A 56198-nucleotide genomic window follows, 5' to 3' on the forward strand; every position below is an offset into this window, starting at 1 on the left:
CTGCCCATAAAAAGAATGAATATGAAAATAGAATTAGAAAATTGCCAAAAAAGTCTTACTCTCAAAGATTTTGAAGAAATAGAGAGTAAATTGGGTTATGCCTTGCCGGAAAGACTGAAAGAGTTCTATTTACAATATAATGGAGGTTCTACGAAACAGACCGCAAGCATAAATAAATATCAAGAGGTGGAAATTGAAGATTTCTTCCCATTCAAATATAACAAGGATTTTAAGAATGACCCCAGATATACGGCAGAAGGCGAAACATTAGAGTTAAGAAAAGCTGGAGCTATATCTGATAGCATTCTTATTTTTGCTATGGAATCTACCGATGAAGGTCGGATTACCATAGACTTGGTTAATGGAAAGATCTATCTTTACCCTATTGTGGGGATGCAAGATGTAATCTTCAATTTTGGAGAGCCACGACTTGTTGCAAATTCAATAGATGATTTCTTTGACAATCTCGTTGTTTTGGACGGGCACAAAGCAATTCCAGCAATAGAAGAAATCGAAGAGGGACAAACGGAGACAGCAGGTGTAATGCCTGAACTTTCGGACTGTTCGGCTTCGCTAACAAAAGAAGATATAAAGAATTTTGAGGTTGAGTTGAATGTAAAGATTCCGGCAGGCATGAAGAACTTTTACCTCAAGTTCAACGGTGGTATGCCATCACCATATTGTTATCAACCGCAGGACGAGGATTTGGATCGGGTGGAGATAAATGCGTTCTTTCCGATAAAGGAACGCACCAATGCTTTTGAAACAATTGAAGTCATAGCCAAAGATATATGGAGTAGGAATTTAATGCCATGCAATCTGTTGCCTTTTGCTATGGATTCGGGTGGAAACTATTATGCGTTGAACTTGAAGAATAAAAAGATTTACTATTACTTGACTGACGAGTGGGACGAAAACGCTTCAAGAGAATACAACTTTGAAACAAATACTCGTTACATCGCCCAGTCATTCAATTACTTTATAAATCATTTTATCGAAGAAGAGGAATAAAGCGGGCAGATAACAAGCGGATCAATCTCCTTTAATGATGATTATCCACCGAACATTAGCAATTGACGAAAAAAAGAAAGCAATGAGTGAAATTATAGAATACCGTCCAATTAATGAGGACGAACGAATAGAAATAGATCAGCTTGCGGCTAAAGGTTTAGTCCTTATAGGTTTGCAGGAAAGTGCTGAATCCTCTGCCATCCTTGATGGCATAAAGAACTATCTCAATAATTTTGAAAGTTCAGATGACGAGGAAATTACGGATAGGGCTTATGAGTTAGGTTCCCTGTTAGGAAACACCATCCAAAAGCACTATGGATGGAACTGGTTTTGTGTAGAGGAAAATACAGATGATTCTTTTCATTGTGTTGCTTCTAATAAAGAACGAGCCTGCTGCGCCTGTCATGAATATATATACTCCATATTGACAAAACAGCATTCCAATAATGTAAAGTTGCTGTTCAATATGATAAAGAAGGACTATCCTAAAGAATGGCACTTCATGTTGCTTTCTTAAAAGATTGCTAACAAACAGATGAAACATTTAAGGCAGTTTATCTGCTAAACATTATCGTTGTTTACATTAGAATCAAAGAAATGAGAACATAGAAGATATGAAACTTGAATTATTGAGTGATGACTCAAACAGGTTTATACAAGCTCTAATAGATTATGACATAAATAGTAAAGATAAATATGGGAGTAATCTACTTCATTACTATATAATGAATTACAAGAGTATCGTACATCCCGCAGGTGTAATTATACCCGAATTTGTAAAAAAAGGGTTGGATATAAATGAAAAAAGGAAAGATGGACGCACTGCATTATATCTTTCTGTTCAATATCAGTTGAAAGGTATTTTTGAATTACTCCTGAATCATAATGCAGATATAGATATGCAAAATGCAAATGGTAATACTCCTTTATGGGAAGCTGTTATGCAATACAAGGGAGATGGCTTTTTTATCGAACACCTTTTGAAAAATGGAGCTAATCCCGATATAGAGAACAACAATGGAGTATCTCCTAAATCATTGGCAAGAACTATCGCAAATTATGATGTAAGAAGATTCTTTAACAACGATAACAAACAGCAAACCGACTGAACAAGCGGCACGCTGCCGGACATTATCTGCCCAATAATATGAACTAAAAAAAGTGATATGGAAACTAAAGCGGAAGTCCTAAAATACATGTTTACAAGAATACAAGAGATGCTTCCTGTAAATGTGGTCAAAGCAAAAAAGAATAAAGACTACTTTACTTACATAGTGGAAAACGATTGTAGCATTGAGTTTTACTTTCAAACAACCCAAGGTGGATATGCCGGTAAAAACACTTTTTGTATGGGTGTATCAGCTAAAATAAAGAATCCATATTTATGTAGTCTTGTATTAGAACCATTAAATAAAAAAGACGCTGGTGGTAACATCATAGCTTACTTTGATAGTAATATTGATTGGTATAATCAACATCAAATGGATATGAATTATTTTTTCAGCAATAAAAGAGACAAGACTCCTGATATTGAGAAATTCTTAAACGATTTGAAAAAGGATTTTTTTCCGTATATCATACCTTTTGTCAAACAATATACAAAAATTATAGATTTTTACTCAAATACAGGTCATATTCAACATATATATGCAGATAAACAGTTTAGCTTGGGAGTAATCTGTTCTCTCTTGTGCAACCATGAAGAGTTCATTGAAGAAACTTTGGTTCCATTAGCCAAAGCAAGTGAAGGAGGTTGGATATTTAGAGAATTTTTTAAGTGCACAAACTATGTTACCGATATAGTTGAGCCAATTAAGAAATATGTCGCAGAGGGTAATATCCATTTTGAACAATGAGAAAAATAGAATGGGCAGATAACAAGCGGATTAATTGTCCTCGAAATGGTCGATTATCCACAGAAAATTACTAACGATAACAAATTTGTATGAAAGTTTTTATTGGAGGTGAATTGGAACATAGTATTTCTGATAAGTTTCGTAAAGCAAGAAACTCTGTAATAGAATATATGGATTGTCTATGTGATATTTCATATATTAATGAACTAAGTTTCTATGTATTCTGCTTAAAAGGATTTACTACAAATCCATTAAGTAGATATTCGAAAAAACGTAATCGGATAGAATTGGAAATTCTACTCCCATTTGATAAATTTGAAACAGCAAATGATTCTCAATGTGTTGAGATATTGAAACAAAGTATTCTTGATGCTATTGAGAACTATAAAAATAAAAACATTCCACAACAATATATTGATGTAATTGTAGAAAAAATGAAAGCATCAATTAATGAATGAATTCGTTAGTAACAAACAGCACTACTGCTTAAAGCGGAACGCTGTCGAACATTAATCGCTTGAAATAATTAAATATATGATTTATGTAGATGACTTTATACGCAGAATTGAAAAAATGATAAGTACTGACCAAATAAGTGCTATAATCAAAATCAATTCAAAATTTGAATATAAAAATATACCTTTTGCCAATAATATACCCCAAGGTATAAGTGATTTATATTGCAAATTGAACTCTCTACAAATCATATATCCACGCCAATTTGAGTTGTTGCCAATAGAACAATTCAGGTTGATAAAAGACAAATATTTGTACTTTGCAACTATTAATCATATAGAAAAAATAGGCTTTAATATTTTACAAACAAATGTAGCAGGAGAATGGGATATAGTAAATACCAATAACGATTTTCGTATCACATATACTCTTGGGAGTTTCCTGACAACTAAGATTTGGCGATGGATTAACTGGGGTAAAGAAATATGGCAAGAAGAATGAAAACGATTAACAAGCGGCTCAACCTCCCCTTAAAGGTCGGTTAGCCACCAAACATTATAAACTCTGGATATAAGGATGAATGTATGAATAATCAATATGCAGTTTTAATAAGTAGTGAAATCCCCGAACTTGGAGAATTGGACTTACTGCGCTCAATTTACCGAGAGTTGAATGGTTATATGGAAGATTACAATAACCAAATCAACTTAGATGATTTGGGAGATTGGAAACTTCTCATACAGATAAATCTTCGAAATACTAATGGGGGGATTGGGATTTTCAAACGGGCAAAACGTTTCCCATCTAATAAAGAGTTTGAAATATCTATTTCCATACCAGTACCAAATTTGGAGGAAGCACGCTATGGAATATCCGATATGACGGGGATTTATATTCCTTTAAATATTAAAAACTTCTACATTCTTTCTCCATGCTTTAGTAAATATGATAATTTGTATCATTATATTCTTGAGAGTGCAAAACAAGCCATAGATGCAGCTTTTGCTTATGGCTTTACATGTAACGGCAAAAGAATAAAGAAAAAAGAGTTTATAACAAACAGCACTACCGACTGAATAAGGCGGAACGCTGCAAACCATTAGTCGCTTGAAAAATAAAAAAAGAAAATGAGTAAGATAATGATATGGGTCGGTCAATTCAATTCCGAAGCTGACTTTGAGAAATATATGGATCAATCGGCTTTCCGTCAATGGTGGAAAGATTACGATGAAGACAATAAGGAACTTCGTTGCCAATTCTGTAAGGAGCTTGGTGTAATGAGCTATGATGAGGATTTTCTTATTATGAAATTCACATCTGACGGCTTGGCAGGATTACTTAACCTTATTCCTGCTGATACCCAAAAGATAAGTCTGTCGATGGCTGATAAAAATATTACAATGGCAAATGCTGTTATCTGCTATAATTGTCGTGAGGGTATATCTCCTAAGAAGGCAGAGAATGCCACAACCATGACTTATCTTGGTACGTTTGAGTTTGAACTGTCGCCTGAAGGAGTGCAAGGGTCTAATGCCGGATTAGAATATATGATTTGGATTGGCACGACCGATAAAAGCCGGGAAGAGTTTATGGAGTATTTCAATCAAGATGAATACATGAAAGAAATACGAGATTACGAAGAAGGTCGTACAAAGAAACGTCCCAATCCGGAACATCGCTGTCAGTTTTGTAAAGACGTTAATATAAAGTATTACTATCCAGAATTTCTAACTGTGGAAATTAAGGATGAACCCGAAAATCCTTTTAATCTTGTTAGAATGATGATTGATAACAAACTTGTCCTTGACTGGTATATTGAGTCCGATATTGATGAATACCACATAAAGCCATCAAATTGTATTGTGTGCTATATACCCAATGGTTTCAAGGACAACAAAAGGAATCAGAAAATCTTTATTAAGAAGAAAAATTATGATTCATATGAAACACCTAAAAAATTTGTGGATGAATTAGACAGTTACAACGGTATTCAATATTTGGAAACTTATATTGCAGAATAAAGCTACTAACAAACGGATAAATTTCCCTTAAAGATCGATTATCCACTGGACATTACTAACGCATAAATAAAGAAAGATGAAATATTATACTGTAAAAAATAGAATAATGCCTTGGGGAAGTTATGGAGAAATGCTGTGGCAAGGTATTTACTGTTATGATAAAGATACAAACTCCCACATGATTTTTAGAACCGGAGCGTTTTGCCCTTCTATCTACCGCTCTCAATATAACAGAGAAAGTCCTGTGTTAATTGTCAAGGAGGATGTTTTACAGTATATTATAGAATCAAATCTTACAGGCTTTGTCCTTCAACCGGTAAACAAGGAAAAGATTGTAAAATTGGATTGGGAGAACTGGGATTTACAATCACCGGAGCCTTTGATATATCCGTCTGGAAGTATGGATGCGGAAGAATATATTACACGGCGCAAACATAACGAAACGGTAGCGGAGCAAATAGGGAATTTATTTGCGTTGATACCTCAAAAGGACGGACTGCTTTATTGCGAGCAAGAACGTGGTTCTGCCAAGTTAGTAGAACAAAGCCTTTCAGGATTGGATATTTTCATTGATAGGATTTTTTGCGACTTTTGCTCTGAAATTTATGTCAGTGAAAAGGCTAAAGACGTTTTATCTAAATATTATTCTGATCTGCTTATTTTCCAAGAAGTCCCAATATTTGTTGCAGATGAAAATCTCTTGCTTCAATTAGAACAGACGGCTAAACGTAAAGAATATCAGAAGCAACGAGAAGCGGAAATGACAAAAAACGATTGGCAAAGGTGGTTTCGTTTGAAAGATGATGCGAGAAAGTTAATAGAAGGACTTTCCCTGCTGAAAACAGAATCCGCTAAATCCAAACGAAAATTGAATATCAATGATAAACTAAATTCTGCCAATGAAATATATCCTTTGGAATATGAAAGTTGGATGCAAGAGTATTGGAATAAAAAATAAAGCGTTAGTAACAAACAGCAAACCGACCGAATAAGCGGAACGCTGCAAACCATTATCAAATTCTAAAATAAAGCAGTTATGAGTACAAAATATAACGAAGAAGCAGAAGATCTGATGTTTGAATTATTCGACGAAGATGATTTTACAAAAGTCATATCATTTGTGGATAAGTATGGATGTGATTTTGTGGATAGAGATGGAAGAAATCTATTAATGAATTTCATCGTCGAAGGAAAGAGTACGTTTGCCATTGAACTAATAAAGCAATACAAAATGAATGGTTTGAATTTGGATTTGCAAGATGACTCTGGGTGGACGGCGTTGCATTTCGCTGCTCAAGAGAATATCCCGGAAATTATAGAACTTCTTGCAGGGTCAAAGGCAAACTTAAATATCCAAGAAGAAAATGGTCGTACCCCGCTATTCATTGCCATTTTTGATAGAAATGACAAATCTGCGATTACATTATTGGAAAATGGTGCAGATATAACAGTGAATAATAATTCAGGTGTTTCTCCAATGTCATTTGTAACGAAAAAAGTAAAGAAATGGATAAATGAGAATTTGATAACAAACAGCAAACCGACTGAATAAGCGGAACGCTGCCGAACATTATCAACTTATTAATGAATAAAATGAAAAAAGACAAACATATAAAAGTGCTATTCCACTTGGAACAAGATGAAGATGGCTATCCACCATTTTCTATTGAAGGTTTGTGGTGCAAAAAGGCAAGTAATGATACCTATATTGTCGATAATGTGCCATTCTATACCTATGGAATCAGTTTGGGGGATGAGATATGTGTTACAGAAGAAGATGGCGAATATCATTTTCAATCCATAGTGAATCCCTCTGGAAATAGCACATTGAGGGTATATTTTAACGATAAACGTATGCAGATGGTCAGAGACAAACTACTTGATATGGGATGCAAGGTAGAGATTTCTAATCTCCCTTCATTCGTATCCATAAATGTACCACAAGAAGTTTCCTTAAAAGTGGTCGAAGATGTTCTGACCAATATGCAAAAAGAATGTGATAGTTTGGCTTATGAACATGGTGTTGTCAGACAAAATATAAGTTGATAACAAACAGCAGACCGACTGAATAAGCGGAACGCTGCCGAACATTAGCAACTTTACAAACTAAAAAGAATATGAGTAACCAAATAATTTTTGATGTTGACGGACTTATAGAAGCTCAAATCCGTCAGAGAGATAAAGACTATGCGAAAGTCTGTTGTCAGAACTTATTAAACTACGCATACGGAAAGGGGCTTTTGTGTGATAATCCATGTGATAATGAAGGAAACCTAATCATGCCTTCAATTATTAAGGAAAGTTCTTTAACAGAAATTGGTAAACATATTTTTGTTGAATTGCTATTTAAGTGGTTTGCATACACAGATAATGAAAGTGGAAAAATTGACAGAAAAAATAACATCAAAATGTTAGAGAAGTATTACAATCAACTTTTACAAAAGATTGATAGAAAATAGGTTGCTAACAAACAGATGAAACATTGAAGGCGGTTTATCTGCCGGACATTATAAACTCGTAAAATAAAAATATGATTGAAGCACTGAAAAATATAGGATTCATCGTTACAGAACGATTGGAAAGAAAAGAATTAAGCTCTGATTTACAAAATCGGTACTTCGAACTTCCTGCGGACTATCAGGAGTTTTTACAACGGTTTCAGACAATCACGAATGAAAGTGATAATGTTTGGTTTAATTCCATAGAGGACTTTAACGGAGAAAGCGATAGCGGATTCCGTTGGAATGAATTTGAGCTGATGGGACTTGAGGCGTTGGCAGATGATAAGGAATCCTGTGATATGATACGCCTGTTTTGGGATAGCCATATTCCTATTCTTATGTCAGTAAAAGATGGATACCAATATTTGTGCATAGATTTATCTCCGGAAAATTACGGTAAAATCTATTATGGAGTTGAACCTGAATTTGAAGATTCGGCAGAATTTGTTTGCGATAGCTTTAATCATTTATTAGAAATGTTGTCTTCCAATAAAAAGAATGATATACTGACAAATTTCAAATAGGTTTATAACAAGCAGATAAATCTCTCTGAAAGATTGATTATCCACCGAACATTACAGCTATGGATATAACGAATAGAATTATTGTCGCCTTACTGGAACGAATGAAAAGTAGAAACAAGAACTTTTCATTATCAAAACCTAAGTTTCATCGGTTGTTTCAAATAAATCCCGATGGCTACTTATGGTATGGCGAGAAACTGGAGCGGCATTTACTTAACAAATATGGAGAATCGGCTGATACATTGAAATATCTTGATATATATTATTTCATTGACAATATTGTGCGGTTGTATTACATGCCTAAAAATTCAAATTCGGAGGAAAACGAGTTTGGAAAGCTATACGCTTATGGCTCCATAATAGGGTTACACCGTTGTCATATTCCAGATAAGCGAATATATCTGAACCGATTGTTAAATACTTTACTGTTCTGTTGTCCGACTTCTGAAGAATATATCCGTAGATTCCGCTGGCAAAAAAACGGTATATATTACAAATCGCAGGATGTGGAAGTCCTTATTGCCGATACATTTACAGAAATACGGGAATCGGACAAACAATCAGAATCCATTGAAATAGTTGAGTCAATAGTCAATGAGACATACCGTTATCTGGTAGGCTCAAATACGGGGCTTCCATTTGTCCGTTCGGAAACTTTATTGCACTACAACCTGAACCCATCTGATTATATGTGGCTATATCAGCACGATAAGGAATTGTTTTATACTTGTCTTGATGCAGCAGCATTACAGTCGGAGATTTTCAGTTACAAGTCATTTGTGTACAATTTCAACCTGTATATTCTAAAAGACGCAAATATATTGGACGAATTGTCCAGATATTCCAAATGTTATGAAGCCGTTTTAGAACTGCTTTTCAAATCCGATTCAATTATGCAGAACTCTGTTATTCGGCAAATCAAATTATGTAGAAATGAAGATACCATTAAACAGAATAACAGATTGGATGCTATTAACAAATGGCTCAACTCCCTAAATAAGATTGGTTAGCCACAGAACATTAAACATTAGAAAATGAGAACACCAGTCATAATCCTGTTATTTGTAATCCTGCTTGCCGTAAGCTGCGGAGAGCCTCCCATGCCGCCGTCGGACGAGGAAATGATACGCCACTTCACCACGCACGAGGCGGCGTTCCGTAAGGTGTACGAAATCATGGCAGAGAGTTCAGAAGGTAGTTTTCACTACCCGCCGCTTTCTCCGGAAGAGGTCATTATACTTGATTCAACAGAACAAAGCGATACATCCCATGAAACGAATGATGAACAAGACATCCCGGTATATGGACTGTTGAAGCCGGAGCGAATCCTACTCGACTCCCTATTATCAGAGATTGGATGCGGTTTTATCCTTGTTGATCGCAGGGAATGGGGAACGGCAGATTCGGTATATGTGAGCCTCGTTATGCCGTACTACTCCCACGGCATCGTGGATGCCGGAACGTCCAAGAGTTTCGTTTACGATCCCGGATTGAGAAGCCGTCGTAATATCCGTATCACCGAACATGGCGACCTGAACGAGATCTACCGCAGGACGTACAACGACACCACGCTGTACAAGCCCATCAAGGGAAACTGGTACATCGAGTTAGACCATTCACGATAGCCTGAAAAGACAAATAAATGGTGTAACAAATCAAATTCCAGCATATCCAAAAACAAACTGAAAATTATGATTGAGAAATTAAATAAAAATAAAATAACAGCGGATTGGCTAAATTTATTTTCTGATTTTTCCAAGTATAAAATAATGCACATTATAAAGCGGAATGGCTGCTTTTTGTCTGGCTTACAATTTGAAAGTTTATCAAGCCAACGCTATCGTGTTTGTTTTCATCTATATAACTTAATGGTTGATTTAGATATTCCAACCATTCCCTTAATTTCTGCTACTTATTTACTAAACAAAAAGGGAGCTATAAATAGTTTTTCTATGCAAGAGCATGATAATGATTTAGAATCCATTGTAAATGAATTATATAACCAAGTTCCCATTTTGACAAAACAACAATTGACAAGTAATGATTTAATTGCATATATGAAGGGAACAAAAAATGCTTTTTACGACAAAACAACATTAACCGATATTGTTTTATTAAATTATTATTGTGGCAATGATGAGCAGGCGGAAATTGAAATTGAAAAAGGGAAGAAAATCATATTAGATTGGCCTGAAAGGGTCACAATCGACTATGGAAGTGCTAAAGGTTGGGAAAAACAGGTTAGAGAGTTAATGAATATGGATATATTAAACGATACAATGGAAAGGCAATTACAGAAATTGAAATTGCATTGAGAGTTAGACCACGAAAGATAATGGCCCGGAGTTCGTATCAAAGTATGTATCACTTTTTGTCAAGAAGATACATCATAAAGCAGATAATGGCTATCGCAAGGAAAAATAACAGAACCGCAAGGAGTTCGTTAAACCTGCACTTGGCATAGTGAGACATCACTGCTTTGCCTCGCCATTTGTAAATCCTGCTGACGAGCGACATAACGGCAAATGTGACAATGCTAAAAACGACACATGGCAACAATGCCGACACACCTGGAAAAAGCCGGATAGTAACAGTCATCATAGGGAATATCAAAAGAGCGAAGATATAAATCGAGAGCATCATTTCGCCATCGACCCTGCCTGTTCGTCTTGCCTGCTTCCATTTCTCCCCCATCCACCAAAGGTAGTCCCAGAGATAAAAGCGCCGTTTATGTTCCTGTGGTTTCATCATGGCTTATGTATAAATCCGAGGTGGAACATCAGCGCTACATTTGCCACGATCAGGGCGATAGCGATAAGAACTATTTTGGCGAGCTTCCTGCCGGGATGTTTCATCTTCCCGTAATGTTCACGGAGCGCTTCACGCCGTCCGGCTGTATAGCGTAGCTTGCAGAATAAATCGGGAAGAAAGCATAGAGGAATCACTATGGCCAAACCAATCATCCAGCCGAAAAGGCGCAATATCGGTGGAAACCCAAGCGGTATGAGTAGGACGAAGAGCCAGCACCAAAACAGTAGCATACGTCCGTTGAGATTGGTACGCTCCCTTTCGTGCCATATCTCGGCTACATACCACATATAGTCGATGAAGCAGATCCGGTATTTGCGATTGTCCTTTTCCATACCGTTATCTCCATACAAAGAAATCGACCAATATAAGTATAATCAGAACGCTGACCAACACAATCTGAACCCTGCGGCGTGTTTCAGGCTTGCAATCGTCAAATAACCACAGTTTGCTGTTAAACTGCCAATGACATGCCCATTTCCAACGGAACAGCAACCCTGCAAGCCATAGGGCAAGCAACCCGACACCAAACAGCAACCCGTATTTCGGGTGAGCCTGCAACCACTCGAAAAACGCTTCCGCCTTGCTGTTCATTGCTTCGTATATATCGGTAACTGTCATACTTATAATTAAAAGGATTCCGAACACAAAAATAATGTTTTCCGTTCACATAATCACTACTTTATGCTCCAAAACACCGGCTGTGCGGTTATAAAATCAGGAAACAGCCCCCGTTAAGGTCACGGAGGTTGTTTGCGGGGGTGTTTGTGTTCATTTAGTTCTGTTCCGGCAGGAGCTTGCAAAGCACCGGGTCGTTCTTGATACGTTCCAGTTCCTCGGCGACGATGCGGCCGGCCTCTGCCTTGATACGTTCGTAGTTTTCCTGCACGACCTGTTTCATGTGATCCGTCCCGTTCTCGTCCGTGAAGTCGGTAATTTGTGGTATCTTCTTGTACCGGGCCGTTTCCGCTTTCACTTTTTCGTTGTCCACGACAATCTCGCAGTGGAAAATCTTCTGCTCGATACGTTCGTCGAAATTGTCCGCCACGGCCCCGACGAACATTCCCTGCGTGAGCGTCGAGATCTTCGAGGCCGGGATCAGGCTGTCCAGCTGCGTGGATATGGATGTCGATTTGTCGCTGCGGCTCAACGTCATGCTCTGCCGCTTCTGCAATACCTTACCGAACCGTTCCGAGAGTGTCTTGGCCGTTTCACCTACGACCTGCCCGGAGAAGATGTTGCCCACCGTGTTCATCACGACGGCGGCCTCCTTGTCCCCGTAGTCCCTCTTCAACTGTGAAAAATCCTGGAAGCACAGCAGCACGGCGACCTTGTTGCTTCTGGCCGTGGCGATCAGGTTGTCGAGTCCCTTGAAGTAGATTGTCGGCAGCTCGTCGATGATGATGCCCGATTTGAGCTGGCCTTTCTTATTTATGAGCTTGACAATCCGGGAATTATACAATCCCAAAGCCGCTCCGTAAATGTTTTGCCTGTCGGGATTGTTCCCCACGCAGAGTATCTTGGGATCGTCCGGGTTATTGATGTCGAGCGTGAAATCGTCGCCCGACATGACCCAATATAGCTGGGGCGAAATCATGCGGGAAAGCGGAATTTTGGCCGATGCTATCTGGCCATAGGCTAAGCACCCAGCGCCTTGCCACTTTTTACAGTGGTAGGTTTCCAAGCACTCGCCTCCGAACCGTGCATACAGGTCTCCCCGTACACGGCTCTCCACCTTCTCATTCAGTCTAACTTTCCTGCGTGTATTTTGTGATGGCATACTGAACATACTGCTAATGTTTTGCGGTTACGTGAAATCATTTTAATTTCCCAATCACTTTTGCCTTTTAGGTCTTTCAATTTGCGTACATGGTGCATTTCAAGATTGTCCGTAGCACCGCAATTTTCACATACACGTGCCTGAAGTCTCTTGATTAGTCCATTTCTGCCGCCTGTTATGGCAACCGTGTTTGGCAGTTTGTCATCCAAATACCGATTGGGCAGTTCCTTTCGCTTAAAGCCTTTGTCGTAGAACTCACGTTTGAACTCATATCCCCTTTTATTGGTGTACGGTATGGCAAATACTCCGTTCTTCTTGTACTTCGCAATGATTTTCTTTTTAGAAGTGCTGTACTTTGCGGCGTATGTCTTATACATACTGTATTCCATGATGTTATAAAAAGAGTCAATGACGGGACTATTATTTGCAATCGAATAGAAGTTATAGAACCCCATGATTTCAGAGTTATATTGGCTTATAATTTCCAAATCATCAAGACAGCGCATATATGTACGTCCTTTGGGCTTCCAAACCTCCTTACCTTTTTGAACAGTAATCTTTACCGCATCATATTCAAGGAGCTTCTTCCGCATCACTTCGGTAGTCATATACAGGACTATCTTATGGTCTAAGCTTCTTGTCAAATGTCCGTTTTTATCCCTATGGGTGTCATTGGATTTGCGTACAAATACGTCATAGCCGAGAAATTTAGCATGTTTTCTTGCATTGGTTATCAGCGTTTTTTCATCAGATAGTTCCAATTTCAATTTGTCTGCCATAAATTGCTTTATGTCCTCTTTGATTTTGATACAATCCTCTTTGCTGCCAATAACACCAATGAGAAAATCATCCGCATATCTCACATATTTTAGACGTTTCATGTCCGCATCCATTTCATCACTTGCCGGATATTTCAGACGTTCTTTGACAACTTCTCCAATTTGTTTCAACAGTAGTCGCCGTTCCGTTTCATTCTTTGCTTGTTTCAGCTTTGTTGTCAAGTAGTATTTTTTCTGCCCAAGTTGTTTTGCTATCGGATTTTCTTTGCGCCTTTTTCCCTTATTGAATTTTTGAGTGTATTCTTTGATGTATTTGTCGAACTTGTCAAGATAGATATTTGCCAGTATAGGACTTATTATCCCACCTTGTGGTGTTCCGCTATACGATTTGTGAAATACCCAATCTTCCACATATCCGGCATTCAGAAACTTTCGGATAAGGCGTAGAAAACGCATATCTGAAATACGTTCTGAAAGAATAGCTATCAATACTTCGTGGTCTATATTGTCAAAAAAACCTTTAATGTCTCCCTCGATGAACCATTTTGTATTGTTGAATGTCTTTTGTATGCTCCAAAGTGCAGTCTGCGGACTTCTCTGTGGTCTGAAACCGTGAGAAGAATTTTCAAAACTGCCCTCGTAGATTGCTTCCAAAATCATTCGGATAACTTCTTGCAGAAGTTTGTCAATGAATGACGGAATACCCAGCGGTCGCATTTTCCCGTTTTTCTTGGGAATGTACACCCGCTGAGAGGGATTTGGCTGGTACGTCTCATCTTTGAGTGTACCTATCAACCGTTCAATATGGGATATACAGAAACCGTCAATGGTTTTTCCATCGACACCTTTCGTCATATTGCCCTGTTTCGTATAAATACGTTGGTAGGCAATGTAGTACATCTCCTCATTAAACAGTAACCGATACAAACGTTCAAACTTGTAAGCCAAGTCGGAACTATGTTGTGTTAGACTGTTTAATATCTTTTCTGGATTTCTTTTCATGTCTCTCACATTTTCCAAAATTTGACATTAAACGATATTGGCTGCTTCCCTTCGCCATGTACAAGGCTTTCCCTTGCTCGGACTACTACGGAAGCTCTGTTGCCATATGGGTTGCCCCACTTAGGCAATCCCCGTTTAGACATATAATAACTATTGGCATGATAGATTGTCGGATACGACTTTCGTCCTTTACTATGTATGTAGTTGCTCCGTGATAAGTTCTTTTTGCCCATGCATCCTACAAGGCGAAGCTGGGTATCACGGCTTGACGTTTGTAACTGTCTTCCGTCAAGGCTTAACCATCGAGCCGCTTAGACTATCGTTCAACCAGTATAGGCTTTATCCTCATATCTATCGTTTCACCTCGCCACACGGTCAGAACTTGACAGTTAGTTCACTCGTGGCTTTACCGACATGCTACACTCCCCATCGTCTTTCGTTGAATGGATAAGTCGGCTGGTGATAGGTTATTATTTCAAAGAACACGAACCTAATAGCTTGCCAAAGCTATATTTATTATATGCCCTTACGGGCGCACCTGGAGCTGGTCTTGAGCGCCTCCGAGCCAGGCATCCATAAAGGGGCTGAGGTAGTTTTCGAGTTCCGGGTAGGATGTCAGAATCGGGAAAATATCCTCGTACCGCTTGTTCAGGAACTCGATGGCGTGCGGGAAGGTACAATACCGCCCGTTGTCGTAGATGCGCAGGAACCAGATCACGGCCGCGAAAAGGATAATGGGGCTTTCCACAAAAAAATCGCCCTGCTTCTGCACCCAGCTTCGGTTCAGGTTGAGCATGATGGTATAGGCGCTCTCGTAGGCGTCCGAAATATCGGTCATGAAGTCCGGGTGAATGGGGTTACAGCGGTGCGAGCGGCGCGGGTCGTCGAAATTTATGACGTAGAAAGTCGGGATTTTCTTGTAACCTTTCTGGTGATTCAGCAGGTGGTTGTAAGCGATTTCCGAAAGATCGGGAAACTTGTAGTCATAGATGTATTGGGTATAGCCCTTTTCGATTTGCTGTTTAATGAACTGGTTTACAACACAATAACTCTTTCCGCTGCCCGGGCTTCCCATGCAGATGCAAGCCCTTTGCGGGTTTACGACATTGGCGAACCCGTTGTTCCACTGTTTGTTATAGTAAAATTTCGTCGGCAGATTTATGGAGTACTCGTTCTCGATCAGGCGTGTTTCCTGCTGGAATGATTCGTTCTCGTTGTTGAAAGGGTCATCCATGAGATTGTTCTTCAGCAGGCGGGACATCCACACGCCGCCCATCAAGAGGCAGATATACCCGGCCGATAGGGTCAGTATGTAGAAAGCCGCGTTCGCCATCGCCGTCAGCGGCAAGTCCAGCAGCCACCAGTTGAAGAAGAACAGCACGCCTCCCGTGGCCAGCGATGCCGTGATTTTCCGCCAGGTAATTTTCTCCTCTTTTACTCCTTTTGTCCCGAGGCATGAAAGGGCGAGGAACACGACGGCGAAAAGTTTCGTCCATAGTATATTCCGGAACAGCCCCGCGGTGCGGTCGAAGTTCAGCAGAATCCTATCGACCACGCCGATATTGATTCCCCATTCCCGTATCTGCCCGTAACAGAACCAGTAGATGTTGATAACCACGAACAAGATACTCAATGCCCGCATGAAATCCATTGTTTTTGCAAGACCCCGAAGGTCGTCTTCCTGTTGCATAACCGTAAAATTTAATAAATGAATGATAATTGAGATGTTATACTTTCCTCCGTCGTGAGGTATTCCGCTTCCGTTGCCCGTCCCGTCCGGCAGGCGCTTGTTTCGGGGACAAGTCCCTCGTGTTTTCCCCGGGATTCCGTTTCCCGCCGAAGCGCAGCTCGAAGGCGTTGGCCGAGTATGCCTTTCCCAGCCGTGATCCGTTCACGACCGTCCGTGTTTCGTGGTCAATGAAGGTCACACCCACGATGCGGCCGTTTTCGTTGCGTCGTATGTAGAGATCCACTCGGGCTTCCCGCAGGCGTTCGCGCAGTTCTTCCTCCGTGGGTTCTCCCCGAAGCGCTTTATCGACCCGGCCACGGATTTGCCTCCTCGTGTCGTCCTTCCCGAACCGTTCGGCGCTGCGCTCCATGTGCCGTTCCAGCCCGTCATACCCGACCTCTTTACCGAACAGTGAGGATTTGAGCGGCGCGGCCACTGCCTTGTCCCCGTTCTCGTCCAGCAGCGTGTAGAGCAATCCCCGGTAGGGGGTTCCGTTCCGCTCTCCCCGGACTTCCTCTATACCTATATTATATAAGGACAGCAATGCCCGGAACTCGCCGAGGGTTTGGAAGCGGTATGTCGCCACGGCCGGTTTTATTACCGCTGCCACCTGGCGTTTCAGGTCGCCCCGCGTGTAATCGGCGGGGACGATCCCTTGCCCTTTCTCCCGCCTTCTCCCTTTGGCGGGATGCAGTCCGTACTCCCGTTCCAGTTCCTCGGTAACGGCCACGCTGTGTTCGTTGCGCCTGCTGTCGTTTATCTTGCGCCCGTCCTGGGCCACCTGCACCGACACGATATGGATATGCTCCCGTCCGATGTCGGTATGCTTGAATACGATATAAGGTTGTCCTCCCCAACCCATGCGCTCCATGTAGGCCCCGGCTATCTCCGCGAGTTGCCCGTCGTCGAGGCGGTCTTCGGGAGCCGGGTTGAGCGACACGTGCACGACGGGTTTTTCCGTCCGGTAGTGCGAGGGCATCCAGCGCAGGAGGTCTTCTGCCGTCGCGGCCACGTTGAAGCGCCCATCCGCCGGCTCCCTCACGATGTGGGTCAGCAGTACCTTCCCGTCGCCCCGATCGACTTTCTCCTGGTTGTACGCCAGCGCGCCGTACACGTCTTTTCCGGTGGTGATATTGGCTACCATCGTTGTTTGAACTCTTCGGAGAGCGACACGACCTGCTGCCCGACGGCCGCCAGTTCACGTGTCGCTCTCTCCAGTTTATAGAGCAGCGCGAGTGTTTTCTTCTCGGAAAAATGCGCGTGCAGCTCCTTCACCACCTGGTTGTAATTCGTTCCCACGGCACGGAATTGGGCGTGGAAAGCGGTCAGCTTCGCCACGTATTCGAGCGTTCCCCGGTCGGTCTTTACCACCCGGAACGCCTCGTTGAACACTCTCGCTTTGATAAAAGCGGCTTTGGACAATAGCCCGGACTGCTCGTAAAGGTCGAGGAAACGGGCATGTTCCACGGCTGAAAAGTTTACCGAAAAGCGGTAAACGGCCGGGTCGTTTTTCGCGGGTCGTCCCCCTTTGCCCCCTCGGGGCTTTCTGTTCTTTTCCATCGCATCGAAATTTTAAGGAGAGGCCAGGGCCCCACCGGTTCCTGAAAATTCCGATCCCTTCGCGGCTTGCCGCCTTTCTGAAAAGCACCGACTCCGGAGGTGCTTTCTCCCCCTTGCGGGCAAGCTGTTTTCTGCTGCAAAACGAGAATCGTGCAGCAGAAAACACAGCTTGCTATTTGCCCTTTGCAAATACCTTCTGCCCGCTCGCGGACAGAACATTGAAAGAGCCGCCGTAAAACGGGGCAAGGACGGCTTCATTAGCGTCGGGATCGTTCACGAGGCAAAGATACCTACCTATTCAATCACTTGTGTCATAAGCGATTACGCCACTTGCGTCCACTTTGACGCCACACGCGGCCATAGCGGAAAAAGAGCATACAACCCGTGTTTTTAAGGGTTTACTTTGCACGTGAGAACGGATACGGGCAATGACACATCCCCCTGTCCGCACACGTGCGGACGGATGCAGAAAACACCGTGTGCAGAGGAAAAAGCGGGTCTTTGTCCGGATAAGCAAATGCGGTTGCGCATGAGTATAAAATCGGACACGCGCCCATGCACCGGCATACCGGCGTAACAGCCTGCCAGCGCACCAGCATATATGCGTGCCGGCATACCTGCATAAAATCTCATGCCCTCACTTGCCCGGATACGTGAAGAGATGAACGATTACCCGATTGTATAACTAAAAACGCATGGAACAATGAAAGAGAAAACGAAATTCGTGGCCTTCTCCACCCAGAAAGGCGGAGCGGGCAAAACCACCCTCACGGTGCTGGCAGCCTCTTACCTGCACTATGTAAAGGGTTTCAATGTCGCGGTCATCGACTGCGATTATCCCCAACACTCCATCGTGGAGATGCGGGAACGTGACCTGAAGCTTGCCCTCGAAGACGAACATTACAAGAGGTTAGCTTACGAACAATTCACCCGGCTTCAAAAGAAAGCCTATCCTGTCGTGGAAAGCAACACGAAAGAGGCGTTGGCCGATGCCGACTACCTCCTGCCGCAAGGTGATTTCGATTATGTGTTCTTCGACCTTCCCGGTACGATCAATAACGAGGATCTGATTCATTCCCTGGCCGGAATGGATTATCTCGTCGCCCCGATCAGTGCCGACCGGGTTGTCATGGAAAGCACCCTGAATTACGCGGTTGTGGTAAAGGAGCATATCATGGGCCGCGAGAAGTCCCGGATGAAAGGGCTGTATATGCTATGGAACATGGTGGACGGACGTGAAAAGACAGAATTATATCAGGTTTACGAGGCGGTAATGAAAGAGCTGGATCTTCCTGTCCTGAAGACCTTCTTGCCTGACACCAAGCGTTTTCGTCGTGAGCAGAACGCCAGCCGTCGCTCTGTCTTCCGCTCCACGCTCTTCCCGGCAGACCGTTCTTTGATCCGGGGCAGCAACCTGGATAAACTCGTGGATGAATTGATCGAACTGTTAAAGTAGGATCTCATGAGCGGAAAAGAACATGACGACGGTTTGGACGCTTCCTTCATCATCAGCCAGGCCAAAAGCCGAAACCGGCCATTACATCCTTACACGCCGGAAAAAGAGGAGGAGGCATCGGCTCTATCGGAACCGTCCGGCGAGGCCGCCTCCTCGTCGGCTACGAAAGAGGAGGGACGCCGCCGAAGAGGGAAAGGCCAGGATTACGAGCGTCTTTTTATCCGGAACGCCCCCTCCAATACCCGAAGCGGCAAAACGGTGTATATCCGCAAGGAGTTTCACGAGCGTATAACCCGGATAGTGCAGGTTATCGGTAAGAACGAACTCTCGCTGTATAGCTACCTGGACAATGTGCTGGAGCAGCATTTCGCGACCTATCAGGAGGAAATTTCGGAACTCTACAAGAAACGGAACTCCGATATTTTTTAGTTATGAACCCAATATTTACAACCCATTAAAAACAATCCATCATGTCAGACAAAGCAATTATTTTATCTGTTATCCTGGCGGCCGTCCTTTGCGTCGCCGTGCCCTTCATCTTCCGCGTGTGCCGCTACCGGCGCAGGATGAAAACCCTTATCGTCCCCGACGGCCCTTCGGGGGAGGTCGCCGTGGGGACTGTCCCCACCCCCGAGGCCGAGTACCTGGCCCGTTACATCTGCCTGCTGCGGCTGCCTTTCGCCGGTAACAAGCACGTGAAGATACGTCCGTCGTATCACGAGCGTATCCGCGAGATCACCCGTGTCATCGGTCGTGGCGACGTGACGATCACGGCCTACGTGGACAAGGTTCTCAAGGCGCACCTGGACGATAACCGGGAAACCATCGAGCGGCTTTTCGAGGAGCGTGAGGCCGTGGCCTCCCGGCAACCCAAAGCGGAGGAGCGATGAACGGGGCGTTGTGGCTGCTGCCCCTCTTTGCCGTGGGGTATGCCTTGTGGGCGTTTTTCCGCCTGCGGCGGATGGAACGTAACGAACCGGCAGACGGGATCGTTGCCGAAGACACGCCCTGCCGGCAGGAGATCATCGGCAGGAGCCGCTTTGTCCTCGACTTGCGCCACTCCCGGCCACAAGCTGCCGTAGAATCTGAAACTGAAAAAGTTACGGAAAAAGCCGATATATTTGTGCCCACGAATGTACCCGAACACCCCCGGCAGATTCCGCCGGAAGACCTGGATGAAGTGTTCGGTGTCGCTCCCGAGGGGGAGCCTAACGAACCTCTGGAAATCGACTTTCCGCTGTACGATGAATCTTTCCCGGATGCGGACGCGGAGGAGCCGGATTATGACGAGGATGAAGACGACACCGAAGAGCTGCCCCTTTTGGGCCGCTCGCTTGCCCAGGGGGTTAGTTTTGAACAGATGGGCGAAGCCTACCGCCACGTGGTACACGATCCACCTTCAACAGACGAGCAAAGGGAGGAAACGGGACGTGTCCTCCTGGGCCTGAAACAGACCGACATGTTCGAGGTCATCGTTTCGGGCTGCCCCGACGGGAACGACAGGGTAAAATCCCTGATCGACACCTACCTCTCGGCTTTTCACCGGCGTATGTCCGAGAGGTCTGCGGAAAGCCCATCTCCGCAGGGTTCGGTTCCCACGGGTTTCGACGTCCGTGAGTTTGTTTAACCCCATAATGACATCACGATGAAAGAAAAAGACTACGGGTAGCGCGTGAGGCTATCCTCGAACCACTGAAAAAAAACGAATCAAGAAGTTTAACCCGGTGCGGGGCCTATCCATCCCCGCGCCACAATTCAAACATTATCGAGTTATGAGAAAGAACAAGATTCTTCTTCCGGCGGCATTTCTCTTTGCCGCCATCTCCTCCGCTTTCGCGCAGGGCAACGGCATCGCCGGCATTACGGAGGCTACCAACATGGTAACCAGCTACTTCGACCCCGGCACGAAACTCGTGTACGCTGTGGGGGCTGTGGTCGGCCTTATCGGGGGCATCAAGGTCTATAACAAGTTTTCGAGCGGCGACCCCGACACGTCGAAGACCGCCGCGAGCTGGTTCGGCGCGTGTATTTTCCTGATTGTCGCCGCGACGATCCTACGCTCTTTCTTCTTGTAGTCCAACCTGTCATGCAAATAATTATGGAATATGGAATCAACAAGGGAATCGGCAAGAGCGTGGAGTTCCGGGGCCTGAAGGCGCAGTACCTCTTCATCTTCGCGGGCGGCCTGCTGGCCGTCTTCGTGGTGTTCGTCATCCTCTACATGGCAGGGGTCGATCAGTGGGTATGTATCGCTTTCGGCGTTGCGGCGGCTTCGGTGCTGGTCTGGCTTACCTTCCGCCTGAACACCCGTTACGGGGAACACGGGCTGATGAAGCTGCTCGCCGCGCGCCGGCATCCCCGCTACCTGCTCAACCGCAAGTCCCTGCGCCGGTTGCTGAAAAGAAAGGGGGGCCGCGTATGAGAAACCTCTTGAAAGCCACCACGCTGGAAAGCAAGTTCCCGCTCCTGGCCGTGGAAGGCGGTTGTATCATCAGCAAGGACGCGGACATAACGGTCGTCTATCGGGTCGAACTCCCGGAGCTGTTCACCGTCACGTCCGCCGAGTACGAGGCGATCCACGCCGCCTGGTGCAAGGCCCTGAAGGTCTTGCCCGAATACAGCGTGGTACACAAGCAGGACTGGTTCATCCGCGAGCGTTACCGCCCGGCCACGGGCGAGGGGGACATGAGTTTCCTCTCCCGCAGTTACGAGCGGCATTTCAACGAGCGTCCGTTCCTGACCCACGCCTGCTTCCTCTACCTGACGAAAACGACGAGGGAGCGTATGCACATGCGTTCAGACTTCTCGACCCTCTGCCGGGGCAACATCATTCCCAAAGAGGTAAACCGGGAATCGGCGACAAAATTCCTGGAGGCGGCGGAACAGTTCGAGCGTATTCTGAACGATTCGGGTTTCTTGGCCCTTGTCCGCCTCACGGGGGACGAGATCACGGGTACGGCGGATTGTCCGGGCCTGCTGGAGCGGTACTTTTCCCTCTCGCTCTCGGAGACGACTTCTCTTCAGGACATCGAGCTGGGGGCCGAGGTTCTGCGCGTGGGCAACAAACGGGTGTGCCTGCACACGCTCTCGGACACGGAAGACCTGCCGGGGCGCGTGGGTACGGACACCCGTTACGAGCGTCTTTCCACCGACCGTTCGGACTGCCTGCTCTCGTTCGCGGCCCCCGTGGGGCTTCTGCTTTCCTGCGACCACCTTTACAACCAGTACGTGTTCCTGGAAGACAGCGACGAAAACCTGCGTATGTTCGAGAAACGTGCGCGTAACATGCAGTCCCTTTCCCGCTACTCCCGCGGGAACCAGATAAACAAGGAGTGGATCGACCAGTATCTCAACGAGGCGCACTCGTTCGGTCTTCAATCCGTCCGGGCCCATTTCAACGTGCTGGCCTGGTCGGACGACGTGCAGGAGCTCCGGCATATCCGCAATGATGTGGGCAGCCAGCTCGCTCTGATGGAGTGCCGCCCGCGCCACAACACCGTGGATGCCGCCACGCTCTACTGGGCGGGTATGCCGGGCAATGCGGGGGATTTCCCCGCCGAGGAATCGTTCTACACGTTCATCGAGCCCGCGGTCTGTTTCTTCACGGAGGAAACCAACTATAAATCCTCGTCCAGTCCTTTCGGCATCAAGCTGTGCGACCGCATAAGCGGCAGGCCCCTGCACCTGGACATCTCGGACGAACCGATGAAAAAAGGGATCATTACCAACCGGAATAAATTCGTGTTAGGCGGCTCGGGGTCAGGCAAGTCATTCTTTATGAATCATTTAGTCCGCCAATACTGGGAGCAGGGCACGCATGTCGTGCTGGTGGATACCGGTAACAGCTACCAGGGTCTTTGCGAGCTGATCCGGCGTAAGACCAAAGGTGAGGACGGCGTGTATTTTACCTATACCGAGGAACATCCCATCAGTTTCAACCCGTTCTACACCGACGACTACTATTTCGACGTGGAGAAGAAGGACAGCATCAAGACGCTGCTGCTGACACTCTGGAAAACCGAGGACGACAAGATCACGAAGACCGAGAGCGGCGAGCTGGGCAGTGCCGTGAACGCCTATATCGAGCGTATCCGCGCCGACCGGAATATCGTGCCGTGTTTTGACAGTTTCTACGAGTACCTGCGGGACGACTACCGCCGCGAGCTGGAGGAGCGGGAGATCCGGGTCAGCCGCGAGGATTTCAACATCGACAACATGCTCATCACCCTGCGGCAGTATTATAAGGGCGGACGCTACGACTTCCTTCTGAACTCCCGGGCCAACATCGACCTGCTCTCGAAGCGCTTCGTGGTCTTCGAGGTGGATTCCATCAAGGAAAACAAGGAGCTTTTTCCCGTGGTCACCATTATCATCATGGAGGCTTTCATAAACAAGATGAGACGGCTCAAGGGGGTACGCAAACAGCTCATCGTCGAGGAGGCCTGGAAGGCGCTCTCTACGGCCAATATGGCTGAATATCTGCGTTATATGTATAAAACCGTCCGCAAATACTACGGTGAGGCCATCGTTGTGACGCAGGAGGTCGAGGACATCATTTCCAGCCCGGTGGTCAAGGAGGCGATCATCAACAACTCGGACTGCAAGATCCTGCTCGACCAGCGCAAGTTCATGAACCGTTTCGACGCGATTCAGTCCTTGTTGGGACTGACCGACAAGGAGAAGGCGCAGATTCTCTCGATCAACCAGTCCAACGACCCTTCCCGTAAATACAAGGAGGTCTGGATCGGTCTGGGCGGCGTTCAGTCGGCGGTCTATGCCACGGAGGTCAGCGTCCCGGAGTACCTGGCCTACACGACCGAGGAAACGGAGAAAGTGGAGGTACAGCGGCTTGCCGGGGAGCTGGGCGGTGATATGGAACTGGCGATCAGGCAGCTCGCCGAGGGCAAACGTTAAAGGGAGGGCAGGCCATGTATCGCAAGTGTATCGGATCAGACCCCACGGCGGCGCGTTTGGACTTCGCGCTGTACGAGGTGGCGGGCGAGTGGGAAAGCCGCTCGGGTTCTCCCCGGGTTCGCATCTACCGCAACCCGGGACGCCGGGGCGGCGGTTTTTACGTGGAGGTGTCCTACAAGGACGGGACACGCTTCTCCCGTCCCGTGAGGAAGTATTGGGGAGGTATCCGTTACTTCGACCTCTACGGGTATGTCGCCCTGGCCTACGATGCGGGGCGCGAGGTGCTCCAGCTCTCCGCCTACGGGGATTATTATCGGGCGTCGGAATGACCGCCCAAGTATTCACGAATTAAATAATGAAAAGGATGAAACGATTGATTTTAACGCTGTTCGTGGGGCTTCTTTGCTTCACGTACCAGGCAAAAGCGCAGTGGACGGTCATCGACCCGTCGAACCTCGTTCAGAACATCAAGAGCGCGGTTCAAAGCTCGACCACGGCGACCAACATGGTCAAGTCGCTGCAAGAGAGTATCAAGATTTATAACCAGAGCAAGGCTTACTACGACGCCCTCAAATCGGTGCATAACATCATCAAGGATGCCCGGAAGGTGAAGCTGACGCTCGAAATGGTCAGCGAGATCACGGAAATCTACACCTCGGGATTCAACCGTATGGTTTCAGACCCGAACTTCACGGTGGACGAGCTGGCGGCGATCTCGGCGGGTTACGCCCGATTGCTGGAGGAGGGCGGTGCGCTGGTGGCGGAACTCAAGACGGTCATAACCGGCGGCAACGGCCTCTCGCTCTCGGACAAGGAGCGGATGGACGTGGTGGATCAGGTTTACACGAAGATGCTGGAGTACCGCAACCTCACGCGCTATTACACGCGCAAGACCATCTCCGTGTCCTTCATCCGCAGCCGCGAAAAGGGCGACGCGCACCGGGTGCTGGCACTTTACGGGAACCCGAACGACAGATATTGGTAACCTGAAAACGGAGGCAGTCATGGATTTCGACAATTTACACCAGGTTCTCCGGAACCTGTATCAGGAGATGATGCCGCTATGCGGCGACATGATCGGGGTGGCGAAAGGTATCGCCGGCCTGGGTGCGCTCTTTTACGTGGCTTACCGGGTATGGAAGGCACTGGCCAGCGCGGAGCCTATCGACGTGTTCCCGCTCCTGCGGCCTTTCGCCATCGGCTTGTGCGTGATGTTCTTTCCCACCGTGGTTCTGGGGACGATCAACGCCGTGATGTCGCCCGTGGTGCAGGGCACGCACGCCATACTGGAGGGGCAGACATTGGATTTGCAGGCATACCAGCAACAGAAGGACGATTTGGAAGCCGAGGCCCGCAGGCGCGAGGGCAAGGCTTGGTTAGTGGACGACGAGGTGTATGAACAACGGCTTGCGGATATGGGTATCACGGACTTGGGCGAGATTATCAGCATGTGGGCCGAACGCACGTGGTACGACATCAAGGCCGGTTTCCGGCAGCTTGTCCGGGACTTCTTCGAGTTGTTGTTCAACGCCGCGGGGCTTACCATCGACACGCTGCGGACATTCTTTTTAGTCGTGCTGTCGATTCTGGGGCCCTTGTCGTTCGCCCTCTCCATTTACGACGGCTTCCACTCGACGCTCGCGAGCTGGATTTCCCGCTATATCAGCGTGTACCTTTGGCTTCCCATCGCCGACCTGTTCTCCGCGGTGCTGGCCAAGATCCAGACGTTGATGCTCCAGGCGGACGTCCTGGCCCTGCAAGACCCCAATTACATTCCCGACAGCGGCAGCGGTGTCTATATTATCTTTTTGATTATAGGTATCATAGGCTATTTCACGATCCCCACCGTTGCCGAGTGGGTGATCCAGTCGGGCGGAGCCGGCGGGGCTATGGGCGGTATCAACAAGGCCGGGGCATTCGCCACGGGTGTCGCTGGCGGTATCGCCGGCAACATGATCGGCCGCACGTTCGGGCGTCGCGGCGGTGGCCCGGCTTCGGGCAGTGCCCCCAACGGGCGCAACCTGGCAACACAAGGTAACAATAATCATTCATAACAATTTGGACAATGGAATTCAAGTCATTAAAAAACATCGAAACAAGTTTCAGGCAGATTCGGCTTTTCGGTATCGTGTTCCTCTGCCTGTGCGCGCTGGTATCCGTGTTCAGCGTGGTCGCGAGCTTCCGTTTCGCCGAAAAGCAGCGCGAGAAGATCTACGTCCTGGACGGGGGCAAGTCGCTGATGCTGGCGCTCTCGCAGGATTTGAGCCAGAACCGCCCCGTGGAGGCGCGCGAACATATCCGGCGTTTTCACGAGTTGTTCTTCACCCTCTCGCCCGACCGTGCGGCCATCGAGAGCAACATCAACCGCGCGCTGTTCCTGGTCGATAAGAGCGCCTTCGCCTATTACCAGGACATGCAGGAGAAAGGTTACTACAACCGTGTGGTGTCGGGGAACATCAGCCAGCGTATCGAGGTGGACTCCGTGGTGTGCGACTTCAACGCCTATCCCTACCGGGCCATGACCTATGCCCGGCAAATGATTGTCCGCGAGAGCAACATCACCGAGCGTTCGCTGGTCACGCGCTGCGAGCTGATCAACTCGGGGCGTTCGGACAATAACCCGCAGGGTTTCATCATGGAGAAATTCGAGATTCTGGAGAACCGCGATTTACGTACATTAAAAAGATAAGGCTATGGCAAAGAAGAGAATAAAGGCTTTCGGGGAGTGGGTCGAAGACCACCTGCGCCGCGCTTGCGGGGCGCTCTCGCCCGATAAGCGGATTATCGTGATCCTCACGCTGCTCTTGTTCTTTTCCGTCTTGTCGCTCTACTTTACCGTGTCTTCCATCTACCGCTTCGGCAAGGGAGCCGGGGAACGGATGCAGATACGGCATATCGAGCGGCTGGAGCTGGAATTAAGACAACGGCAGGAGGCCGACAGTGTAAAACATCTAAAAGATTTCAATTATGACGACGAACGAAAAACAGAATAAACAGCCGGAGGCGGGGAAAAAGGAACTCACGCCCCGGCAGATACAGATGCGGAAGAAGATGGTGGTCTTCCCGCTCTTTTTCCTGGCCTTTGCCGGGTGCATGTGGCTGATCTTCTCCCCCGGCGAAAAAGAACGGGAGGAGCCTTCGGCGGGTTTCAACACGGAGCTGCCGACCCCGGAATCGGAGGGTATCCTCTCGGACAAGCGTGATGCCTACGTGCAGGAGGAGATGCGGCGCAGGGAGCGGGAAAAGATGCGCTCCTTGCAGGATTTCGCGTTCGGGATGGAGGACGAGGAGGAAGAGCCCGTCATGCCCGCTGCCGTGCCGGATAAGTCTTCCGGCCCTGCCGGCGGTTCGTCGGGAGCTTTCCGGACTTCCCGTGCCGCCTATGCCGACATCAACCGCCAGTTAGGCAGTTTCTACGAGGAGACCGCCGGTGAAACGGGGGAAGAGCGCGAGATGCAGGCCCGCATCGAGGAACTGGAACGCCGCCTGGAAGAACAGCAGGCGCAGAAAACGGCCCAGGAGGAGCAGGTGGCGCTGCTGGAGAAGTCCTACGAGATCGCCGCCCGCTACATGAACGGCGGTCAGGCCCCTGAAGCCCCGCGTCAGAAAGCCTCCGTTTCCGGCAAGGCTTCCGTGCAGCCCGTGCGCCAGGTGCGCCGTAACATCGTGTCGCTGCTTGCCGCCCCGCTGCCCGATTCGGTCTTCGCCCGTGAGTTCGTCAAGCCCCGGAACTGGGGTTTCAACACGGTGGGGAGCGACCTTCGCGAGCCCGAGCGCAACAGTATCCGTGCCGCCGTGCAGCAAACCGTGACGCTCACCGATGGCGGGGAGGTTACTTTCCGGCTGCTGGAACCGATGATGGCGGGAGATCTGCTCATCCCCTCGGGTACGCCCGTAACGGGGGCGGCGAGGATCAACGGTGAACGGCTGACGGTCAAGGTCAGCGCTGTCCAGCACGGCGGGGCGGTCGTTCCGGTCGATCTGTCGGTCTATGACACGAACGGCAACGAGGGTATTCCCGTGCCGGGGTCGGAAGAACTCAATGCCGTGAAGGAGATCGCCGCCAATATGGGCGCGGGCATGGGCAGCAGTATCACGATCACGGACGATGCCGGTTCGCAACTGCTCTCCGACCTGGGGCGCAGCGCCATCCAGGGCGTGTCGCAATACGTGAGCAAGAAGATGCGCTCGGTCAAGGTCACGCTCAAGGCCGGTTACAGCGTCCTGCTGCTCCCGCCCCTTCAATAAGGGTACAAACGACGTACTTCCGTACACCACTGAAAAAATCCATTTTTATCAACAATCAAAAATTTATCGAGTATGAAAAAGATTCTTCTGGCACTCGCTTTTATCGGGTGCATGTTCGCTGCCCACGCGCAGGAAAAGCCCTCCACGGGCGATTTGTACGACGGTCTTACCCGTCCGCTGACCTTCAACCGGGTTATCCCGCCCTACGCGCTGGAGGTGACGTTCAGCAAGACCGTTCATGTGATTTTCCCCTCGGCCATCCGTTACGTCGATCTGGGGTCTTCGGATCTTCTGGCGGCGAAAGCCGACGGCACGGAAAACGTGCTGCGTGTAAAGGCGGCCCTGCGTGATTTCTCGCGCGAGAGCAACCTTTCGGTCATTACCGAGGACGGGGCCTATTACAGCTTCAATGTCAAGTATGCCGACGAGCCGGTGAAACTGTCGGTCGAGATGGCGGACTTCCTGCATGACGGGGAGGCGGTAAACCGCCCCAATAACGCGCTGGACATCTATTTGCAGGAGTTGGGATGCGAATCTCCGCTGCTGGTCAAACTGATCATGCAGTCCATTTACAAGAATGACCGCCGCGAGATCAAGCATATCGGTTGCAAGCGTTTCGGGGTACAATACCTCCTCAAAGGTATCTACGTGCATAACGACCTGCTTTATTTCCACCTCCAACTGAAAAACTCCTCCAACGTGCCTTTCAACGTGGACTACCTGACGTTCAAGATTACGGACAAGAAGGTGGCCAAACGCACGGCCATCCAGGAGCAGGTCGTATGGCCCGTGCGTGCGTACAACAACGTGCAGGTCATCGGCGGCAAGCGTACCGAGCGCATGGTCTTCACGCTCCCGAAGTTCACGCTGGCCGACGACAAGCAGCTGGTCGTGGAACTGCACGAGCAGCAAGGCGGGCGACACCAGACTTTCACGGTGGAGAATGCCGACCTGGTGCGCGCACGTGTTATCAACGAGTTAAAGGTAAAGTGATATGAAACGGGCGATATTCATTCTCACGCTGGGGTTATGCCTCCTCCTTTCGGACGGGGCGCACGCCCAGCGTGCCCTGCCCGCCATGCGCGGGCTGGAAATACGGGGAGGCATGGCCGACGGCTTCTATACCCGGGACAGCCGCAGCGAAACGGGCTACTGGTTCGGGCTGGCCATGAGCCGCTACGCGAAGAATGCCGACAAGTGGGTGTTCGGCGCGGAGTTCCTGAACCGTTATTACCCCTACAAGTCGGAACGTATCCCGGTGGCGCAGTTCACGGCCGAGGGAGGTTACTATTACAAGTTCCTCGCCGACCCGTCCAGGACTTTTTTCTTCTACCTCGGCGGCTCGGCGCTGGCCGGTTACGAGAGCGTGAACCGGGGCGAGAGGCGGCTCTATGACGGCTCTACGCTCCGCCACCGCGACCGTTTCCTCTATGGCGGGGCCGTCACGCTGGAGGTCGATGCGTACCTGACCGACAGGATTATCCTCTCGCTGACGGGGCGTGAGCGTATCCTATGGGGCACTACAACGGGACATTTCCACGCGCAGTTCGGCCTGGGCGTGAAATTCATAATCCATTAAACTTGCAAGCGACATGAAAAAGATGAAAAAGATATTGGCCCTGGCGGTCTGGATCGCCGCCCTGGGTCTTTTATGCGCATCCTGCGACAACGGGCTGGATATACAGCAGGCGTACACGTTCTCTCTGGAAACGATGCCCGTTCAGAAGCGAATCTCCGTTGGTGAAACCGCTGAAATCCGCTGCACGCTCGTGCGGGAGGGGAGATATGACGGCGCGCGTTACACGATCCGCTATTTCCAGCCCGACGGGCGCGGTGAGTTGAGGATGGACGACGGTACGGTGTTCCTGCCCAACGACCGCTATCCGCTCGACCGTGAGGTGTTCCGCCTCTATTACACATCGCGCAGCGATGACCAGCAGACCATCGACGTCTATGTCGAGGACAACACGGGTCAGGTCGTGAAGACCTCCTTCACGTTCCAGAGCGAGAACGGGACGGAGGAAACGGAACGATAACGTAATATGTCTAACCAAGAGAAGCGCCCGTCACCCGGGCGCTTTCCATAAATACTGAAAACCATGACAGAGCAAGAGAGAATAGATATAGCCTATCTCGATACGGGGGTGTACGAGAACCCGTGGCGCGAGAACCTTTTCGAGACGCTGCCCGAGGATCGGAAAACGGCGGAAGTCTGCCGTTTCGCCATCAAGAAATCGGCTTTCAACATCGAGTTCGTTCCCGAAGCGATGAAAACGCCGGAACTTTGTCTTGCCGCGGCCGGCCACCGGGGCGAAACACTGAAATTCGTCCCTGACCGTCTGAAGACACCGAAAATGTGCCGTGCCGCCGTCGATAGCAACAGCTACGCGCTGTATTACGTTCCGGAGGGGTTGAAGACCCCCGAACTGTGCATGACGGCCGTGAAGCGCAACGGTCTGGTGCTGGAGGCCGTCCCCGGGGAATTGAGGACGCCGCAAATATGCCGTGCGGCGTTGAAAGCGGTGGACAGTGCCGATTACAAGATACTCCCTTACATTCCGTATCCCGATATATGCCTGGAAGGGCTGAAAAAATTCGGGATGTCGTTCGTGGACAAGTTCGAGATTTTCGCCTCCATTGCCCCGGAGGTCATGACCGGGGAACTGGCCCTTCACGGCGTGGGGATGGACGCGTCCTGCCTTTCGCTCGTGCCGGTGGAACTGCGCACGGAGGCAGTCTGCCTGCGTGCCGTCAGCGGGGACGGCATCCTGCTCCATGAAGTGCCGGAGGAATTACGCACGGAACGGGTCTGCGAGGCCGCCGTGTCCTCGAACTACCTGGCACTGGAGTACGTTCCGAAACATCTGAAAACCGACCGTCTGTGCGGGATGGCGCTGGAGCGCGATCCCCTGGCCATCCGCTTTTTCAACCCCGAACAGCTCACGCCGGAGGTCTGCAACCGGGCGTTGGCCCGTACCGACGACCTGCGTGTCCTCCGCTATATCCCCTTCGAGGAGATACACCTGAAAGTGTTGGGGTTCTATTGCACGAATTACGATAAGACCTTCGATTTTTTGGAGAACATGAACCCCTGGTTCCTCACGCCGAGGGTGGCCCGGGAAATTTTCGCCCTGGAGCCGGAGCTGTTCTACAACCTTCCCGACCACGCCAAGAACGAGGAGATGTGCCGCCGGGCCGTCTGGCACGACGGGAGCTACCTGCAATATGTCCCCGAGAAGTGGAAAACGCCGGAGTTGTGCATGGAGGCCATACGGCGCAGTCCCTATGCCATCGCCCACCTGCCCGAGAGCATGAAAAGCCCGGATCTATACATGAGCCTGGTGCGGGAGAACCCGCAAAACCTGAAAGGCGTCCCCCGCGAAGCCCGGACGCCGGAGATGAGCCGGGAGGCTTTCGAGCGTACCTACGGGAAGGACAAAACCGATTTCTCGGTTATCAGCGCGTTGAGCGACCCCGCCCTGGTCTTGCAGGTGTTCCGCGAGCAGGACGACCCGCAGCAGATACACCGGTTGATGAGTGTCCTGCACCTGAACCGCCGGCTTGTAACGGAGGAGGTGGCGTTGGAGGCCGTTCGCAAGGATGCGGGGGTGCTGTACGACATTCCCCAGAGGGCCATCACGCCGCTCGTGGCCGATACGGCCGTGCGGGGCGACCCGAGGATGATCCAGTGGGTTCCGAGGGAGCTTCGCACGGCGGATCTGTGCCTCTATGCCGAGGCCGCCCATCCCGAGTTGCGGGTTTACGTTCCCGACGAAATAGCAAAGGGACGTAATATCTACTCGTTCCACCGTCAGGTGGACGCGAAATTGCGGCAGCCGCTCGAATACGAACAATACAAGACCCTCTACTCGGGCGGCGCGGTGCGTGTGAACAACGTGTGGACGTCGGTTGCGGGTGAGATTGACTGCTGCGAGGTGCGTTACGACCGTAAGACGGAGAAACTCAAACTGCGGATCGTCGAACCGCCCAGGGAGAAGAAGGCGCAGCCGAAGGTCGCGCCCCGCAAACCCGCCCGGGGGCCGAAATTGTAGGACGGCGGGTAGTTCTTTGGCAGGAAGGTTGTTAAAAATCGCACGTGTTGTCGCCGATACCCGAATGAAATCGTTATATTTGCAATCGAATCCTCCGGCGGCGTGCCGCCGGGCGATTTACATACGGAAGGAACACATTATGGTGGGGCATTGAAAACAGCCAAATTTTAATCCGCTCGCAAAATAATGGGTAGTTCTCTTCTTCATCGTCGTGTCTATATGCGTCAAGCGTATGCGATAGCGGCGTGGGGAGAAATTATCTATCGAGTGGATGGGTGCTTGGCTGTACCTCAATGCCGGTATTTAACGTATTCTCACGCCTTTTTCGTATGGTATTTGTCTGAACCTAAAGAAAAGCGATATGGAAACGAAATCGACAAATGAGGTAAAGGGTGATTACGACCGGGTATCGGCGAGTGAATGCCTGGGGTCGCTAATCGAGTTGCACGGGATTGTCATGGAAGACGATCTGTTCGTCATTCCCGATGCGGATGGCACGGCAGTATTATACAATGACGGGAAGATACGTTTTGACGAGATCGCCGACATCGAGGTCGGCTCGGTGTTCGTGGGCATCCTGCTCCGCAACGGCTATCTGTTCTACCTTTCCCGTACCGAACCGCTCAAGACGTGCATATACACGCATGGCGGGTGGGGTTCAATCTCTGAAATTTCTCCCCGTGGCATTGCCGGACATATCGGGCGTGAACTGCACGGGAAGCTGGGCGACCATACGGCGGTCGATTGACGGGAAACAAAAAATCGGACGGTTGTCGTCCGATTTTTTTCGCGTCGTATTTTCACGGCCGTTGCCTGCCGTGTTCCCGTTTCCGCCTTTGCAGGGCGAGCAGTTGCCGCAACATGTAGGCATGGTTTTCCCCCACGGTATGCCCCGAGGGCATCAGGTAGGGACTTGCGAGGCACTCCCGGCATTGGCGTACCGCCTCTTTTAAGTCGGTAACGGTTATTTCCGCTCCCGTGATGTCTTTAATCTTTGTTTCCATTCTTTTCTTGTTTTTTGGGTTCGTACCAACTGTCCCGGTAATTTTCTCCCACGAGCGAGAAAATTCCGCTCATGCCGCTTTCAGCGGCGAAATTTTTGGCTTCCCATATACCGGAAAACTCTCCCAGCAGCCGGTAGCCGATGAATAATTTGTACTTGCGCATGATTTTATCGTTTTTCCAGGTTGATAATCGGTGTGTTCTTTTGCAGCCATTCCTTTATGCTGTCCATGTTGTATTCGGATGTGATAACCGCCGTTCGGTCGTCGATTTCGGTGAAGCGCGTAGTTTCATACCCGTCGATCCACTGCTTCAGCGTGGCAACGCCCCACACCTGCGGGTCGTCGAACATGGTGTCGAGCCGCCCGATACCCTCGCCGAAGGTTACGAGCAGCGTTTCATAGGAGATTTCCTTGTTTACTTCATTCGTTTTCATATTCTCGCTTTTTACGGGCGGCTTTTGCCGCCCCGAAATTTTTTAATCAGACAAGTTCCACTTTAACCCTGCTCATGTTCGCCCAGAACACGCCGTTGCAGTAGTAGGCGTAGCCGTTATGCCAGTTGCTCCTGCGGCGTATCACGTCCTGCTCGGGTGGTCGTATCTCGATACTCGTGGTGTAGATGTTGTGTCCCACGGTAATGACGAGGTTGCACCTTCTCCATATCTCGGAATGGGTTTTGAACCCGTTTTTCCCCTCGACGAGTGCAAGGGCCGTCTTGACTGCTTCCCGAACTTCCCAATCCCACTCCCCGAAGGGTTTGAGCGGGCGTGCCATGTAGCTTTTATAGATGATTTTCATTGTTATGTTTTTTTGTAGGGCGGCTTTCGCCGCCCCGATTTTATAATTCGACAATCCTTTCCACTCTGCCGTACAACATGGAGCGTATGCTCGTCTTGTCCACGCCCTTATATTCCGTGTAATGCCCGTACTGCTTTACCACGAATGTTTTCAGTACATCGACAAAGTTGAAACGATACCCTAAAAGCAGAATGGAGTCCTTGAAATAGGTGTTATGGTTTACCTCACGGGTAATCCAGTCTTTCTCCTCACGGGTGAGCGTTCCCCCATCATTGAGCCGTTTGCGTAATATGTACGCTTTTGAGCCTGCAAGGCTTTCGAGTGCGGGAACGTCCCACGACACGAATTTATATGCTATTTGGTTCATTCTATTTTGTTTTTGCGGGCGGCTTTCGCCGCCCCGATTTTTATGCTGTCATTCGTTTCCGTATAAGGGACATGTTCCCCTTCATCAGTTTCAGTATTTGCCCGTGGTATGGGGTATTCTTGTTACACACGCCACGGCTCTGCACGACCTCCATGCGTTTTAGGGACACCTCTATCGTTTCGATACGTTTGCCGTCGATTGTGGCCGAGAGTATGAGCGAGTCGGCTTTCAGATAGTATTCGTTGGTAAACACGCAATGGTGCATGGCCTCGCCCTCCTGCCGTATGGCTTCAACGCTGTCCAATACCTTGATGCAGATTTCCCCGTCGGAAAACTCCACTCCGAAAAACCGTCCTTTGGCTTTGACAAACGAGGCTTCCTGTTCCAACGCCTTGCGCCGTTCCTCCTGCCGCCGTTCCATTTGCATGTGCCGCCGTTTTTTAGCCATGTAGAGGTCATGCGCTGCGGGCAGGTCTGCGGGACACACGAAATGGGCGTTATGCAGGTCTTTCCCGAAAAATCGCAGCAGGTCGATGTAGTCGCACCATTCCGTCGGTTTCCCGATAGCGTACCCGTTACGGATGGCGATACGGATGGCCGGCCAATAGTCGGCGATATTGCGGGAGGAACGGGCGAAAAATCGCACGAGTGCCGTTTGTCCCGCTTTAAGCAGCGTTTCGGCCTTGTTCTCCGAGAGCAGCAGGTGGATAAGGTCGAAAGGGGTTACATCGGGGAGTTGTTTGCCGTAACCGCTTCGGCGCAGTTCGGGGATAAGCCGTTGCCGGGGATAGATGCGTGTGGGCGTGATGTTGTATTTCCCGTCGTTCTCCGCCCGCAGTTCCAATGCGCTCGACCAACTCCACCCGTGAACGAAGAAGCCCATCGGGCGCAGCCGTGCGAAGGTTGCGGAGCGTCCGTCGGGGGCAATCCACCGCTGTACGGCTTCGATATGGGTGTAAACGGGTGTCTGTCCCACTTTCGCCCAACACTCGATATAGACGAAGCGCAGGACTTGAAAACCCTTGCAGCGGGTTACGATGCACAAATACTCGTAATCGTTGAACTTGCGGCGCAGGGTGGTTTCCACTTTCAGCGTGGTGTGGCAGTGCGGACACTCGCACCCTAACAGATTGTCCGTGAGTTCTCCGTTTTCGCTCTGCCACGTGTGGCCGCACTCGGTGCAGGTGATAAGTCCTTTCGGCGTGCGGCGTCCGATATGCTCGATGCAGTTCTTGTACCCCCATTCGATTTGTGCGGGGGTAAGCGGCGGCAGGTGTTTGCTTGCCGCCACAACGCTCTGTTGGAATTTTGTTCTCGGTTTCATAACTAAAATAGACTGGGCATTAGTTTGTTATCTTCGATTTTCTTGGGTTTGGACTTGGCTTTCGCCAACTTGGCGTAGGCTTCGCTCTCGGCCTTCCGTATGGCGTTCCGCCGTGCCTCGGCTTTTTCCTCCTCGGTCAGTTCAACGGTGTGATTGACCACTACCTTGCAACTGACGGGTTTGCCGATGTCGATGTCCTCCTCGTCGTAATAGTGGAGTGCCATAGAGTATATTTCCTCGTCGGCAAACCCGTTGCAACCGCTCTGCCGTACTTGGTTGATGATGAAAGTGCAGCAATCGTCAATGTTCTTTTTCGGGTTGGCGTATCGGGGTGCGAAAAGTTCGTCCTCCCGTGCCCGTGCGTCGAGATAGTTCTGTATCGTCAGTTTGAAATAATCTGTTCCTTGTGCCATGATTTTTTGGTATTGTGGGGCGGCGAGCCGCCCCGTGTTCAACATTTATTCGTCCTTTCCGAGAAGCCGCCGCACCTCGTCCTCTTTGGTCTTTTGGAAAATCCATCCCGCTCTCTTCTGCCCGTCATGCGTCAGCCGTGCGTTGAAGCGTCCCCCGAGTGCGTGAAGGGCGTCCTTGACGGGCTTGGTGTCCCCGAATACGGCTATCGCCTTCTCGGAATAGTCCACGATGATAAACCCGCCTTGCACGCTCGTTTCAGTGCGTTCCGCCCGTTTTTCGTCTTTCGGCTCGGGCAGACATATATTCTCCTCGTTTCCTGCGATATATGCCAGCCTGTCGATGTACCCTTCACGTGTGTAGTGGGTCAGTTTGCAGACACTCCACCCGTATTTCGGACTTTTGCCGAGCGTGAAAACGGGATAGCGGTGTTCGTTCTTGGGGTCGTATTCGGAGAGGTGCGCCGTTTGCGGGAAATTGGCCGCCGCCTTTCTCAACTCCCCGAAGCCGTTGCGGGAGGTGGCCGAAAAGCCGAGAATGACGGTACGCACGCTTCGGGTGGTCGAACACTCGTAAGAGGGGTCAGTGTATTCCGTTTCGTTGAGTTCGGCGATGATTACGCCCTGCACCCCTTCGGGCATGATGCGGCGTAACCTCTGCGCTCCTATTTCCGCTATGCGGTCATGCTCGGCTTTCTCTTTGGCGGCGGCGATGGCCTGCGCCGTGGCTTGCTCTTCCGCCTGCCCCACGAGCAAAGCCACCTCGAAAGCGTCCATGAACTCGGGGTTCACGTCGTCGTAGTACCTGCCGATACCGAATGTTTGCGAGAGGGGTCGCAGAATGTCCGTTTGGCTGATTTCCTTTGTTTCGGTATCGACCATGTGGTACACGTAGCCACGGGCGGTGTGTTCCACCTTGTAAACGACGTAACGCTTTCTGCTCGCACCCGCACCGATACCGATGATTACCTGGTTTTCCTTGACTACCTGCACCCGTGTGTCCGTGGTAGTCGCTCCGAATAATGAAATGTACTTTGTCATACCTGTAATAATTTAGAAGATGTGAGTGAATAGGAAATAGAAAAAGCCGGTTAGAGCCACGAGAGAAACAAGGCAGGAGAAAATGCCCCGCAGGATGTCATAACAGAACGTGAAGCCCAAAACGACCCAAATAAAGTCGATACCCCACACGTGGAAGCCCAAAGCCACCGCCCCGACCTTTACCGCCAACCCGACCTTTGCCTTTATGCCAAGTGGAAGGTTGGAGGATTTCTGTTTCCATTTATTTTTCTCTTCGTTTCTCATAACCTTTGACTTTTTTTTTATGCCGTAGCGGAGCCGGTATGGATGGAATCTGTTTCGGTAGCATCAAAAGGTGTCGGGGATAGCTGCTGCAAGATTTTGTCGGAAAATACGCTCGCCCGCAGGGAAAGAGGAAGATTTTGCGGCAAACCGCCCCGCGGCCCGATCTTGCAGCAGCGTGAGCCCCGTAACTACCTTTGCTACTGACAACAGATTTCCATACCGCGCTCCGCGGCATGAAAAAAAGAGAGGAAAAGGTTATGGGAGAGAAACGGGGAGAAAACGATATGCCGTGAACGCTCGCGAAAGTCGGTTCACGGCTCACCCTGCATGGAATGATAAATCGCCCGCGAACATTTCCTTTCACGGGCGATTGGCGTATCGGAGCGTGCCGATCCCGTATCGGCGGAGGATCGTTTCCGCCGGACGTGGCGCCACTCGCTGCCACTTTGAAGACGGATACGTCCATATGCCACTGGCTGATAACAAGATACTGTTCATTTGTGTACTTTTGGGCATCCGGGAAACAAAAAATGAAACAGAACATGGAAATAATAAGTATGGACGTGAAGGCTTTCGACGCGCTGGCAGGGCACGTGGAAGCCATTGAAAGAAAAGCCGAGGCGTTATGCCGCAGGCAGGAGGACGTGAGTTTGAAAAAATGGCTGGACAACCAGGATGTCTGTGACGTGCTGGGGATATCGAAACGTACCCTGCAAACCTACCGGGAGAAAGGGTTGCTGCCTTTCAGCCGCATCCGTCACAAAATCTTCTACAAACCGGAAGATGTCGGGAAACTGCTGCAATCGTCGCACTATCCTAATACCGCCGCGTTATGAGCCATTATTTCATCGACAAGCACGATCCGCGTGTGGCGGATCTCTTCCGGCGTTTGGAAAAGGCCGGCAAGGCACTGGATAAACTGGAATCCTCCGGAGGCCGGACACTCAAGGGAGAGCGGTTCGTCACCGACGAGGAATTGTCCCGGCTGCTGAAAATCAGCAGGCGTACATTGCAGGAATACCGCACGGCGCGGATCATTCCCTATTATTTGATTCAGGGCAAGGTACTATACATGGAATCCGAGATACAGAAATTTCTGGAAGATTCCCGGAAGAAATGTATCGGGGGACAGGAATGGGTATAAAAGAAGAACGGCCATCACGGCCGTTCTTCTTTTTCAGTTCAATATCGTGTTCATGCCGGGGAGCTGCCAGACGACGGCGGTCGTCGTGGCCCTTCGGACAAGCCACCGTCGGAAGGCTTCGGCATTCCCGGATTTTAAGCGGAAAGCCAGCGCGGCGATCATTTCGAGCGAATACAGCTCGACAATACCGCCGTCACGGTTGCGCTCCCGGCGGTAAACCCGCTCCTCACGGAGTATGCCGCTTTTGAGTATGGAGCGGATGTTGCTCCCCACGGCAGGAACGAAGACTCCGAACAGGTCGGCAATCTGGTGGCGCGTGAGCCATACACGGTTCTCCGGCGTGTGGATTTCCACCCGCCCGTTTTCAATGCTGATAGGTTCTCTTGTCGTCATAGTCATACAAATTTATCAATTTTTGTTATACTGTTCAACCGTTTACCGTTATAATATCTGCCGTTTCCGGTTCGTCCTCCTCGTAGAGATTTATTTTCCGGCCTTTGGTCTGTTCTTTCAGACGTTTCATGTCCTCGTCCACCTTGCGGTCGGTCACTTTGGCGTAAATCTGCGTGGTGGAAATGCTCTTGTGTCCCATCATGCGGCTGACAGTTTCGATAGGCACACCCAGCGAGAGCGTGATATGTGTCCCGAAATTGTGCCTCGCCTTGTGAAAGGTCATGTCGAAGCCGTATGTCCGTCCCAGTTCTCTGGTGAGCTTGATGAGATACCCCCGGCAATAGAGGTTGAAAATCCTGTCGCTTTTACGCTCGTGGCGGTATTTCTCGATGATCTGCAACGGCACGTTCAGCAGGCGGATGGCCGAGGGCGTTTCGGTCTTCTGGCGCCGGATGTGTATCCAGTACGTTCCGTCGTCCGACTGCGTGATGTCTTTTTCGGACAAGCGTTTCAGGTCGGCGTAGGACAACCCCGTGAAGGTAGCGAAGAGAAACCAGTCCCGCACCCGCTGGAGGTTGGGTTTACCGACGGGAGTTTCCATCAGTTTTTTGAGGTCTTCGAGTTTCAAATGGCGGCTCTTGCGCCGGGGCAGTTCCGGGTGCAGCTTCCCGTAAGGGTCGCGCCGGAGTGTACCCTGACTGACAGCCCGCTTGGTCATTTTTTTCAACCGGTAAAGATGCTCGTGTACTGTCTTGGGTTTCATTTCACGATCTGTACGCAGGAATATTTCAAAATCATCGTAGAACTCCCGGTCAAGGCTCCGCAACGCTACATCCTCCTTTTCCTTCCTTTTTTTCACGAAGGAGGCTAAAATATTATAGGAGTTCTCGTAACTTTCATAAGTTTCTTCCTTGCGATCCACGCCGACACGCTTGCGGAACTCCTCGTTATGCTCGCGGAACAAGGCAAGGAGGGTGAACGGTTTCTGCCCGATTCCTTCCACGGCGTTTTTGACCAGCTCGGCCGTCACGAAACCGAGGCTTTTACGAATATGACGGTAATGTCCGGTGATTTTTTCGGTCAGTTTCTCTATTGCCTGGTTTACCGTTCGGGCGTTCTCGCTTCGTCCGTTCGCCCTTTTGGTTTCCGGATTCCAAAGCGATGGATCGACAAACGCGTTGATATTGATCGGGGCCGACTTGGCGTCGATGCTTACCTTGCATAACAATTTACATGTTCCGTCCTTGCGGACTTTCGTGCGGTTGATGTAGAACAGCAGGGAGAACGTGCTGCGGCGTTTTATCTCTTTATTATTCGTTTCCATAATCGTTGTGAATTTGATTGTCAATGATAGATTAAATAGCTACGGAGAAGCGGCCGGCAATCTTTTCCTCTAAAGACCGGGTATCCATGTCGATCTTGTCATCGGTCACTTTGGCGTAAATCTGCGTCGTGGAAATGCGGCTATGCCCCAGCATTTTACTGACGGTTTCAAGCGGGACACCATGCGAAAGCGTGATCTCGGTGGCGTAGGTATGGCGTCCGCAGTGAAAGACGAGCTTCCGTTCAATTCCGCAAATGGCGGCAATACGTTTCAGTGTCCGGTTGAGTTCGTTGTTGCTGTACATCGGCAGCAGTTTTCCTTCCGGGGCCATATCCCGGTACTTGTCGAGGATGAGCAACGGTATGTCGAGCAACGGCACTTCATAGTCGATTTTCGTCTTCTTGCGGGCGGTCTTGATCCATACCTCACCGTCCTCGGCCACTTCCAGATCCTCCGTCGTCAGGCGGCACATGTCCCCGTAAGGGATACCCGTGTAGCAGGAGAAGAGGAACAGGTCGCGGATATGGTAGAGTTTCGGGTCGTGCAGGGGTGTGGTCATCAGCCGTTGTAACTCCACGGCGGTAAGGTATTTCTGTTCCCGCTCGGGATGTTCGGCTTCATAACCCGCGAACGGGTCGGCAGTGATAATCCCTTCCGCGATGGCTTCCCCGACAATCGTGTTCAACCGTGTGACAAGCAACACGATAGTTCCCAGGGCAAAGCGGCGCTCCGTGCGTAGGTAGAGGTCATAGTTGTCGATGAATGAACGGTTCAGGGCCGTGAAAGGAACATCCGACAACTTGTATTTCTCCTGGATGAAAGCGGCCACACAGTTACAAGCATAGCGGTAAGATTGCGCTGTTCCCTTTTCCCGGTTCACGCCGACACGTTTTTCGAAATGTTCGATGAACGTCCGGAAATAACCCAACAGGGTTTCCTGCCCGAAAGCTGTCCCCAACAACAGATTCCTTATTTCTTCAGCCGTTACATTCTCACGGGTGGCTGACAGTTCGGCATAAATGGAAATGGCTGAAGCTCGCAAATCGTCCAGTTGCCGGTTGATTTCCCGCGCGGCGTTACTTTTACCCGTGGCACGTCCGGATGCCCACAGTGCAGCGGGTACGGACATTTTCGCACTAAAAGCCGCTTCTGAAAATTTGCCGACAACAAGTTTCGCCATGACCGGGCAATGTCCCTCGTCATTCATTTCGCTCTTTTTGAGGTAGAACGTAACCGTTACATCCGTCTGTTTCATAACTCTATTTTTTTTATGTTGCAAAATTACTTGATATATAGCTATTTACAGTTATGAAAATTATAGCGGAACAAAGAATAAAACCCCGGATGCCGGTAACATAACCTGTATTTCCATGAAAAACGGAAAAAAACGGTTATCTTTACGGGCAAAATATAGGGTTCTTTGCATGGTGAACGGTAAAACCGCAGGTGGTCAAGCGTTATTTTGCCGGATTATCCGGGGCTAAAAAAGGTAACGGATAAGTAGCAAATCTTTCTCTTAACCTTTCATTATCCTGCATTTTAGCGATTTGGAAAGGTATAGAAGAATTTGGCTTAACTCTCCTCAATACCAAACACTTACTTTATTTATCCAAATTTTGCCGTTTTTTTGCGAGTTCTTATGTATATTTGTGATAATGAAAACAAATGCTATGGAAAAACTGGTAAATGAAAATTTTATACGCGAAATAACTCCACTTTCGGACAAGGACTGTTTTTATATAGCCGACCGGCATAAGAAAGAGTTTACCTATCCGATGCATTCGCATAAAGAGTTTGAATTGAATTTTGTAGAACATGCGCCTGGAGTGCGCCGTGTGGTGGGTGATTCGGCAGAGGTTATAGGCGATTACGATTTAGTGCTGATAACAAGTCCGGACCTGGAACACGTTTGGGAGCAAAATACCTGTTCGTCATCAAATATCCGGGAAATAACCATTCAGTTTGTACCCGCTTTTTTGAGTGGACTGATAGATGCCAATCAGTTTGATATGATTCGAAAGATGCTCGACAAGGCGCAATACGGCTTATGTTTTCCAATGGATGCGGTGATGAAAGTGTATGCACTGATAGACAAGCTTCCGGAAATGAAAGGTTTTTATGCAGTAGTGCATTTTCTGACCTTGCTGTATGAACTTTCCCTTTTTACAGATCAGGCACGTACGTTGTCTAGTTCTTCGTTTGCAAAAATCGAAGTGCACTCAGATAGCCGGAGAGTACAGAAAGTACAGGATTATATTGGAAAACATTATCAGGAGGAAATCAGACTAGGTCTGCTTGCTGATATGGTAGGTATGACAGAAGTTTCGTTCAGCCGTTTTTTCAAGTTGCGTACCGGAAAGAACCTGTCAGATTACATTATTGATTTACGTTTGGGGCATGCTACCCGTTTACTGGTAGATTCTACGATGGCGATTGCTGAAATCTGCTATGAGTGCGGTTTCAACAATCTTTCCAACTTTAACCGTATCTTTAAGAAAAAGAAGAATTGTTCTCCGAAAGAGTTCAGGGATGATTATCGGAAGAAACGTACAATTATTTGATAAAGCTAGTATGGTAAGTAAAGCGGTGTTTCCTTTCAAGACTAATGTCTGTAAAAGAAACATCGCTTTTTTATTGTCAATGTTATGGTAAGATGAACTATCGCTGTTAGCGTATATAAATAAGGTAATAAAAAGCGGTTTGTGATAGAAATGCAACAATCAGATAAAATAGTATTGCTTTTTTATTTTATGATAGTCTACTTTTGCAAGTGTTAATCGAATGGATTTTTAATTTGAAATGCTATGGACCGAAACATGATTAAAAGCGTCTTTTCTATTCTGCAAGTTTGTGTATTGTGCTGCCTGATGTTTTTATATGGTAGTGTAAATGCTAGTGCAGCTGTGGAACGTTTGTCTGTAAAAGGAACCTTTCTTGTAAACGAAAAAGGCGAAAAGGTCGTATTGAAAGGAGTCAGTATGGGCTGGCATAACTGGTGGTCTCGCTTTTATAATGCTTCGGCTGTGAAAACGCTGAAAGAGCAATGGAATTGTACGCTGATTCGTGCCGCTATGGGAGTAGAGCCCGAAGGAGCTTATCTAAGCAATCCGGAGAAGGCGTTGAAATGTGTGACGGCTGTTGCCGATGCTGCTATCGCCAATGATGTGTATGTCATTATAGACTGGCATAGCCATGGGTTACATACAGAAGAGGCGAAAGAGTTTTTTAGTCAGATAACCGCTCGCTATAAAGGTGTTCCCAATGTTATTTATGAAATATTCAACGAACCGGTAAAGGATACCTGGGCTGATGTGAAAAAATATTCAGAGGACGTTATTGCTTGTATTCGTGCCGTCGATAGGGAGGCATTGATTCTGGTGGGTACTCCTCATTGGGATCAGGATGTACATCTGGCCGCCGATGATCCAATAAAGAATGTACATAATATAATGTATACACTGCATTTTTATGCTGCTACTCATAAAACTTCGTTGCGTGAGCGTGCCGATTATGCGTTGGAAAAAGGACTTCCTCTTTTTGTTTCCGAATGTGCCGGCATGGAAGCAAGCGGAGATGGAAATATAGATTTGGAGGAATGGAATAAATGGCAGGCGTGGATGAAAGAACATGCTGTCAGCTGGGCTGCCTGGTCAATAGCTGACAAAGACGAAACTTGCTCGATGCTTTATCCTTCAGCACCTGATACTGGGTGGAAAAGTGAGGATTTGAAGGAGTGGGGGCGTATTGTAAAAGAAGTGTTATTGGTAAAATAAGATATGTTGTTTATAGATAAAGTGTTTTTTTAGGTAAGGTTGAAAGGATAATGGTTTTTGTGCCGGTAATTCTCTGAATTATCGGCACTATTTATTTGAAAGTATTCGGGAGATTTATAGGACATAGAGTAGATGTAAGTAATTAGACTATCTGCAATGTTGTGAATTATTGGATAAAATTATATCATATTTCTAGATAGTTTCTTCTTACTTTTGCATTGTTGAAATAAATCTAATAGATATGCGGAAGCAGAACTTTTTTTTGTTGTTAATGTCACTTGTGGTTATTGTGTCGTGTACCACAATGTCGAAAAATCAGAAAGAGAATAATTTTGTACGAGTAGAGAACGGACAGTTTATCCGTAATGGAAAGCCTTATTATTACATTGGTACTAACTTTTGGTATGGTGCAATATTAGGCTCAGAAGGCGAAGGAGGTAACCGTGTGCGTCTATGTCGCGAGCTTGATTCATTAAAAAGTATTGGCATTGATAATTTACGTATACTGGTTGGTTCTGATGGCGAGCGCGGAGTAGCTGCTAAAGTGGAACCTACGCTTCAGGTTGCTCCAGGAGTTTACAATGATACTATTTTTGCAGGACTTGACTATCTGCTTGCTGAAATGGCAAAGCGTGATATGCTGGCTGTGCTTTATCTGAATAATTCATGGGAATGGAGTGGAGGATATGGACAGTATCTGCAATGGGCTGGTTATGGAAAAGCACCACAGCCGGCAGTTGATGGGTATGCGGCTTATATGAATTTTGCCGGTCAGTTTGTATGCTCGGACAGTGCCCAAGCTCTTTATGCAAATTATGTAAAGGATGTAATAACCCGTACCAACCGTTATACAAATGTGCGTTATATAGACGATCCGACTATTATGTCATGGCAGATAGGTAACGAACCTCGTGCTTTCTCACCAGAATATAAACAGAATTTTGCCAATTGGATGGGTAAGGCTGCTGCCTTGATCAAATCTCTTGATCCCAATCACCTGGTTTCTACCGGAAGCGAAGGTAAATGGGGCTGTGAGATGGATATGGACTTGTTCGAAAAAATTCATGCAGATGCTAATGTGGATTATATGAATATTCATATCTGGCCATACAATTGGGGATGGGCTCCGAAAGATCGTTTGCAGGAGAATCTGGAAAAAGCAAAACAGAATTCGAAAGTGTATATCGACGAACATCTTGCAGTTGCAAAGAAGTATCAGAAGCCTTTGGTAATGGAAGAATTTGGATATCCTAGAGATAATTTTCAATTTAGTAAATCGTCGTCAGTGAAAGCACGAGATGCTTATTATAAATATATATTCGATTTGGTATTAGATAATGCTTCATCTCACACTTTGTTTGCGGGTTGTAATTTCTGGGGATGGGGAGGCTTTGCTAATCCTTCTGAAGAATATGAATATTGGAAACCTGGAGACGATTATACTGGCGATCCTGCTCAGGAGCAGCAGGGGCTGAATTCTGTATTTGCATCGGATAGTACAACTATCACTTTAATAAAACAGGCTAATAGAGTATTAGGTAACAATTGAAATCTGAAAAATATATCATAATCAGGTAGTATTTATACAAACTATACCCTGATTGAAAACATATTTACCCCTTTTGTTCTAATGTAAATGCCTATTTTTGCTTCGTGTTTTTTATGCAAAACTAATTTATAATTGAAGAAATAAAATTGTAACAAGTTATAATTTTATGATAAAATTATATCGGAATATAGATTGCGTATTCTGTAACTTTGCATTGAAGATATATGATATAAGTCTTTATATAGAGTAATAAAAATACTTGAAAACTTTAAAAAATATGATGTTATGAACAAACATGCAAAAAGAACTGTATTGGTTGCAGGAACTTGCTTATCAGTAATGGTTGCAGGTTTTCCAGGGACATTGTCTGCATCAACAGGAACTATGATTGCTGCTCAACAGACAAAGTCTATTTCTGGTACGATTGTTGATTCTAATGGAATTCCAGTGATCGGTGCTAATGTCTTGGTAAAAGGAACAACGAATGGTACAATTACTGACATTGATGGTAATTTTACTTTAACTGTTCCTGCTGGTGCTATATTACAAATCTCTTTTATTGGTTATAATAGTCAAGAGGTAACTGTTGGAGAACAGACATCTTTCAATGTTGTATTGAAGGAAGATACAGAAACTTTGGAAGAAGTTGTCGTAGTTGGTTATGGTGTTCAGAAAAAGAAACTCGTAACAGGTGCTACTGTTGAAGTAAAGGGTGATGATGTAGCAAAAAGAAATACGATTAGTGCATTGGGAGCTTTGCAGAACCAAAGCCCTGGTGTAAATATTCAGGCTACTTCAGGTAAACCGGGTGATGGGTATAAAATCAGTATTCGTGGTGCTGGAACTAATAGTTCTACTAATCCGCTTTATATTATTGATGGTGTTGCCGGAGGTGATATTAATGCGTTAAACCCTGCTGATATTGAACGTATTGACGTCTTGAAAGATGCAGCTTCGTGTGCTATTTATGGAGCTCGTGCAGCTAATGGTGTTATTATGGTTACTACTAAGCAGGGTAAAGCTGGAAAAGTTACTGTAACTTATGATGCAAATGTCGGTTGGCAGAATGTATATAAAAAACCAGACTTGCTGAATGCTAAAGAATATATGGCTGTTCAGGATCAGGTAGCTTATAATAATGGAGGTAATCCTTATGACTGGTCAAAATATATAGATGCTGATTTATTGGCAGATTATCAAAGTGGAGCAAATGAAGGAACAAACTGGTTGGATCAGATTATTAATGACAATGCAATAACTACTTCTCATGCATTGAATATCTCAGGTGGTTCTGAACTTTCAAAATTCTCTACAGGATTTGGTTATCAGTATCAGGACGGTGTCATAGGAAATATAGCAAAATCTGATTATCGTCGTTTTACTTTTCGTTTAAATTCTGAGCACATTATTTATAAAACAGATGACAGAGATGTGATCAAGTTTGGTCAGAACCTGTATTATCAGCATGCTCAGACACAAGGTATTCAGATTGGTAATCAATATAGTAATGCCATATCTACTATGCTACGTGCAAATCCGTGCGTACCTGTATATAATGCAAATGGTGATTACTTTATGTATGATGATTTGAAGAACTCAGGTACAGATGGTTGGTTTGCTTATAACTCATATACAAGCAATCCTGTTGCTGAAATAGTTAATACTCAAAGTGGAAACAACAAGAGTAAAAACTTCAACTTGAATGCGGTTGCTTATTTTGAAGTACAACCAATTAAAAATTTGACTTATAGATCACAGGCGTATTATAAACAGTATTCAAGTTTATGGAAAGGATATACTGGTGAATACAAGATAAATGATCAAGGTAATGCTGCTGACCAAAGTACATTGTCTGAAAATATGACAATAGGATGGAACTGGGGAGTTACCAATACCTTGAACTATAAATTTGATCTTCCAAAAGAACACCACTTTGATGTATTGGTTGGTACAGAGTACTCTCGTGAAGGTAATAATATGGCTGAAACATTGGAGGCAATAGCTAAAGGTAATGTCTTCACAGATTTTTCTCATGCTTATTTTGATAACTTTACAGGACGTACAGGACTTGCAACAGTAGGAGGCTATCCAGTAGACGACCACTCTATATTGTCATACTTCGGTCGTGTCAACTACGATTATAAAGAACGGTATATGTTTACCGCAATTATGCGTGGTGATGGTTCTTCTAACTTTGCGGATGGACACCGCTGGGGATATTTCCCTTCTTTCTCTGCTGGTTGGGTTATCTCGAACGAACAGTTTATGCAAAGTACAACAAACTGGCTTGATTTCTTGAAGTTGCGTGCAAGCTGGGGACAGAATGGTAATGAAAATATTGGAGCTTTCCGGTATCTGGCAACTTATTCATTTGGTGACTTAGGTCAGTATCCGTTTGGTAGTGATAAGAATTCGGCTACACAAGGAGGCTATCCTACTCGACTTTCAAATAATGATTTGACTTGGGAAACTTCTGAACAGACCAATATTGGTGTTGATACTCGTTTCTTGGGCGGAAAATTGAGCTTTACATTTGATTGGTATAGTAAGAAAACAAAAGACTTGTTGATCAATGTTCCGGTTTCTTCTATCAATGGATTTACAACAAAAGCAGCAAATGCCGGTAGTATCGAGAATAAAGGTATTGAGATCTCTTTAGGTTGGAACGATAGTGTTGGTGATGATTTTACTTATGGAGCAAACTTTAATTTGTCACATAACAAAAATGAAGTTATAGAGGTTAATAATGGTTCTGGCTATGTAGAAGGAGGTAATGATAACCTTTCTCAGAATACTGGTTTTATGGCCCGTATGAAAGAAGGACATCCAATCGGATACTTCTATGGATATAAGACTGACGGTGTAATGCAAAATATGGATGACGTTCAGGCTTATTTGAACCAGAATTGTGGAGGGAATGTTGCTAATTCTTTGCAGGGAACTTCAATTAAACCGGGTGATTTGAAATTTGTGGATGTAAATGGTGATGGAGTTATCAACTCAGATGATAAGACAGATTTGGGAAATCCGCATCCAGATATTACAATGGGATTGAATTTAAATGCTGCATATAAAGGTTTTGATCTTTCAATTTCTGCTTATGGAGCTTTCGGACAGCAGGTTGCTCGCTCTTATCGTAAATTTACAGATGGTCAATATGAAAATTATACTACAGAGGTATATGATTACTGGCATGGCGAAGGAACATCTGATCGCTATCCACTTTTGACTCCGGGTAATGCAGGTCCAAACTGGCAGAATATTTCAGATATTTATGTAGAAGATGCAGATTATGTGCGTTTGCAGAATTTGACAATAGGATATGATGTGAAACGTGTTTGGAAAACTTGTCCACTTCAGCAGTTACGAGTTTACTTTACAGCCCAGAATTTATTTACTATTACTGGATATAAAGGTATGGATCCAGAAAATGGTATGGCTTTAAATAGTAATGAGCCTTGGGTTACAGGAGTTGATGTTGGTAACTATCCTCAGCCTAGAACTTATATGTTTGGTGTTAATGTTAAATTTTAATTATGAATAATACGATGAAAAAGTTTATAAATATATTAGCTGCAGCGCTCCTAGGTTTGGGAGGAGTAACATCGTGTACTCTTGATGCTGTGAACTATGTGGAGAAAACACCTGAAAATTTCCCTGTTACATCTAGTGATGCTTCTCAGGCACTTGCGGGTATTTATCAAAACTTAAGTTTGGTTTGTGCTAATCCACAAATGTCTTTCTTCTATTTGTCAATGTTGGCAAGTGATGATAATTTAGGTGGTGGTGGTACAAATGATAAATTAATGCAAGCAATGGATTTGCTTTTGAACTACCAAACAGATATGACACATCAGTTCTGGAGTGATCGTTATCAGGGTATCAACCGTGCCAATGCATTATTGGAAGGCGTGGAAAATATGGAACTAGAGGAAAGTGAGAGAAATCAGGTAGTAGGTGAAGCTAAATTTATGCGTGCTTTCTTCTATTATGAGCTGGCTTCTCAGTATGGTCGTGTACCTTTGGTTCTTTCAACAGAAGAGGCTGAGCCGTCTCAACCAGCAGTTGCTGCTTTGTGGGGACAGATTCTGATGGATTTACGAGATGCTGCTGCAACAATGCCTGCTGTTCGTAAGACTGATGGACATGTGGATAAATATGCGGCTGAGGCTATGTTAGGACGTGCATGGTTGTTTTATACCGGAATGTATGGTAATGGTGACGACTTAGCTGCACTGACTAGTACCACATATAATCCTCTTTCAGAAGTGGCTTTGCCTGACGGTACTACATTGACAAAGAATGAAGTAATTGGTTATATCGATGACTGTGTTGATAATTCTGGATATTCATTAGTCCCAGATTATCGTAATTTATGGGCCTATACCAACCGTTGTACAGTAGAAGATTATAATTATACGAAAGGACAGGGATTAAAGTGGGTTGAAGACGATGCTGCTGTAAACCCTGAGTCTATGTTTGCTATCAAATTTAATAAACTTGCTAGTTGGCAGACTACAATCGGTTATGCAAATGGATATGCATTGCATTTTGGTATGCGAGGTGGACAGGATTATTCGAAAACATTCCCATTTGGTCAAGGATGGGGAGCTGGTCCTGTTGCTCCAAATTTAGTGAACGACTGGAGTTCAGCAGAGTCGGATGATATGCGTCGTGAAGCTTCTGTTCAGAATGTAAAAGATTTGCCGGCTTACACATATGGTGGATGGGCTGATTTTGTTCAAGAAACAGATTACTATGAAAAGAAGCAATCGTCAGTGTCAGCACAATATACAGATGAAAGTGGAACTCTTCAATATACTCCTGTTTTTGAATATTTAATGTATGGTGAAAACGGATGGCAGAACGATAACTTGATGCAAACAGGTAATATTCATGATTTAGTTTTGATTCGTTTTGCTGATGTTCTGTTGATGCAATCTGAGTTAAAAGAGGATGTGTCGGGTATTAATAGAGTACGAGAACGTGCAGGCTTGGATCCTATAGGTTCTTATTCTTTGGAAGCCTTACAGAATGAACGCCGTTGGGAGTTAGCTTTTGAAGGTGTAAGATGGAATGATATACGTCGTTGGCACATTGCTGCTGCTGCCCTTGAAAAACAGACAAATCAGCCTGTTTATTATTTAGGATCATCTGCTAAAAACACACCACATGCTGGTGGATATGCAGCCCGATACAATGCTACTGCAGGTTTCTTTAAGATACCAGAAACTGAAGTTTCTTTGTCTAATGGTGGATTGGTTCAGAATGAAGGTTGGACGGATGCAAGCAGTGAATATAGTGGTTGGTAATAATTAACTAATAACAAAGCGAAAATAATTATGAAAAAGATACTATTTGCGTTGCCATTTTTATTTGCAATTCTTTTGGTCGCATGTGATGCTTCGGTTGATGATAAACAACCCGGAGCAAGTGTAACGGTTGATGAGTTGACTAATAGTTTTCAACTAGTAGCTCGTAGTGAAGGTAATAACAACATTACAGTAAAATTATCTCCTGTACGTTACGTTAAAGTATATTCTGCAGATAATGATGCACTGTTAGCTGAAGGTACAAATCCTACTTTCCAGGTAACACCTCCTACAACAGAATTAGATGTGTATATAACAGCTATTAATCAAGATGGTAGCATTACAAAATCATCAACGAAAAGTATAACTGTTAGTGAATATACAGATTTGCCTGCTATTTATGAGCAGATATTTGGTCTGGAAAATGGAGAATATGGTACAACTAAATGGACTTGGGACGATACTTTGACTCGTTACTGGGGAAATGGAGGCTGGGGAAGTGATACAACTCCTTCTTGGTGGGGAGCTCCCGATGCTGCCGATATTAATGAACAATGTGAAGGCAAAGGCTTACCTAACGATGGTATTGGAGCATGGTTCTCTTTAAGTCTTACAGGAGTACAGACAAGTCGTGGTGAAACAGGTAGTGTAAAAGTTACCGAAGAACAACTTGTTGCAGGATGGGGAGTCGGTACAATGACTTTCTCTGGTACAGTTCCTTTGTTAGGAGTATTACCTAATGATGGCAATCAGCGTTGCTATACTTATCAGATTATATCTGCAGATGGTGATCATTTGGTTTTAGCTGCTCAGACTTTGTCTAATTCTTCAGAAGGTTGGTTCTTCTGTTATAAACGTATTGAATGATACAAAGACTGTAATTGATAAGTAATGTATATAAAAGAGAGGTGTTTTAGGATAGTCCTATTACATCTCTCTTTTCTTATTATAGATAAAATTCTATAAAATGTTAAGATAGTATCATTTCTATAAGCTAAAGGTGTGTAACTTTGAACATGCAAATAAACCTAATATAATCCAATGTCTATGCAGAACAATATAAGAGCACTTTTGTCTATTCTCTTTGTGGGTATTGCTTTTTTGTTTTGGGCAATATACTATCCTTTTCATTTGTTGTATCAGGAACAATATTTATTATTTTTGTATATTCCTTCATATTTTTTCGATAAGCTATCTTATCCCGGTGGGGTTGGAGAATACATAGCTGAATTTTTAACTCAGTTTTATTACTATCCCTATCTTGGAGCTTTGATTGTGGCTTTATTGCTAGGAGGAATACAGAGGCTTATGTATAGGATTATGCTGAAAATGCAAAAGAACTCTATTGATTGGTATGTTTTGTCGTTTATTCCATCACTGGGAGCTTGGGCATTTTTATGCGATGAAAATAGTCTGTTGGCAGGTATAGTTTCATTGCTTCTTTCTATGGGAATATCCTATGGTTATATGTCATTATCTCGTCAATGGGTAAAATATGTGTATGTATTGGGGGTATTTCCATTGCTTTATTGGTGTGTTGGAGGAGTATGTATAGTAACTCTATGTCTGATTTTAGCTTATGAGTGGTTGGTTGATTCTATATCGATTAAACATAAGAGTGCTATTAGTTTACTTATGGTGATAGCATGGGGGATAAGTGTGGGATATGCTATACTTCATTTGCAATATCCGGTTTCTAGATTGATTACAGGAATTGGTTATTATCGCTTTCCTACACTTATTCCTTTTTCTGGAGTCTTGACCTGTGTTATAGTTGTATTATTGGCAGGAGGTGTAGTTTTTCTACCTCTGTATCAAAAGTATCGTTCCTTATATTGGTCTATACAAAGTATTGTTGTATTGACTCTTGGAGCTGGATGGATTTATAGTGCAACGAGTATGAAAAAGGAACGTGATATGGCTTATGATTATTGGGCGAGTACATGTCAATGGCAGCAGATTATCCAGTCTGCAGAACAAAATAATCCAGATACACCTTTGTCTGTCGTTTGTTTGAATCTGGCTTTAGGGAAAACTGGGCAATTAGGCGAACGTATGTTTCAATTCTTTCAAAATGGTACAGATGGGCTGATTCCTGATTTTGTTCGGGACTATACGATTCCACTTACAGTCAATGAAGTTTATTTTCATTTGGGAATGATTAATACTAGTCAGCGATATGTGTTTGAAGCAATGGAGGCCAATCCGTCTTATCATAAAAGTACACGTTGTATTCGTCGTCTTGCAGAAACAAACTTGTTGAACGGAGAATATAAGGTAGCTGCAAAATATCTGAATCTGTTGAAACATACACTTTTTTATAAAAAATGGGCTGAAGAAACAGAAACATATCTTTATGAAGAAGATAAAATAAACTCTCATCCGGAGTGGGGAAGGCTACGAAAAATGCGCTATACTGAAGATTTCTTATTCAGTGAAAATGAAAAAGATATGATGTTAGGATTGCTTTTAGTGCATAATAAAAATAATCGTCTTGCCTTTGAATATTTATTGGCCTATACACTTTTAAATCGTGATATAGCGTCATTTTTAAAATATTATCCAATAGGGAAAAATATGGGATATGCTGTTATTCCACGTTCCTATCAGGAAGCATTGGTATATGTTTGGACACAATCTCATCCGAATTTTCAAGGAATGCCTTGGAGTATTTCTCCTGTCGTAATGAAGGAAGTAACAGAGTTTGCTACTCATTATGTACGCGCTCCGAAGGATGAAGCATTTTTTCTTAATCGTTTTGGAAAAAGTTATTGGTATTATTTATTATTCAGAAAGTAGCTTATGAAATTAATTGTAAAGTGGATAGGATGTCTTGCTCTTTGCTTGTGTATGTCTTGTGCTGAGCAAGTTGAATCACCTGAAATGGTTGATACTTTTCCTGATATTTATCCAGATTATATAGCTGTAACTGTACCGGTTGGTATAGCTCCTCTTAATTTTACTATGAAAGATGACTGTGAAAGAATCGATATCAGAATGCAAGGTGTGGGCGGAAAGGAGTTGCACATGAATGATACAGATGTAGATATAGATATAGAGGAATGGAAACAGTTGTTGAAAGCTAGTAAAGGCGATAGTATAATTGTAACTGTATCTGCAAAATATGATGGAAAATGGAAACAATATAAGCCTTTCCCTTTTTATGTTAGCAACTATTCTATCGACTATGGATTGGCATATAGATTGATAGCTCCTGGTTATGAGGTATATAGTAAGATGGGTATTTATCAGCGTGAGCTAGGTAGTTTTCAGGAACAGGCAGTGATCGAAAATACTTTGATACCGGGAATGTGTATAAACTGTCATGCTAGTAATCGAACAAATTCAGATCGTTTAAGTTTGCATGTACGAGGAGATCATGGAGCTACTCTGATGCAGTTAGAAGGGCGGTTAGAAGTTCTTGATACAAAAACTGATAGTACAATTTCAGCATGTGTGTATCCTTATTGGCATCCGTCAGGTGATTATATTGCATATTCTGTTAATGATACAAAACAGGCTTTTCATGTAGTTCATGATGAGCGTATAGAAGTAATGGATAATGCTTCTGATATAGTGGTTTATCATCCAGAAACTCATCGTTTGCTTACTAGTCCTTTGCTTAGTAAAAAGGAATCATTTGAAACGTTTCCTGTATTTTCTGCAGATGGAAGAAAACTCTATTTTTGTAGTGCAGAAGCGCAAGCTATGCCTGAAGATTATAAAAAAGTAAGATATAGTTTATGTTCTATTGATTTCGACTCATCTCGTGGAACTTTTGGAAATAAAATAGATACTTTAGTATCTGCGAGCTCTTTGGGAAAAAGTGTTTCATTCCCTCGTCCGTCTTATGATGGGAAATATATTATGTATACTCTTTCCGATTATGGAAACTTTTCTATCTGGCATCGGGAAGCTGATTTGTGGCTGCTTGATTTAAAGAGCGGTGAAAGTCGTAATATTACTGAAGTGAATAGTCCGGAAACTGAAAGTTATCATAATTGGAGCAGTAATTCTCATTGGTTTGTTTTTAGCTCCCGGCGGGATGATGGACTTTATACACGTTTGTATTTAGCTTCTATAGATGATAACGGAAATGTTAGTAAACCTTTTATGCTTCCTCAACAGTATCCGGCAGAATATTATACAGAATTGTTATATTCATATAATGTGCCTGATTTCATTAGCAAACCTATTCGCATGGATAAGCAAGAAGTTGAAAAGGGCTTGATGTCGAAGGAAAGGATAAAGATAAAATATCAGTAAAAATTACTGTGATAACTGGCATATACCTTCTATTTCTACTAATAACTCTTCTCTGCATATATCAGTGAAAAGATATATTGCTGGTATTAGGGGAAATCGGGTCTCAACAGTTTTACGTATGACCTGATAGTGGTTTCTATTTTTTATGTATACTCGTAAGTTACATATTTTTAATGATGTATCTGGGCAAGAATTATATTGTAGATTTTCCAATGATATTAAATATTCTATGTTGTCTAAAGTTAGTTCTGTTTGTTTCTGGGGAGATTGTATATGAGTGCTATATTCTCCTCTGATAGCTGCGGTACCAGATATGAAACAAAATATATTATTGGCGAAATCTATAAGTTTAGCTCGCTCAAACTTTGGCGTTTCTTTTAAAGAGGTTGTTGATGATCCTATTAAAACTTCTTTAGAATAAGAATGGGCGGCTATTTGCAGAGGATTGTTTAATGGGTAAATTCTTTTATGTTTGTTGTTTGTGCTTTTGAATGCAATACAACTGATGATGAGTCCGTTGAATTGAGCGCCT

The 56198-nt window shown here is 46.2% G+C and carries 63 protein-coding genes and 2 pseudogenes (1 of these 65 running past the window's edge); 44 read left to right on the top strand and 21 right to left on the bottom strand.

The window, feature by feature from the left end; all coding sequences use genetic code 11:
* Positions 1–15: 15 nt before the first annotated feature.
* The 16 genes from BACCOP_RS09330 (at position 16) to BACCOP_RS09405 (ending at position 10684) form a co-directional block, all read left to right on the top strand.
* Positions 16–1011 (top strand): SMI1/KNR4 family protein, encoded by a 996-nt coding sequence (locus BACCOP_RS09330; protein ID WP_007558975.1) that lies wholly within the window; start codon positions 16–18, stop codon positions 1009–1011.
* A gap of 82 nt (positions 1012–1093) precedes the next feature.
* On the top strand, positions 1094–1528 hold the full coding sequence (locus tag BACCOP_RS09335) for a hypothetical protein (RefSeq protein WP_028728890.1): 435 nt from the start codon (positions 1094–1096) through the stop codon (positions 1526–1528).
* A 97-nt stretch (positions 1529–1625) separates the two neighbouring features.
* Entirely contained in the window at positions 1626–2120 is a 495-nt protein-coding gene (locus tag BACCOP_RS09340; protein WP_007568631.1) for an ankyrin repeat domain-containing protein, read from the top strand.
* Between the two features lie 57 nt (positions 2121–2177).
* Positions 2178–2867: a hypothetical protein gene (locus tag BACCOP_RS09345; RefSeq protein ID WP_007558980.1), complete on the top strand. Its 690-nt coding sequence runs from the start codon at positions 2178–2180 to the stop codon at positions 2865–2867.
* 89 nt (positions 2868–2956) lie between these two features.
* Positions 2957–3325: an Imm44 family immunity protein gene (locus tag BACCOP_RS09350; protein WP_004295261.1), complete on the top strand. Its 369-nt coding sequence runs from the start codon at positions 2957–2959 to the stop codon at positions 3323–3325.
* Between the two features lie 76 nt (positions 3326–3401).
* Positions 3402–3824 carry a hypothetical protein gene (locus BACCOP_RS09355; protein WP_007558983.1) on the top strand — a complete coding sequence of 141 codons (423 nt, stop codon included), beginning with the start codon at positions 3402–3404 and terminating at the stop codon, positions 3822–3824.
* An 83-nt stretch (positions 3825–3907) separates the two neighbouring features.
* Positions 3908–4399, top strand: coding sequence for an Imm9 family immunity protein (gene imm9 / locus BACCOP_RS09360; protein WP_007558984.1), 492 nt, complete (start codon positions 3908–3910; stop codon positions 4397–4399).
* Between the two features lie 51 nt (positions 4400–4450).
* Positions 4451–5344 (top strand): immunity 22 family protein, encoded by an 894-nt coding sequence (locus BACCOP_RS09365; protein ID WP_007558985.1) that lies wholly within the window; start codon positions 4451–4453, stop codon positions 5342–5344.
* A gap of 76 nt (positions 5345–5420) precedes the next feature.
* On the top strand, positions 5421–6302 hold the full coding sequence (locus BACCOP_RS09370; protein WP_007558986.1) for a hypothetical protein: 882 nt from the start codon (positions 5421–5423) through the stop codon (positions 6300–6302).
* A gap of 78 nt (positions 6303–6380) precedes the next feature.
* Positions 6381–6896: an ankyrin repeat domain-containing protein gene (locus tag BACCOP_RS09375; protein ID WP_007558987.1), complete on the top strand. Its 516-nt coding sequence runs from the start codon at positions 6381–6383 to the stop codon at positions 6894–6896.
* A gap of 41 nt (positions 6897–6937) precedes the next feature.
* Positions 6938–7390, top strand: a complete 453-nt coding sequence (locus BACCOP_RS09380; protein ID WP_227994631.1) for a DUF4265 domain-containing protein — start codon at positions 6938–6940, stop codon at positions 7388–7390.
* Between the two features lie 71 nt (positions 7391–7461).
* A complete protein-coding gene (locus BACCOP_RS09385) occupies positions 7462–7803 on the top strand; it encodes a hypothetical protein (protein WP_007558989.1) in 342 nt (113 codons plus the stop codon).
* Positions 7804–7874: 71 nt separating this feature from the next.
* Positions 7875–8369, top strand: coding sequence for an SMI1/KNR4 family protein (locus tag BACCOP_RS09390; protein ID WP_007558990.1), 495 nt, complete (start codon positions 7875–7877; stop codon positions 8367–8369).
* Positions 8370–8428: 59 nt separating this feature from the next.
* On the top strand, positions 8429–9379 hold the full coding sequence (locus BACCOP_RS09395) for a hypothetical protein (protein WP_007558991.1): 951 nt from the start codon (positions 8429–8431) through the stop codon (positions 9377–9379).
* A 24-nt stretch (positions 9380–9403) separates the two neighbouring features.
* Complete coding sequence (locus tag BACCOP_RS09400; RefSeq protein WP_007558992.1) at positions 9404–9994, top strand: DUF4948 family protein; 591 nt, start codon at positions 9404–9406, stop codon at positions 9992–9994.
* A gap of 66 nt (positions 9995–10060) precedes the next feature.
* The gene (locus BACCOP_RS09405) at positions 10061–10684 is read left to right on the top strand and encodes a hypothetical protein (RefSeq protein WP_007558993.1); all 624 of its coding nucleotides are present in this window, start codon (positions 10061–10063) and stop codon (positions 10682–10684) included.
* Positions 10685–10733: 49 nt separating this feature from the next.
* On the opposite strand, the gene BACCOP_RS09410 is transcribed toward BACCOP_RS09405, so the two are convergent.
* The 8 genes and pseudogenes from BACCOP_RS09410 to mobA form a co-directional block, all read right to left on the bottom strand.
* Positions 10734–11120, bottom strand: a complete 387-nt coding sequence (locus BACCOP_RS09410; protein ID WP_007558994.1) for a hypothetical protein — start codon at positions 11118–11120, stop codon at positions 10734–10736.
* Positions 11117–11512: a hypothetical protein gene (locus BACCOP_RS09415; protein ID WP_007558995.1), complete on the bottom strand. Its 396-nt coding sequence runs from the start codon at positions 11510–11512 to the stop codon at positions 11117–11119. Before BACCOP_RS09415 ends, BACCOP_RS09410 begins: the two co-directional genes overlap by 4 nt.
* Before the next feature lie 4 nt (positions 11513–11516).
* Positions 11517–11798, bottom strand: coding sequence for an Imm17 family immunity protein (locus BACCOP_RS09420; protein ID WP_007558996.1), 282 nt, complete (start codon positions 11796–11798; stop codon positions 11517–11519).
* A gap of 154 nt (positions 11799–11952) precedes the next feature.
* Positions 11953–12813, bottom strand: a pseudogene (locus tag BACCOP_RS09425) (TraM recognition domain-containing protein); the annotation flags it as partial.
* 107 nt (positions 12814–12920) lie between these two features.
* On the bottom strand, positions 12921–14738 hold the full coding sequence (locus BACCOP_RS09430) for a reverse transcriptase domain-containing protein (protein ID WP_007558998.1): 1818 nt from the start codon (positions 14736–14738) through the stop codon (positions 12921–12923).
* A 541-nt stretch (positions 14739–15279) separates the two neighbouring features.
* Positions 15280–16428, bottom strand: a pseudogene (locus BACCOP_RS09435) (YWFCY domain-containing protein); the annotation flags it as partial.
* Between the two features lie 37 nt (positions 16429–16465).
* A complete protein-coding gene (gene mobB, locus BACCOP_RS09440) occupies positions 16466–17611 on the bottom strand; it encodes a conjugal transfer protein MobB (protein WP_007559003.1) in 1146 nt (381 codons plus the stop codon).
* Positions 17605–18027, bottom strand: a complete 423-nt coding sequence (gene mobA / locus BACCOP_RS09445) for a conjugal transfer protein MobA (protein ID WP_004295462.1) — start codon at positions 18025–18027, stop codon at positions 17605–17607. Before mobA ends, mobB begins: the two co-directional genes overlap by 7 nt.
* Before the next feature lie 703 nt (positions 18028–18730).
* Here mobA and BACCOP_RS09450 point away from each other — a divergent pair.
* The 18 genes from BACCOP_RS09450 (at position 18731) to BACCOP_RS09535 (ending at position 33445) form a co-directional block, all read left to right on the top strand.
* Positions 18731–19483, top strand: a complete 753-nt coding sequence (locus BACCOP_RS09450; RefSeq protein WP_007559008.1) for a ParA family protein — start codon at positions 18731–18733, stop codon at positions 19481–19483.
* Positions 19484–19489: 6 nt separating this feature from the next.
* A complete protein-coding gene (locus tag BACCOP_RS09455) occupies positions 19490–19912 on the top strand; it encodes a DUF3408 domain-containing protein (protein WP_004295459.1) in 423 nt (140 codons plus the stop codon).
* Positions 19913–19953: 41 nt separating this feature from the next.
* Positions 19954–20373 (top strand): DUF3408 domain-containing protein, encoded by a 420-nt coding sequence (locus BACCOP_RS19800; RefSeq protein WP_004295458.1) that lies wholly within the window; start codon positions 19954–19956, stop codon positions 20371–20373.
* Entirely contained in the window at positions 20370–21110 is a 741-nt protein-coding gene (locus tag BACCOP_RS09465) for a hypothetical protein (RefSeq protein WP_007559012.1), read from the top strand. Before BACCOP_RS19800 ends, BACCOP_RS09465 begins: the two co-directional genes overlap by 4 nt.
* A 145-nt stretch (positions 21111–21255) precedes the next feature.
* Positions 21256–21558, top strand: a complete 303-nt coding sequence (locus BACCOP_RS09470; RefSeq protein WP_004319158.1) for a DUF4134 domain-containing protein — start codon at positions 21256–21258, stop codon at positions 21556–21558.
* A 20-nt stretch (positions 21559–21578) separates the two neighbouring features.
* Positions 21579–21905 (top strand): DUF4133 domain-containing protein, encoded by a 327-nt coding sequence (locus BACCOP_RS09475; RefSeq protein ID WP_029429442.1) that lies wholly within the window; start codon positions 21579–21581, stop codon positions 21903–21905.
* Positions 21902–24397 carry a TraG family conjugative transposon ATPase gene (locus tag BACCOP_RS09480; protein ID WP_007559015.1) on the top strand — a complete coding sequence of 832 codons (2496 nt, stop codon included), beginning with the start codon at positions 21902–21904 and terminating at the stop codon, positions 24395–24397. Before BACCOP_RS09475 ends, BACCOP_RS09480 begins: the two co-directional genes overlap by 4 nt.
* Positions 24398–24411: 14 nt before the next feature.
* Complete coding sequence (locus BACCOP_RS09485) at positions 24412–24726, top strand: DUF3876 domain-containing protein (RefSeq protein ID WP_004303798.1); 315 nt, start codon at positions 24412–24414, stop codon at positions 24724–24726.
* A gap of 35 nt (positions 24727–24761) precedes the next feature.
* Entirely contained in the window at positions 24762–25382 is a 621-nt protein-coding gene (locus BACCOP_RS09490) for a DUF4141 domain-containing protein (RefSeq protein WP_004295452.1), read from the top strand.
* Between the two features lie 19 nt (positions 25383–25401).
* Positions 25402–26451, top strand: a complete 1050-nt coding sequence (traJ, locus tag BACCOP_RS09495; protein ID WP_007559019.1) for a conjugative transposon protein TraJ — start codon at positions 25402–25404, stop codon at positions 26449–26451.
* Between the two features lie 11 nt (positions 26452–26462).
* The gene (gene traK, locus BACCOP_RS09500) at positions 26463–27086 is read left to right on the top strand and encodes a conjugative transposon protein TraK (protein WP_004295450.1); all 624 of its coding nucleotides are present in this window, start codon (positions 26463–26465) and stop codon (positions 27084–27086) included.
* 4 nt (positions 27087–27090) lie between these two features.
* Entirely contained in the window at positions 27091–27390 is a 300-nt protein-coding gene (locus BACCOP_RS09505; RefSeq protein WP_004295449.1) for a TraL conjugative transposon family protein, read from the top strand.
* Positions 27365–28645 carry a conjugative transposon protein TraM gene (gene traM, locus BACCOP_RS09510; RefSeq protein WP_007559021.1) on the top strand — a complete coding sequence of 427 codons (1281 nt, stop codon included), beginning with the start codon at positions 27365–27367 and terminating at the stop codon, positions 28643–28645. The genes BACCOP_RS09505 and traM overlap by 26 nt, the downstream gene beginning before the upstream one ends.
* 72 nt (positions 28646–28717) lie before the next feature.
* Positions 28718–29638: a conjugative transposon protein TraN gene (gene traN, locus BACCOP_RS09515; protein WP_004303795.1), complete on the top strand. Its 921-nt coding sequence runs from the start codon at positions 28718–28720 to the stop codon at positions 29636–29638.
* Between the two features lies 1 nt (position 29639).
* Positions 29640–30224, top strand: a complete 585-nt coding sequence (locus BACCOP_RS09520) for a conjugal transfer protein TraO (protein ID WP_004319140.1) — start codon at positions 29640–29642, stop codon at positions 30222–30224.
* A gap of 13 nt (positions 30225–30237) precedes the next feature.
* Entirely contained in the window at positions 30238–30681 is a 444-nt protein-coding gene (locus tag BACCOP_RS09525; RefSeq protein WP_004295445.1) for a DUF3872 domain-containing protein, read from the top strand.
* A gap of 63 nt (positions 30682–30744) precedes the next feature.
* Positions 30745–32697 (top strand): DUF4116 domain-containing protein, encoded by a 1953-nt coding sequence (locus BACCOP_RS09530; protein WP_007559024.1) that lies wholly within the window; start codon positions 30745–30747, stop codon positions 32695–32697.
* A 361-nt stretch (positions 32698–33058) separates the two neighbouring features.
* Positions 33059–33445, top strand: a complete 387-nt coding sequence (locus tag BACCOP_RS09535; protein ID WP_004295441.1) for a hypothetical protein — start codon at positions 33059–33061, stop codon at positions 33443–33445.
* 52 nt (positions 33446–33497) lie between these two features.
* Here BACCOP_RS09535 and BACCOP_RS09540 read toward each other — a convergent pair whose 3' ends face one another.
* The 9 genes from BACCOP_RS09540 to BACCOP_RS09580 are packed head-to-tail and all read right to left on the bottom strand — an operon-like array spanning position 33498 to position 37905.
* A complete protein-coding gene (locus tag BACCOP_RS09540) occupies positions 33498–33701 on the bottom strand; it encodes a hypothetical protein (RefSeq protein WP_004295440.1) in 204 nt (67 codons plus the stop codon).
* On the bottom strand, positions 33685–33864 hold the full coding sequence (locus BACCOP_RS09545; RefSeq protein ID WP_004319137.1) for a hypothetical protein: 180 nt from the start codon (positions 33862–33864) through the stop codon (positions 33685–33687). The genes BACCOP_RS09540 and BACCOP_RS09545 overlap by 17 nt, the downstream gene beginning before the upstream one ends.
* A gap of 4 nt (positions 33865–33868) precedes the next feature.
* The gene (locus BACCOP_RS09550) at positions 33869–34135 is read right to left on the bottom strand and encodes a DUF6956 domain-containing protein (RefSeq protein WP_007559026.1); all 267 of its coding nucleotides are present in this window, start codon (positions 34133–34135) and stop codon (positions 33869–33871) included.
* 46 nt (positions 34136–34181) lie between these two features.
* On the bottom strand, positions 34182–34499 hold the full coding sequence (locus tag BACCOP_RS09555) for a hypothetical protein (RefSeq protein ID WP_008620152.1): 318 nt from the start codon (positions 34497–34499) through the stop codon (positions 34182–34184).
* A gap of 40 nt (positions 34500–34539) precedes the next feature.
* Positions 34540–34866 carry a hypothetical protein gene (locus BACCOP_RS09560; protein WP_007559031.1) on the bottom strand — a complete coding sequence of 109 codons (327 nt, stop codon included), beginning with the start codon at positions 34864–34866 and terminating at the stop codon, positions 34540–34542.
* Between the two features lie 40 nt (positions 34867–34906).
* Positions 34907–36190 (bottom strand): PcfJ domain-containing protein, encoded by a 1284-nt coding sequence (locus BACCOP_RS09565; protein WP_040311991.1) that lies wholly within the window; start codon positions 36188–36190, stop codon positions 34907–34909.
* A 2-nt stretch (positions 36191–36192) separates the two neighbouring features.
* Positions 36193–36603, bottom strand: a complete 411-nt coding sequence (locus tag BACCOP_RS09570; protein WP_009132163.1) for a PcfK-like family protein — start codon at positions 36601–36603, stop codon at positions 36193–36195.
* Between the two features lie 45 nt (positions 36604–36648).
* Positions 36649–37641: a hypothetical protein gene (locus BACCOP_RS09575; protein WP_007559037.1), complete on the bottom strand. Its 993-nt coding sequence runs from the start codon at positions 37639–37641 to the stop codon at positions 36649–36651.
* 12 nt (positions 37642–37653) lie between these two features.
* On the bottom strand, positions 37654–37905 hold the full coding sequence (locus BACCOP_RS09580) for a hypothetical protein (protein ID WP_004303766.1): 252 nt from the start codon (positions 37903–37905) through the stop codon (positions 37654–37656).
* A gap of 542 nt (positions 37906–38447) precedes the next feature.
* Here BACCOP_RS09580 and BACCOP_RS09585 point away from each other — a divergent pair.
* Both BACCOP_RS09585 and BACCOP_RS09590 read left to right on the top strand, forming a co-directional pair.
* Complete coding sequence (locus BACCOP_RS09585; protein ID WP_004319131.1) at positions 38448–38741, top strand: helix-turn-helix domain-containing protein; 294 nt, start codon at positions 38448–38450, stop codon at positions 38739–38741.
* Positions 38738–39049 carry a helix-turn-helix domain-containing protein gene (locus BACCOP_RS09590; RefSeq protein ID WP_004295430.1) on the top strand — a complete coding sequence of 104 codons (312 nt, stop codon included), beginning with the start codon at positions 38738–38740 and terminating at the stop codon, positions 39047–39049. The genes BACCOP_RS09585 and BACCOP_RS09590 overlap by 4 nt, the downstream gene beginning before the upstream one ends.
* A gap of 33 nt (positions 39050–39082) precedes the next feature.
* Here the strand turns inward: BACCOP_RS09590 and BACCOP_RS09595 are convergent, their stop codons facing one another.
* Genes BACCOP_RS09595 through BACCOP_RS09605 form a run of 3 tightly spaced genes read right to left on the bottom strand, consistent with a single transcriptional unit; the run spans position 39083 to position 42021 of the window.
* Positions 39083–39448, bottom strand: coding sequence for a hypothetical protein (locus BACCOP_RS09595; protein ID WP_007559043.1), 366 nt, complete (start codon positions 39446–39448; stop codon positions 39083–39085).
* 28 nt (positions 39449–39476) lie between these two features.
* The gene (locus tag BACCOP_RS09600) at positions 39477–40766 is read right to left on the bottom strand and encodes a site-specific integrase (protein ID WP_007568639.1); all 1290 of its coding nucleotides are present in this window, start codon (positions 40764–40766) and stop codon (positions 39477–39479) included.
* Between the two features lie 31 nt (positions 40767–40797).
* Positions 40798–42021, bottom strand: coding sequence for a site-specific integrase (locus tag BACCOP_RS09605; protein WP_007568640.1), 1224 nt, complete (start codon positions 42019–42021; stop codon positions 40798–40800).
* Between the two features lie 415 nt (positions 42022–42436).
* Between BACCOP_RS09605 and BACCOP_RS09610 the strand changes: the two genes are divergently transcribed.
* The 8 genes from BACCOP_RS09610 (at position 42437) to BACCOP_RS09645 (ending at position 55666) form a co-directional block, all read left to right on the top strand.
* Complete coding sequence (locus BACCOP_RS09610) at positions 42437–43327, top strand: AraC family transcriptional regulator (protein WP_040311992.1); 891 nt, start codon at positions 42437–42439, stop codon at positions 43325–43327.
* 306 nt (positions 43328–43633) lie between these two features.
* Complete coding sequence (locus tag BACCOP_RS09615) at positions 43634–44539, top strand: glycoside hydrolase family 5 protein (RefSeq protein ID WP_007568642.1); 906 nt, start codon at positions 43634–43636, stop codon at positions 44537–44539.
* Positions 44540–44780: 241 nt separating this feature from the next.
* On the top strand, positions 44781–46088 hold the full coding sequence (locus BACCOP_RS09620) for a glycoside hydrolase 5 family protein (RefSeq protein ID WP_040311994.1): 1308 nt from the start codon (positions 44781–44783) through the stop codon (positions 46086–46088).
* Between the two features lie 285 nt (positions 46089–46373).
* Entirely contained in the window at positions 46374–49622 is a 3249-nt protein-coding gene (locus BACCOP_RS09625; protein WP_007568644.1) for a SusC/RagA family TonB-linked outer membrane protein, read from the top strand.
* Between the two features lie 14 nt (positions 49623–49636).
* Positions 49637–51400: a RagB/SusD family nutrient uptake outer membrane protein gene (locus tag BACCOP_RS09630; protein ID WP_040311998.1), complete on the top strand. Its 1764-nt coding sequence runs from the start codon at positions 49637–49639 to the stop codon at positions 51398–51400.
* Between the two features lie 30 nt (positions 51401–51430).
* Positions 51431–52267, top strand: coding sequence for a YajG family lipoprotein (locus tag BACCOP_RS09635; RefSeq protein WP_007568647.1), 837 nt, complete (start codon positions 51431–51433; stop codon positions 52265–52267).
* A gap of 180 nt (positions 52268–52447) precedes the next feature.
* Positions 52448–54199, top strand: coding sequence for a DUF6057 family protein (locus BACCOP_RS09640; protein WP_007568648.1), 1752 nt, complete (start codon positions 52448–52450; stop codon positions 54197–54199).
* Positions 54200–54202: 3 nt separating this feature from the next.
* Positions 54203–55666, top strand: a complete 1464-nt coding sequence (locus BACCOP_RS09645) for a TolB family protein (protein WP_040311995.1) — start codon at positions 54203–54205, stop codon at positions 55664–55666.
* Between the two features lie 3 nt (positions 55667–55669).
* On the opposite strand, the gene BACCOP_RS09650 is transcribed toward BACCOP_RS09645, so the two are convergent.
* Positions 55670–56198, bottom strand: partial view of a chorismate transformation enzyme, FkbO/Hyg5 family gene (locus BACCOP_RS09650; protein WP_148315616.1) — the 3' end only. 602 nt of this gene lie beyond the right edge of the window; 529 of the gene's 1131 nt are visible here — the last part of the coding sequence; its start codon lies off the right edge, out of view — the gene reads right to left on this strand; the stop codon is at positions 55670–55672.

The sequence above is a fragment of the Phocaeicola coprocola DSM 17136 genome (genome assembly GCF_000154845.1).
Taxonomy (GTDB): domain Bacteria; phylum Bacteroidota; class Bacteroidia; order Bacteroidales; family Bacteroidaceae; genus Phocaeicola; species Phocaeicola coprocola.

What these genes read in the sequence shown, in the direction of transcription:
- BACCOP_RS09330 (WP_007558975.1), top strand. Translation starts at nt 16, where the DNA reads ATGAATATGAAAATAGAATTAGAAAATTGCCAAAAAAGTCTTACTCTC.
- BACCOP_RS09335 (WP_028728890.1), top strand. Translation starts at nt 1,094, where the DNA reads ATGAGTGAAATTATAGAATACCGTCCAATTAATGAGGACGAACGAATA.
- BACCOP_RS09340 (WP_007568631.1), top strand. Translation starts at nt 1,626, where the DNA reads ATGAAACTTGAATTATTGAGTGATGACTCAAACAGGTTTATACAAGCT.
- BACCOP_RS09345 (WP_007558980.1), top strand. Translation starts at nt 2,178, where the DNA reads ATGGAAACTAAAGCGGAAGTCCTAAAATACATGTTTACAAGAATACAA.
- BACCOP_RS09350 (WP_004295261.1), top strand. Translation starts at nt 2,957, where the DNA reads ATGAAAGTTTTTATTGGAGGTGAATTGGAACATAGTATTTCTGATAAG.
- BACCOP_RS09355 (WP_007558983.1), top strand. Translation starts at nt 3,402, where the DNA reads ATGATTTATGTAGATGACTTTATACGCAGAATTGAAAAAATGATAAGT.
- imm9 (WP_007558984.1), top strand. Translation starts at nt 3,908, where the DNA reads ATGAATAATCAATATGCAGTTTTAATAAGTAGTGAAATCCCCGAACTT.
- BACCOP_RS09365 (WP_007558985.1), top strand. Translation starts at nt 4,451, where the DNA reads ATGAGTAAGATAATGATATGGGTCGGTCAATTCAATTCCGAAGCTGAC.
- BACCOP_RS09370 (WP_007558986.1), top strand. Translation starts at nt 5,421, where the DNA reads ATGAAATATTATACTGTAAAAAATAGAATAATGCCTTGGGGAAGTTAT.
- BACCOP_RS09375 (WP_007558987.1), top strand. Translation starts at nt 6,381, where the DNA reads ATGAGTACAAAATATAACGAAGAAGCAGAAGATCTGATGTTTGAATTA.
- BACCOP_RS09380 (WP_227994631.1), top strand. Translation starts at nt 6,938, where the DNA reads ATGAAAAAAGACAAACATATAAAAGTGCTATTCCACTTGGAACAAGAT.
- BACCOP_RS09385 (WP_007558989.1), top strand. Translation starts at nt 7,462, where the DNA reads ATGAGTAACCAAATAATTTTTGATGTTGACGGACTTATAGAAGCTCAA.
- BACCOP_RS09390 (WP_007558990.1), top strand. Translation starts at nt 7,875, where the DNA reads ATGATTGAAGCACTGAAAAATATAGGATTCATCGTTACAGAACGATTG.
- BACCOP_RS09395 (WP_007558991.1), top strand. Translation starts at nt 8,429, where the DNA reads ATGGATATAACGAATAGAATTATTGTCGCCTTACTGGAACGAATGAAA.
- BACCOP_RS09400 (WP_007558992.1), top strand. Translation starts at nt 9,404, where the DNA reads ATGAGAACACCAGTCATAATCCTGTTATTTGTAATCCTGCTTGCCGTA.
- BACCOP_RS09405 (WP_007558993.1), top strand. Translation starts at nt 10,061, where the DNA reads ATGATTGAGAAATTAAATAAAAATAAAATAACAGCGGATTGGCTAAAT.
- BACCOP_RS09410 (WP_007558994.1), bottom strand. Translation starts at nt 11,120, where the DNA reads ATGATGAAACCACAGGAACATAAACGGCGCTTTTATCTCTGGGACTAC.
- BACCOP_RS09415 (WP_007558995.1), bottom strand. Translation starts at nt 11,512, where the DNA reads ATGGAAAAGGACAATCGCAAATACCGGATCTGCTTCATCGACTATATG.
- BACCOP_RS09420 (WP_007558996.1), bottom strand. Translation starts at nt 11,798, where the DNA reads ATGACAGTTACCGATATATACGAAGCAATGAACAGCAAGGCGGAAGCG.
- BACCOP_RS09430 (WP_007558998.1), bottom strand. Translation starts at nt 14,738, where the DNA reads ATGAAAAGAAATCCAGAAAAGATATTAAACAGTCTAACACAACATAGT.
- mobB (WP_007559003.1), bottom strand. Translation starts at nt 17,611, where the DNA reads ATGGTAGCCAATATCACCACCGGAAAAGACGTGTACGGCGCGCTGGCG.
- mobA (WP_004295462.1), bottom strand. Translation starts at nt 18,027, where the DNA reads ATGGAAAAGAACAGAAAGCCCCGAGGGGGCAAAGGGGGACGACCCGCG.
- BACCOP_RS09450 (WP_007559008.1), top strand. Translation starts at nt 18,731, where the DNA reads ATGAAAGAGAAAACGAAATTCGTGGCCTTCTCCACCCAGAAAGGCGGA.
- BACCOP_RS09455 (WP_004295459.1), top strand. Translation starts at nt 19,490, where the DNA reads ATGAGCGGAAAAGAACATGACGACGGTTTGGACGCTTCCTTCATCATC.
- BACCOP_RS19800 (WP_004295458.1), top strand. Translation starts at nt 19,954, where the DNA reads ATGTCAGACAAAGCAATTATTTTATCTGTTATCCTGGCGGCCGTCCTT.
- BACCOP_RS09465 (WP_007559012.1), top strand. Translation starts at nt 20,370, where the DNA reads ATGAACGGGGCGTTGTGGCTGCTGCCCCTCTTTGCCGTGGGGTATGCC.
- BACCOP_RS09470 (WP_004319158.1), top strand. Translation starts at nt 21,256, where the DNA reads ATGAGAAAGAACAAGATTCTTCTTCCGGCGGCATTTCTCTTTGCCGCC.
- BACCOP_RS09480 (WP_007559015.1), top strand. Translation starts at nt 21,902, where the DNA reads ATGAGAAACCTCTTGAAAGCCACCACGCTGGAAAGCAAGTTCCCGCTC.
- BACCOP_RS09485 (WP_004303798.1), top strand. Translation starts at nt 24,412, where the DNA reads ATGTATCGCAAGTGTATCGGATCAGACCCCACGGCGGCGCGTTTGGAC.
- BACCOP_RS09490 (WP_004295452.1), top strand. Translation starts at nt 24,762, where the DNA reads ATGAAACGATTGATTTTAACGCTGTTCGTGGGGCTTCTTTGCTTCACG.
- traJ (WP_007559019.1), top strand. Translation starts at nt 25,402, where the DNA reads ATGGATTTCGACAATTTACACCAGGTTCTCCGGAACCTGTATCAGGAG.
- traK (WP_004295450.1), top strand. Translation starts at nt 26,463, where the DNA reads ATGGAATTCAAGTCATTAAAAAACATCGAAACAAGTTTCAGGCAGATT.
- BACCOP_RS09505 (WP_004295449.1), top strand. Translation starts at nt 27,091, where the DNA reads ATGGCAAAGAAGAGAATAAAGGCTTTCGGGGAGTGGGTCGAAGACCAC.
- traM (WP_007559021.1), top strand. Translation starts at nt 27,365, where the DNA reads ATGACGACGAACGAAAAACAGAATAAACAGCCGGAGGCGGGGAAAAAG.
- traN (WP_004303795.1), top strand. Translation starts at nt 28,718, where the DNA reads ATGAAAAAGATTCTTCTGGCACTCGCTTTTATCGGGTGCATGTTCGCT.
- BACCOP_RS09520 (WP_004319140.1), top strand. Translation starts at nt 29,640, where the DNA reads ATGAAACGGGCGATATTCATTCTCACGCTGGGGTTATGCCTCCTCCTT.
- BACCOP_RS09525 (WP_004295445.1), top strand. Translation starts at nt 30,238, where the DNA reads ATGAAAAAGATGAAAAAGATATTGGCCCTGGCGGTCTGGATCGCCGCC.
- BACCOP_RS09530 (WP_007559024.1), top strand. Translation starts at nt 30,745, where the DNA reads ATGACAGAGCAAGAGAGAATAGATATAGCCTATCTCGATACGGGGGTG.
- BACCOP_RS09535 (WP_004295441.1), top strand. Translation starts at nt 33,059, where the DNA reads ATGGAAACGAAATCGACAAATGAGGTAAAGGGTGATTACGACCGGGTA.
- BACCOP_RS09540 (WP_004295440.1), bottom strand. Translation starts at nt 33,701, where the DNA reads ATGGAAACAAAGATTAAAGACATCACGGGAGCGGAAATAACCGTTACC.
- BACCOP_RS09545 (WP_004319137.1), bottom strand. Translation starts at nt 33,864, where the DNA reads ATGCGCAAGTACAAATTATTCATCGGCTACCGGCTGCTGGGAGAGTTT.
- BACCOP_RS09550 (WP_007559026.1), bottom strand. Translation starts at nt 34,135, where the DNA reads ATGAAAACGAATGAAGTAAACAAGGAAATCTCCTATGAAACGCTGCTC.
- BACCOP_RS09555 (WP_008620152.1), bottom strand. Translation starts at nt 34,499, where the DNA reads ATGAAAATCATCTATAAAAGCTACATGGCACGCCCGCTCAAACCCTTC.
- BACCOP_RS09560 (WP_007559031.1), bottom strand. Translation starts at nt 34,866, where the DNA reads ATGAACCAAATAGCATATAAATTCGTGTCGTGGGACGTTCCCGCACTC.
- BACCOP_RS09565 (WP_040311991.1), bottom strand. Translation starts at nt 36,190, where the DNA reads ATGAAACCGAGAACAAAATTCCAACAGAGCGTTGTGGCGGCAAGCAAA.
- BACCOP_RS09570 (WP_009132163.1), bottom strand. Translation starts at nt 36,603, where the DNA reads ATGGCACAAGGAACAGATTATTTCAAACTGACGATACAGAACTATCTC.
- BACCOP_RS09575 (WP_007559037.1), bottom strand. Translation starts at nt 37,641, where the DNA reads ATGACAAAGTACATTTCATTATTCGGAGCGACTACCACGGACACACGG.
- BACCOP_RS09580 (WP_004303766.1), bottom strand. Translation starts at nt 37,905, where the DNA reads ATGAGAAACGAAGAGAAAAATAAATGGAAACAGAAATCCTCCAACCTT.
- BACCOP_RS09585 (WP_004319131.1), top strand. Translation starts at nt 38,448, where the DNA reads ATGGAAATAATAAGTATGGACGTGAAGGCTTTCGACGCGCTGGCAGGG.
- BACCOP_RS09590 (WP_004295430.1), top strand. Translation starts at nt 38,738, where the DNA reads ATGAGCCATTATTTCATCGACAAGCACGATCCGCGTGTGGCGGATCTC.
- BACCOP_RS09595 (WP_007559043.1), bottom strand. Translation starts at nt 39,448, where the DNA reads ATGACTATGACGACAAGAGAACCTATCAGCATTGAAAACGGGCGGGTG.
- BACCOP_RS09600 (WP_007568639.1), bottom strand. Translation starts at nt 40,766, where the DNA reads ATGGAAACGAATAATAAAGAGATAAAACGCCGCAGCACGTTCTCCCTG.
- BACCOP_RS09605 (WP_007568640.1), bottom strand. Translation starts at nt 42,021, where the DNA reads ATGAAACAGACGGATGTAACGGTTACGTTCTACCTCAAAAAGAGCGAA.
- BACCOP_RS09610 (WP_040311992.1), top strand. Translation starts at nt 42,437, where the DNA reads ATGGAAAAACTGGTAAATGAAAATTTTATACGCGAAATAACTCCACTT.
- BACCOP_RS09615 (WP_007568642.1), top strand. Translation starts at nt 43,634, where the DNA reads ATGTTTTTATATGGTAGTGTAAATGCTAGTGCAGCTGTGGAACGTTTG.
- BACCOP_RS09620 (WP_040311994.1), top strand. Translation starts at nt 44,781, where the DNA reads ATGCGGAAGCAGAACTTTTTTTTGTTGTTAATGTCACTTGTGGTTATT.
- BACCOP_RS09625 (WP_007568644.1), top strand. Translation starts at nt 46,374, where the DNA reads ATGAACAAACATGCAAAAAGAACTGTATTGGTTGCAGGAACTTGCTTA.
- BACCOP_RS09630 (WP_040311998.1), top strand. Translation starts at nt 49,637, where the DNA reads ATGAAAAAGTTTATAAATATATTAGCTGCAGCGCTCCTAGGTTTGGGA.
- BACCOP_RS09635 (WP_007568647.1), top strand. Translation starts at nt 51,431, where the DNA reads ATGAAAAAGATACTATTTGCGTTGCCATTTTTATTTGCAATTCTTTTG.
- BACCOP_RS09640 (WP_007568648.1), top strand. Translation starts at nt 52,448, where the DNA reads ATGCAGAACAATATAAGAGCACTTTTGTCTATTCTCTTTGTGGGTATT.
- BACCOP_RS09645 (WP_040311995.1), top strand. Translation starts at nt 54,203, where the DNA reads ATGAAATTAATTGTAAAGTGGATAGGATGTCTTGCTCTTTGCTTGTGT.